Here is a 53,938-nt window from a genome sequence, read left to right as displayed (position 1 = left end):
GCGTGAAAGTAGAGCGCGTGACTACCCTGAATGTTCTGGGTAAAACCAAGCGCACTGCTCGCGGTCTGGGCAAGCGTAATGACTGGAAGAAGGCAGTTATCTCCCTTCAGCCAGGCCAAGATCTCGATTTCAGCAGCAGTGCTGAGTAAGGAAGGGGTGCATCATGGCAATCGTTAAATGCAAACCGACTTCCCCTGGCCGCCGTTTTGTGGTCAAGGTGGTCAACCAGGAGCTGCACAAAGGCGCTCCTCACGCACCGCTGCTCGAGAAAAAATCGAAGTCTGGTGGTCGTAACAACAATGGCCGCATCACTACTCGTCACGTAGGTGGTGGTCACAAGCAGCATTACCGTCTGGTCGACTTCCGTCGCAACGACAAGGATGGCATCGCTGCCACCGTCGAGCGTATCGAATACGATCCAAACCGTACTGCTCACATCGCACTGCTGCTGTACGCAGACGGCGAGCGCCGCTACATCATCGCCCCTAAAGGCGTGAGTGCTGGCGACCAGCTGATCGCAGGCGCTCTGGCTCCAATCAAGCCAGGCAACTCCCTGCAACTGCGCAACATCCCAGTGGGTAGCACCGTTCACGGCATCGAACTGAAGCCGGGCAAAGGTGCTCAAATCGCTCGTTCCGCTGGTGCTTCGGCTCAGCTGATCGCTCGCGAAGGTGTCTACGTGACCCTGCGTCTGCGCTCTGGTGAAATGCGTAAAGTACTGGCTGAGTGCCGTGCGACCCTGGGCGAAGTCTCGAACTCCGAGCACAGCCTGCGTTCGCTGGGTAAAGCTGGTGCCAAACGCTGGCGTGGCGTTCGCCCAACCGTTCGTGGTGTTGCCATGAACCCGGTTGACCACCCGCATGGTGGTGGTGAAGGTCGTACCTCCGGTGGTCGTCATCCGGTATCGCCATGGGGCTTCCCGACTAAGGGTGCTAAGACTCGTGGTAATAAGCGTACCGACAAAATGATCGTCCGTCGTCGCAAGTAAATAGAGGGATACGACAGTGCCACGTTCTCTGAAAAAAGGTCCTTTTATTGATCTTCACCTACTGAAGAAGATCGAAGTGGCGGCGGAAAAGAACGATCGCAAACCAGTTAAGACCTGGTCGCGTCGTTCGATGATCCTGCCACAAATGGTCGGTCTGACCATCGCAGTACACAACGGTCGTCAGCACGTCCCAGTTCTCGTGAACGAAGACATGGTCGGCCACAAACTGGGCGAGTTCGCCGGTACCCGCACCTATCGCGGGCACGTGGCTGACAAGAAAGCCAAGCGTTAAGGGGTAAGGAAATGGAAGTAGCCGCTAAGTTGTCGGGCGCTCGAATCTCCGCCCAGAAAGCCCGCTTGGTCGCCGACCAGATCCGCGGGAAGAAGGTGGGCGAAGCGCTCAACCTGCTGGCTTTTAGCAGTAAAAAAGCCGCGGAAATCATGAAGAAAGTGCTGGAGTCGGCCGTAGCCAACGCCGAGCACAACGAAGGCGCAGACGTTGATGACCTGAAGGTCTCCACCGTTTTCGTTAACGAAGGGCGTTCGCTGAAGCGCATCATGCCTCGTGCCAAAGGCCGGGCTGATCGCATCGTCAAGCGGTCTTGCCATATCACTGTCAAGGTTGCTGACAAGTAACGGAGTCGATCAGATGGGTCAGAAAGTACATCCCATTGGCATTCGCCTGGGAATCGTCAAGGAGCACACCTCCGTCTGGTACGCAGACGGTCGGACTTATGCGGACTACTTGTTCGCAGATCTGAAGGTGCGTGAGTATCTCCAAGACAAACTAAAAAGCGCGTCCGTAAGCCGTATCGATATCCATCGTCCGGCTCAAACTGCACGCATCACCATCCACACCGCTCGTCCTGGTATCGTTATCGGGAAGAAAGGTGAAGATGTTGAGAAACTGCGTCAGGACCTGACCAAGCAGATGGGTGTGCCTGTGCACATCAATATCGAAGAAATCCGCAAGCCGGAACTCGACGGTATGCTGGTTGCCCAGAGCGTAGCTCAGCAGCTGGAGCGTCGCGTAATGTTCCGTCGCGCTATGAAGCGCGCCGTACAGAACGCCATGCGCATTGGTGCCAAAGGCATCAAAATCCAAGTGAGCGGTCGTCTCGGCGGTGCTGAAATCGCACGTACTGAATGGTATCGCGAAGGTCGTGTGCCACTGCACACCCTGCGTGCCGATATCGACTATGCCACCTACGAAGCTCACACCACTTACGGTGTGATCGGTGTGAAGGTTTGGATCTTCAAAGGCGAAGTAATTGGTGGTCGCCAAGAAGAACTGAAACCACAAGCACCAGCGCCTCGTAAAAAAGCTGCTAAGTAAGGGGTACGCCAAATGTTGCAACCTAAGCGTACGAAGTTCCGCAAGCAGATGACTGGCCACAACCGTGGTCTGGCACTGCGCGGTAGCAAAGTCAGCTTCGGCGAGTTCGCCTTGAAAGCTGTTGCCCGCGGTCGTCTCACCGCCCGTCAGATCGAGTCGGCACGTCGTGCCCTGACCCGTCACGTAAAACGTGGCGGCAAGATCTGGATCCGTGTATTCCCGGACAAGCCGATCTCCAAGAAGCCTCTCGAAGTGCGGATGGGTAAAGGTAAAGGTTCCGTCGAGTACTGGGTTGCCCAGATTCAGCCAGGCAAAGTCCTGTATGAAATCGAGGGTGTTTCTGAAGAGCTGGCGCGTGAGGCATTCGCCTTGGCAGCTGCAAAGCTGCCTCTCGCCACCTCCTTTGTTAAGCGGACGGTGATGTGATGAAAGCGAATGAACTTCGTGAGAAATCAGCACAGCAACTGAACGAGCAACTGCTCGGCTTGCTGCGCGACCAGTTCAATCTGCGCATGCAGAAAGCAACTGGCCAGTTGGGGCAGTCTCACCTGCTCTCGCAAGTGAAGCGTGACATCGCTCGCGTGAAAACTGTGCTCAACCAGCAGGCAGGTAAGTAATCATGGCTGAAGCCGAAAAAACCGTCCGTACGCTGACTGGCCGTGTCGTCAGCGACAAGATGGACAAGACCATCACCGTATTGATCGAGCGTCGCGTAAAGCACCCGATCTACGGTAAATACGTTAAGCGTTCGACTAAGCTGCACGCGCACGACGAAACCAACCAATGCCACATCGGCGACAAAGTTTCGATTCGTGAAACTCGTCCGCTGGCCAAGACTAAGTCCTGGGCACTGGTTGAAGTTCTCGAACGCGCTGTGGAAGTCTAAGGGCTAGGGGTCGGAGAAATTATATGATTCAGACTCAATCCATGCTCGATGTGGCCGATAACAGCGGCGCTCGTCGCGTTATGTGCATCAAGGTGCTGGGTGGCTCGCATCGTCGTTACGCTGGTATCGGTGACATCATCAAAGTTACCGTCAAGGAAGCAATTCCTCGCGGTAAGGTGAAGAAAGGCCAAGTGATGACTGCTGTCGTAGTCCGCACTCGCCACGGTGTTCGTCGCGCTGACGGCTCCATTATCCGCTTTGATGGCAACGCTGCTGTTCTGCTGAACAACAAGCAAGAGCCGATCGGCACCCGTATCTTTGGGCCAGTGACCCGTGAGCTTCGTTCCGAGAAGTTCATGAAGATCGTCTCGCTCGCCCCAGAAGTGCTGTAAGGAGATCCGACATGCAAAAGATTCGTCGTGACGACGAGATCATCGTGATCGCCGGCAAAGACAAAGGTAAGCGCGGTAAGGTGCTGAAGGTTCTCGCTGACGACCGTCTGGTCGTTGGTGGGATCAACCTGGTGAAGCGTCATACCAAGCCTAACCCGATGTCGGGCGTACAGGGCGGTATCGTCGAGAAAGAAGCGCCTCTGCACGCTTCCAACGTCGCCATCTTCAACGGCGAAACCAACAAGGCTGACCGCGTTGGTTTCAAAGTAGAAGAAGGCAAAAAAATTCGTGTCTTCAAGTCGACCCAAAAAGCGGTTGATGCTTGAACACTGCTAGGTAGAAGACCATGGCACGACTGAAAGAGATTTACCGGAAGGAAATCGCTCCGAAGCTTAAAGAAGAACTTAAGCTGTCGAACGTGATGGAAGTTCCGCGCGTTACCAAAATCACCCTGAACATGGGTCTGGGCGAAGCGATCGGCGACAAGAAAGTCATCGAGCACGCTGTTGCCGACATGGAAAAAATCACCGGCCAGAAGGCTGTCGTCACTTACGCTCGTAAGTCGATTGCAGGCTTCAAGGTCCGTGAGGGCTGGCCGATTGGCGTCAAGGTTACCCTGCGTCGCGATCGTATGTACGAATTCCTGGACCGCCTGCTGGCGATCTCCCTGCCTCGGGTACGCGACTTCCGCGGCCTGAATGCCAAGTCCTTCGACGGTCGTGGCAACTACAGCATGGGCGTGAAAGAGCAGATCATTTTCCCGGAAATCGATTACGACAAGATCGATGCTCTGCGCGGTCTGGACATTACCCTGACCACCACTGCTCGTTCGGATGAAGAAGGCCGCGCTCTGCTGCGTGCTTTCAACTTCCCGTTCCGCAACTGATTGGAGTAGGAAAATGGCCAAGAAGAGCATGAAGAACCGTGAGCTGAAGCGTCAGCTGACGGTAGCAAAATACGCCAAGAAGCGTGCTGAGCTGAAAGCTATCATCGTGAATCTGAACGCAAGTGACGAAGAGCGTTGGAATGCTTCCGTAGCTCTGCAGAAGCAGCCACGTGACGCAAGCGCCTCGCGCATGCGTAACCGCTGCCGCATCACTGGTCGTCCACACGGCGTTTACCGCAAGTTCGGCCTGGGCCGTAACAAGCTGCGTGAAGCAGCAATGCGCGGTGACGTACCAGGTCTGGTTAAAGCCTCCTGGTAAGCCGTACTCCCAAAGTCCTGGCGCGAGGCTGAGCAATCAGCCGACCGCCGGTGACCTTGAGATCGAATCAAGCCCCTCACGGGGCTTGATTCATTTCTGGGGTATGTCTAGAATGACCGGCTCGCCTGAGCCTGGGTTTTCGAACCGCAGTCTGCTCGGCGACGTAGTAGCCGCAAGGCTAAAATTTTTTGTAACAGGAGCGTCTAGCCCATGAGTATGCAGGACCCGTTAGCGGACATGCTAACTCGAATCCGTAATGCCCAGATGGCTGAAAAGTCCGTCGTAAGCATGCCGTCTTCTTCGTTGAAGGTAGCTGTAGCCAAAGTTCTGAAGGACGAAGGTTATATCGCGGGTTATCAGGTAAGCAGCGAAGCAAAACCGTCGCTTTCCATCGAGCTGAAGTACTTCGAAGGCCGTCCAGTCATCGAAGAAGTCAAACGCGTAAGTCGTCCAGGTCTGCGTCAGTACAAGTCCGTCGATGAGCTGCCAAAAGTTCGTGGCGGTCTCGGCGTGTCCATCGTCTCCACCAACAAAGGTGTGATGACGGATCGTGCTGCGCGCGCTGCCGGTGTCGGCGGCGAAGTTCTTTGCACAGTGTTCTAAGGGGGGATAAGCATGTCTCGCGTCGCTAAGAACCCCGTAAAGCTGCCGGCTGGTGTCGAAGTCAAATTCGTCGGCCAACAGCTTTCGGTGAAGGGTGCCAAGGGCACTCTGGAACTGAATGTTCACTCGTCCGTTGAAGTCGTTGAAGAAGCTGGTGAGCTGCGTTTCGCTGCTCGCAACGGCGACCAACAGACTCGTGCAATGGCCGGTACCACTCGTGCTCTGGTAAACAACATGGTCCAAGGCGTAAGCCAAGGCTTCGAGCGCAAGCTCCAGCTGGTCGGTGTTGGTTACAAGGCACAAGCTAAAGGCACAGTGCTGAACCTGGCTCTCGGCTTCTCGCACCCAGTGGACTACGAACTGCCGGAAGGCATCACCGCTGAGACTCCTAGCCAGACCGATATCCTGATCAAGGGCATCGACAAGCAGCTGGTGGGTCAAGTGGCCGCTGAAATCCGCGATTTCCGTCCACCAGAGCCTTACAAAGGTAAGGGTGTGCGTTACGCGGACGAAGTCGTCCGTCGTAAAGAAGCCAAGAAGAAGTAGGGCATAGCAAATGACCGACAAAAAAGTTACTCGACTGCGTCGCGCTCGCAAAGCACGCCTGAAAATGCACGAACTCGAAGTCGTGCGTCTCTGCGTGTTCCGCTCTTCGCAGCACATCTATGCCCAGGTCATCTCGGCCGACGGCAGCAAAGTCCTGGCAAGCGCCTCGACTTTGGACAAAGAACTGCGTGATGGCGCCACTGGCAACATCGACGCGGCCACTAAGGTTGGCCAGCTGGTCGCTTCGCGTGCGAAAGCCGCAGGCGTCTCGCAGGTGGCTTTCGACCGCTCTGGCTTCAAGTACCACGGCCGCGTGAAAGCGCTGGCTGATGCTGCTCGTGAAGCTGGGCTGGAGTTCTAAGTTATGTCAAATAACGACCAAAAGCGCGACGAAGGCTACATTGAGAAGCTGGTTCAAGTTAACCGCGTAGCCAAAACCGTTAAAGGCGGCCGTATCTTCACCTTCACCGCGTTGACCGTGGTTGGTGATGGCAAGGGCCGTGTAGGCTTCGGCCGTGGCAAGTCGCGTGAAGTGCCTGCTGCGATCCAGAAGGCTATGGAAGCTGCTCGTCGCAACATGATTCAAGTGGACCTGAACGGCACCACTCTGCAGTACGCCCTGAAATCCGCCCACGGCGCTTCGAAGGTCTACATGCAGCCTGCTTCGGAAGGTACCGGTATCATCGCCGGCGGCGCCATGCGTGCCGTGCTGGAAGTTGCTGGTGTTCAGAACGTCCTGGCCAAGTGCTACGGTTCGACCAACCCAGTGAACGTGGTACACGCCACCTTCAAGGGTCTGAAAACCATGCAATCCCCGTCGTCCATTGCTGCCAAGCGCGGCAAGAGCGTTGAGGAGATCGTCTGATCATGGCTACCGTTAAAGTTACGCTGATCAAAAGCATGACCGGCCGCATCCCTAACCACAAACTGTGCGTTAAGGGTCTGGGTCTGCGTCGCATCGGTCACACTGTAGAAGTCCAGGATACTCCCGAGAACCGCGGGATGATCAACAAGGCTTACTACATGCTGCGCGTTGAGGGCTAATCGATGAAACTCAATGATCTGAGTCCAGCGCCGGGTTCCCGTCGCGAGAAGCATCGTCCGGGCCGTGGTATCGGTAGCGGTTTGGGTAAGACTGGTGGCCGTGGTCACAAAGGTCAGACCTCGCGCTCCGGTGGCACCATTGCTCCAGGCTTTGAAGGCGGTCAACAGCCGCTGCACCGTCGTCTGCCGAAATTCGGCTTCGTTTCCCTGAAAGCCATGGACCGCGCAGAAGTGCGTCTGTCCGAGCTGGCCAAAGTGGAAGGCGACGTGGTAACCGTTCAGTCCCTGAAGGATGCCAACGTGATTAACCAGAACGTTCAGCGTGTGAAAATCATGCTGTCGGGCGAAGTTACTCGCGCAGTCACCATCAAGGGCATCGCAGCCACCAAAGGTGCGCGTGCGGCTATCGAAGCAGCTGGCGGCAAGTTCGAGGAATAAATGGCTAAGCAAGGTGCTCTCTCAGCGCTAGGCAAAGGCGGGTTGTCCGAACTCTGGGCTCGTCTGCGTTTCCTGTTCCTGGCGATTATCGTCTACCGAATCGGCGCGCACATCCCAGTTCCAGGTATCAACCCGGACCGTCTGGCGGACCTGTTTCGACAGAATGAGGGGACCATTCTTAGCTTGTTCAACATGTTTTCCGGCGGCGCGCTGGAGCGTATGAGCATCTTTGCACTGGGGATCATGCCGTACATCTCGGCATCGATCATCATGCAACTGATGACCGTCGTCAGCCCGCAGCTGGAGCAGTTGAAGAAGGAAGGTGAAGCTGGCCGTCGCAAGATCAGCCAGTACACCCGCTACGGCACCGTCATCCTGGCTTTGGTTCAAGCAACTGGCATGGCCATTGGCTTGGCCAACCAGGGTGTTTCGTTCTCTGCAGGCATTAGCTTCTATTTCGTCGCAGTCGCCACCTTCGTGGCAGGTGCGATGTTCATGATGTGGCTGGGCGAGCAGATTACCGAGCGCGGTGTTGGCAACGGTATCTCGATGTTGATTTTTTCGGGTATCGTCGCCGGTCTTCCGAGAGCAGTCGGGCAGTCTTTCGAGTCTGCGCGTCAGGGTGATATCAACATTTTCGCCTTGGTAGCTGTCGGTGTGCTGGCAGTAGCGATTATCGGTTTCGTGGTGTTCATCGAGCGTGGTCAGCGTCGTATTGCTGTTCACTACGCCAAGCGTCAGCAGGGCCGCAAGGTCTTCGCCGCGCAGACGAGCCACTTGCCGCTGAAAGTGAACATGGCGGGTGTGATTCCTGCTATTTTCGCGAGCAGCATTTTGCTGTTCCCGGCTTCGCTGGGTGCCTGGTTCGGTCAGTCTGCTGGTATGGGCTGGCTGCAGGATCTCTCGCAGTCGATCGCTCCTGGTCAGCCGTTGAATATTCTGCTGTTTAGTGCAGGGATTATTTTCTTCTGCTTCTTCTATACGGCGTTGATGTTCAATCCGAAAGACGTAGCGGAAAACCTGAAGAAGTCCGGTGCCTTTATTCCGGGCATCCGTCCTGGCGAGCAGTCGGCGCGCTACATTGATGGCGTTCTGACCCGTTTGACCATGTTCGGTGCTCTCTACATGACGGCCGTCTGTCTGCTTCCCCAGTTCCTGGTGGTCGCGGCAAACGTACCGTTCTACCTTGGCGGGACCTCGTTGCTGATCGTGGTAGTGGTTGTGATGGACTTCATGTCCCAAGTACAATCGCACCTCGTTTCACACCAGTACGAATCCCTGATGAAGAAAGCCAACCTGAAGGGCTACGGCGGCAGCGGTTTGCTGCGCTGAAGACCCATAAGGTTCGAGGAGTTGGTGATGAAAGTTCGTGCATCGGTGAAAAAGCTGTGCCGCAACTGCAAAATTATTCGCCGCGAAGGTGTCGTTCGAGTAATTTGCAGCGCGGAACCACGTCACAAACAGCGCCAAGGCTGAGTGTGATCTGTGCTACAAGCCCAGCAGCTAGTGCGCTGCTGGGTTGATTATTTGTTATTACAGCGATATTATCTCGCGCCCTATTTCTTGGCTTCCGGGGCGTAGGTAGCTGTCAATTGGAGTCCCACTGAATGGCCCGTATTGCAGGCGTCAACATTCCAGATAACAAGCACACTGTTATCTCGCTGACCTACATCTATGGTGTTGGTCGCACAACTGCACAGAAGATCTGTGCAGACACTGGGGTCAACCCAGCCGCAAAGATCAAGGATCTGAGCGACGAGCAGATTGAACAGCTGCGTGGCGAAGTGGCGAAGTTCACCACTGAAGGTGATCTGCGCCGCGAAATCAACATGAAAATCAAGCGCTTGATGGATCTGGGCTGCTACCGTGGCCTGCGTCATCGTCGTGGTCTTCCAGTACGCGGTCAGCGTACCAAGACCAACGCGCGTACCCGTAAAGGTCCGCGTAAGCCGATCCGCAAGTAATCGCACCAGCGAATCGACAGGAATCTAGTCATGGCAAAACCTGCTGCTCGTCCTCGTAAAAAAGTAAAAAAGACAGTGGTTGATGGCATCGCCCACATCCACGCGTCTTTCAACAACACCATCGTGACCATTACCGATCGTCAAGGTAACGCCCTGTCCTGGGCTACCTCCGGCGGTTCGGGTTTCCGCGGTTCCCGCAAGTCCACCCCGTTCGCTGCTCAAGTAGCTGCTGAGCGTGCTGGTCAAGCTGCGCTGGAATATGGCCTGAAAAACCTCGACGTAAACGTCAAAGGTCCAGGTCCAGGTCGTGAATCCGCTGTCCGTGCTTTGAACGGCTGCGGCTACAAGATCGCCAGCATCACCGACGTGACGCCAATCCCGCATAACGGGTGCCGTCCGCCGAAGAAGCGCCGCGTGTAATTCAGGAGACGATAGATAATGGCTCGTTACATTGGTCCAAAATGCAAACTGGCTCGTCGTGAAGGCACTGACCTGTTCCTGAAAAGTGGCGTTCGCGCTCTGGAATCGAAGTGCAATATCGAAGCAGCCCCAGGTATCCACGGCCAGCGCCGCGGTCGCCAGTCCGACTACGGCACCCAACTGCGTGAAAAGCAGAAGGTCCGTCGTATTTACGGCGTTCTCGAGCGTCAGTTCAGCGGTTACTACAAAGAAGCAGCCGGCAAGAAAGGCGCTACTGGTGAGAACCTGCTGCAACTGCTCGAATGCCGTCTGGACAACGTCGTTTACCGTATGGGCTTCGGTGCTACCCGTGCCGAGTCCCGCCAGCTGGTTTCGCACAAAGCGATCAGCGTTAATGGCAAGACTGTAAACGTCCCGTCCTACCAGGTTCGTCAGGGTGACGTGGTCGCGGTTCGCGAGAAATCGAAGAACCAGCTGCGCATCGTTCAGGCCCTTGAGCTGTGCGCCCAGCGTGGCCGCGTTGAGTGGGTAGACGTTGACACTGAGAAGAAATCGGGCGTTTTCAAGAACGTTCCTGCTCGCAGTGATCTGTCCGCCGACATCAACGAAAGCCTGATTGTCGAGCTCTACTCCAAGTAAGGGCTAGAAAATAGGTGCATCCATGCAGATTTCGGTAAATGAGTTCCTGACGCCCCGCCACATTGATGTGCAGGTCGTCAGTCCAACCCGCGCTAAAATCACGCTCGAGCCTCTCGAGCGTGGTTTCGGCCATACCCTGGGCAACGCGCTGCGCCGCATCCTGTTGTCCTCAATGCCCGGCTGTGCAGTAGTCGAGGCCGAGATTGACGGTGTGCTCCACGAGTACAGCGCCATCGAAGGTGTACAGGAAGACGTAATCGAAATCCTGTTGAACCTGAAAGGTCTGGCTATCAAGCTGCACGGTCGTGACGAAGTTACGCTGACCTTGTCGAAGAAGGGTTCGGGGGTGGTTACCGCTGCCGATATTCAGCTGGATCATGATGTCGAGATCGTTAACCCCGATCACGTAATCGCCAACCTGGCGTCTAACGGCGCCTTGAACATGAAGCTCGTTGTAGCTCGTGGTCGTGGTTATGAACCGGCCGATTCGCGTCAGAGCGATGAAGACGAAAGCCGCAGCATTGGTCGCTTGCAGCTGGACTCCTCGTTCAGCCCGGTTCGCCGTATCGCATACGTGGTGGAAAACGCCCGTGTCGAACAGCGTACCAACCTGGACAAGCTGGTAATTGATCTGGAAACCAACGGTACCCTGGATCCTGAAGAGGCTATCCGTCGCGCCGCAACCATCCTGCAACAGCAGCTGGCTGCGTTCGTGGACCTCAAAGGTGACAGCGAACCTGTTGTAATCGAGCAAGAAGATGAGATCGACCCGATCCTGCTTCGCCCGGTTGACGATCTGGAACTGACTGTACGTTCGGCTAACTGCCTTAAGGCGGAAAACATTTACTACATCGGCGACCTGATTCAGCGTACCGAAGTAGAACTGTTGAAGACTCCGAACCTGGGCAAGAAATCCTTGACTGAAATCAAGGACGTTCTGGCCTCCCGCGGTCTGTCCCTCGGCATGCGCCTCGACAACTGGCCGCCTGCAAGTCTTAAGAAGGACGACAAGGCGACTGCCTGATCGTCGTAATCACCGAACGTAAGTTTGGTAAGGAATGAACCATGCGTCATCGTAAAAGTGGACGTCACCTGAGCCGTACCAGCTCTCACCGCAAGGCTATGTTCCAGAACATGGCGGTGTCGCTGTTCGAGCACGAGCTGATCAAGACTACCCTGCCGAAAGCCAAGGAACTGCGCCGCGTTGCCGAGCCGCTGATCACCCTGGCCAAGGTAGACAGCGTTGCTAACCGCCGTCTGGCTTTCGACCGTACTCGTTCGAAAGAAATGGTTGGCAAACTGTTCAACGACCTGGGCAAGCGCTACGCCACCCGTGAAGGCGGCTACCTGCGCATCCTGAAGTGCGGTTTCCGCGCTGGCGACAACGCTCCTATGGCGTACGTCGAGCTGGTCGATCGTCCTGTCGGCGGCGCTGTAGAAGCTGCTGAGTAAGACGAAAAAGCTGTTCAAGAAAACCGGGCCTAGTGCCCGGTTTTTTTGTGCCCGTCTATTACTCGTTCGCGAGACATTGCGAAAATCTATCGAGCACAAAAGATCTATAAATTAGATGTTGTAACCCCTCTAAATGATACTGACCACCGAAGCCGATTAGCCCGGTCATATCAGGTCTGACAGAGGAAGACACAGCATGAGCCAGAGCAAGATTCTCACCACCGCCAGCGGCGCCCCCGTAGCCGACAACCAGAATTCGCGTTCCGCCGGTCCCCGTGGGCCTTTGCTGCTGGACGACTTCCACCTGATCGAAAAGCTCGCGCACTTCAACCGCGAGAACATCCCTGAGCGCCGCGTGCACGCCAAGGGTTCGGGCGCCTACGGCACCTTCACCGTGACCCGCGACATCACTGACCTGACCTGCGCCAAGCTGTTCTCGGACGTGGGCAAGCAGACTCCGACCTTCCTGCGCTTTTCTACCGTGGGTGGCGAGCGTGGTTCGGCCGACACCGAGCGCGACCCACGCGGCTTCGCCCTCAAGTTCTACACCGAGGAAGGCAACTGGGACATCGTCGGCAACAACACGCCGGTGTTCTTCATCCGCGATCCGCTGAAGTTTCCCGACTTTATCCACACCCAGAAGCGCCTGCCGCAAAGCAACCTGAAAAGCGCCCAGGCCATGTGGGATTTCTGGTCGCACTCGCCGGAAGCGCTGCACCAGGTCACCATTCTCTTCTCCGACCGCGGCATCCCGGACGGCTACCGCTTCATGCACGGCTTCGGCAGCCACACCTACAGCCTGATCAACGCCAAAGGTGAGCGCCACTGGGTCAAGTGGCACTACAAGAGCGTACAGGGCATCAAGAACCTGGCCCCGGCCGACGCTGCGCGCATCGCCGGCACCGACCCGGACTACGCCCAGCGTGACCTGTTCGAAGCCATCGAGCGCGGTGAGTACCCGCAATGGCGCGTGTGCATCCAGGTCATGACCGAGGCCCAGGCCAACGCGCATCGGGAGAACCCCTTCGACGTGACCAAGACCTGGTCGCAGAAGGAGTTCCCGCTGATCGAGGTGGGCCTGCTGGAGCTCAACCGCAACCCGCAGAACTACTTCGCCGAAGTCGAGCAGGCGGCGTTCGGGCCGAGCAACATGGTGCCGGGCGTGGGGCTGTCGCCGGACCGTATGCTGCAAGGCCGCGTGTTCGCCTACGCCGACGCGCACCGCTACCGTGTAGGCACCAACCACCAGCAGTTGCCGGTGAACGCGCCACGCAGCCCGGTGAACTCCTACCAGCGTGACGGCTCCATGGCGTTTGGCAGCAACGGTGGCGCAGCGCCGAACTACGAGCCCAACAGCTACAGCGATGCGCCCAAACAGGCGCCGCAATACGCCGAACCGTCGCTGGCCTTGAGCGGTGCAGCAGACCGCTACGATCACCGCACTGACGGCGACTACTTCAGCCAGGCCGGCGCGCTGTTCCGTTTGATGAACGAAGCGCAGCAAGCCTTGCTGATCGACAACATCGCTAACGCAATGAGTGGCGTTTCCGGCGATGTGATCGAGCGTCAGTTGCCGTACTTCTACCAGGCTGACCAGGCCTACGGCGAGGGTGTTGCCCGCGCGTTGGAAGCAAAACGCGGCTAAGTCGAAATGCTAAGGAGAACCGCCCTCATTTGGGCGGTTTTTCGCTGCCAATCATCTGGTTTTCTCTGCTTTTTTGCGATTTTTCAGCTTTCTCTCCGTGACGTTCGCTCGGCCTTGGTTCAAACTATCCACTTTCAAGCAAGGAGATGTAGGGCGATGCAAGGGCACCCGGACGTAATCGATTATCTGAACACGCTGCTGACCGGCGAGCTGGCTGCGCGTGATCAGTATTTCATCCACTCGCGGATGTACGAGGACTGGGGTTTCAGCAAGCTTTACGAGCGCATCAACCACGAGATGGAAGAAGAGGCAGGTCATGCCGACGCCTTGATGCGCCGCATCCTGATGCTCGAGGGCACGCCACGCATGCGCCCCGACGACCTGGACATCGGCACCGACGTACCGAGCATGTTCGAAGCTGACCTGCGCCTGGAGTACAAGGTGCGCGCTGCGCTGTGCAAGGGCATCGCCCTGTGCGAGCAGCACAAGGACTACGTCACCCGCGACATCCTGCGGCTGCAGCTGTCCGACACCGAGGAAGATCACACCTACTGGCTGGAGAAGCAGTTGGGCCTGATCAAGTCCATCGGCCTGCAGAACTACCTGCAGTCGCAGTTCTAAGCGACGCGGCACGAAAAAAGCCCCGCCATCTCACGATGGCGGGGCTTTTTCATTCTGTGGGGGGCTTTGACGCGGCCTGCGGCCGCTGCTACGGGATTGTCTTTATGGGAGCTGGGCCGGCCATTCGGTTTCATCCGCGAAAAGGGCACCGCGTGGAATCAATACTACGCGGTGGTCCTTTCGCGATGTAGCAGCGGCCGCAGGCCGCGTCAGCAGGTTTACGCGCGGTCACGCTCAAGCAATGGCTTGAGGTAGTGCCCAGTGTAGGACTGCTTCATCTCCGCCACCTGCTCCGGGGTGCCACAGCCGATGATCATGCCGCCCTTGGAGCCGCCTTCCGGCCCCAGGTCGACGATCCAGTCGGCGGTCTTGATCACGTCCAGGTTGTGCTCGATCACCACCACGGTGTTGCCGTGGTCGCGCAGGCGGTGCAGCACGTCCAGCAGCTGCTGGATGTCGGCGAAGTGCAGGCCCGTGGTGGGTTCGTCGAGGATGTACAGGGTCTTGCCGGTGTCGCGCTTGGATAGCTCGCGGGACAGCTTGACCCGTTGCGCCTCGCCGCCCGACAAGGTCGTCGCCGACTGGCCCAGCTTGATGTAGGAAAGCCCCACGTCCATCAGCGTCTGCAGTTTGCGCGCCAGGGCCGGCACGGCATCGAAGAACTCGCGGGCTTCCTCGATGGTCATTTCCAGCACCTCGTGGATGCTCTTGCCCTTGTACTTGATCTCCAGGGTCTCGCGGTTGTAGCGCTTGCTCTTGCACACGTCGCACGGCACGTAGATGTCGGGCAGGAAGTGCATCTCCACCTTGATCAGGCCGTCGCCCTGGCACGCCTCGCAGCGGCCGCCCTTGACGTTGAACGAGAAGCGCCCCGGGCCGTAGCCGCGCGAGCGCGATTCCGGCACGCCGGCGAACAGCTCGCGGATCGGCGTGAACAGTCCGGTGTAGGTCGCCGGGTTGGAGCGTGGCGTGCGGCCGATGGGGCTCTGGTCGATGTCCACCACCTTGTCCAGGTGCTGCAGGCCGTCGCAGCTGTCATGGGCCGCGGCTTCCAGGGTGGTGGCGCCGTTCAGGGCGGTGGCGCTGAGCGGGAACAGGGTGTTGTTGATCAGCGTCGACTTGCCCGAGCCGGACACACCGGTGACGCAGGTCAGCAAGCCGATGGGGATTTCCAGGTCGACGTTGCGCAGGTTGTTGCCGCGGGCGCCCTTGAGGGTCAGTTGCAGCTTCTTGTTGCGCGGCGTGCGCTCGGCCGGCACCGCGATCTTCACGCGGCCCGACAGGTATTTGCCGGTCAGCGAGTCGGGGTGGTCCATGACCTCCTGGGCGGTGCCCTCGGCGACGATGTTACCGCCGTGCACGCCGGCGCCCGGGCCGATGTCCACCACGTAGTCGGCCAGGCGAATGGCGTCTTCGTCGTGCTCGACCACGATCACCGTGTTGCCGATGTCGCGCAGGTGCTTGAGGGTGCCCAGCAGGCGGTCGTTGTCGCGTTGGTGCAGGCCGATGGACGGCTCGTCGAGGATGTACATCACCCCCACCAGGCCGGCGCCGATCTGGCTGGCCAGGCGGATGCGCTGGGCCTCGCCGCCGGACAGGGTGTCGGCGCTGCGGTCCAGGGTCAGATAGTCCAGCCCCACGTTGACCAGGAACTGCAGGCGCTCGCGGATCTCCTTGAGGATCTTGTCGGCGATCTCGCCACGGCGACCGGTCAGGCTCAGGCCTTCGAAGTAGTCGGTGGCGTCGCCGATCGGCAGGCCGGTGACGGCCGGCAGGGTCTTCTCGCCCACCCACACGTGCCGCGCTTCACGGCGCAGGCGCGTGCCGCGGCAGTCCGGGCAGGGCTGGGTGCTGAGGAACTTGGCCAGCTCTTCGCGCACGGTGGCCGACTCGGTCTCGCGGTAGCGGCGTTCCAGGTTCGGCACGATGCCTTCGAACGGGTGCGAGCGCTTGACGATGTCGCCGCGGTCGTTGAGGTACTTGAAGTCGACGTTCTGGCTGCCGCTGCCGTGCAGCAGGATTTTCTGCTTGTCGGCGGGCAGGTCGTTGAACGGCTTCTCCAGGCTGAACTTGTAGTGCGAGGCCAGCGAGCCCAGCATCTGGAAGTAGTAGACGTTGCGCCGGTCCCAGCCGCGTATGGCGCCCTCGGCCAGAGTCAACTCGCCGTTCACCAGGCGCTTGGCGTCGAAGAACTGCTTCACGCCCAGGCCGTCGCAGGTCGGGCAGGCGCCGGCCGGGTTGTTGAAGGAGAACAGCTTGGGTTCAAGCTCGCTGATGGCGTGGCCGCAGATGGGGCAGGCGAAGCGCGCCGAGAAGATCATCTCCTCAAACGGCTCCTCGTCCATGGATGCCACCAGGGCGATGCCGTCGGCCAGCTTCAGCGCGGTCTCGAACGACTCGGCCAGGCGCTGTTGCAGGTCTTCGCGGACCTTGAAGCGGTCCACCACCACCTCGATGGTGTGCTTCTTCTGCTTGTCCAGCTTGGGCAGTTCATCCAGCTCGTGCAGGCGGCCGTTGATGCGCGCACGGACGAAGCCCTGGGCGCGCAGCTCCTCGAAGATAGCCAGGTGTTCGCCCTTGCGCTCGCGAATCACCGGCGCCAGCAGCATCAGCTTGCTGCCTTCGGGCTGGGCCAGTACCAGGTCGACCATCTGGCTGACGGTCTGGGCTTCCAGGGGGATGTCGTGGTCCGGGCAACGCGGCGTGCCTACGCGTGCATACAGCAGGCGCAGGTAGTCGTAGATCTCGGTGATGGTGCCGACCGTGGAGCGCGGGTTGTGGGAGGTCGACTTCTGCTCGATGGAGATGGCCGGCGACAGGCCTTCGATGGTGTCGACGTCGGGCTTTTCCATCATCGACAGGAACTGCCGCGCGTAGGCCGACAGCGACTCCACGTAGCGGCGCTGGCCCTCGGCGTACAGCGTGTCGAACGCCAGCGATGACTTGCCGGAGCCGGACAGCCCGGTGATGACGATCAGCTTGTCCCGTGGCAGGGTCAGGTCGATGTTCTTCAGGTTGTGGGTTCGAGCCCCACGAATCAGGATCTTGTCCAAGAGTGGCCTCGCACGGCGGGCGTAAACACAGGAGTATAAAGCCAAATACTGGATGGATGCACACTATCGGATGACATCCCTGATGCCATACATGACAACTGCGCGGCAAAGCGTCGCCATATACCCCCTCTATCGTTGGGACTGGTAGAATCGCCGCCGGTTCACACGAGGTTTTTCCATGCACGATCTCCACAGCGAACGCATGAGCGGCAGCGAGACCCGCGCGGCTGGCGGCCTGGCCCTGGTGTTCGCATTCCGCATGCTGGGCATGTTCATGGTGTTGCCAGTACTGGCCACCTACGGCATGGACCTGGCCGGCGCCACCCCGGCCCTGATCGGCTTCGCCATCGGCGCCTACGGCCTGACCCAGGCATTCCTGCAAATTCCATTCGGCATTATTTCCGACCGCATCGGCCGTCGCCCGGTGATCTACATCGGCCTGGTGATCTTTGCCCTGGGCAGCCTGCTGGCGGCCCATGCCGACTCCATCTGGGGCGTCATCGCCGGTCGGGTGCTGCAAGGCGCCGGGGCGATTTCCGCGGCGGTCATGGCCCTGCTGTCGGACCTGACCCGCGAGCAGCACCGCACCAAGGCCATGGCCACCATCGGCATGAGCATCGGCGTGTCGTTCGCCGTGGCCATGGTGGTGGGCCCGCTGGTGACGCGCGCGTTCGGCTTGTCCGGGCTGTTCATCGTCACCGCGGTGATGGCCCTGGTGGGTATCGCCCTGATCGCCTTCGTGGTGCCCAGTGCCTCCAGCCACTTCACCCACCGTGAGTCGGGCGTGGCCCGGCAGGCGCTGCTGCCGACCCTCAAGCACCCGGACCTGCTGCGCCTGGACGTGGGGATCTTCGTGCTGCACGCCATCCTGATGGCGAGCTTCGTGGCCTTGCCGCTGGCCCTGGTGGAGCGCGCCGGGCTGCCGAAAGAGCAGCACTGGTGGGTTTACCTGACCGCCTTGCTGGTATCTTTTTTCGGGATGATTCCGTTCATCATCTACGGCGAAAAAAAGCGCAAGATGAAGCGCGTGCTGATTGGTGCGGTCGCCACCCTGATGCTCACCGAGCTGTTTTTCTGGGCCTTCGGCAACACGCTGACGGAACTGGTGGTTGGCACCGTGGTGTTCTTCACCGCCTTCAACCTGCTGGAAGCTTCGCTGCCGTCGCTGATCAGCAAGGTGTCGCCGGCCGGCGGCAAGGGCACGGCCATGGGCGTGTACTCCACCAGCCAGTTCCTGGGCGCGGCCCTGGGTGGCATCCTCGGTGGCTGGTTGTTCCAGCACGGCGGCTTGAATGTGGTATTCATCGGCTGCGCCGGGCTGTTGGCGATTTGGTTGGCCATAGCTGTTACTATGCGTGAACCACCGTACGTGACGAGCCTGCGCTTGCCCCTGTCGCCAGAGGCGATACGCGAAGCGGGCCTCACCGAGCGCCTCAAGGCAGTACCGGGTGTAACAGATGCAGTGGTGGTGGCAGAAGAAGCCGCCATCTATATCAAACTGGATACAGAAATTTTGGATCGTGCTTCCCTGGAGCGCCTGGTCAACCCAGGCCCAGAGACGTGCCAAGCCTAGGAGAATGTTATGGCCCGTGGGGTTAACAAAGTCATTTTGGTCGGTACTTGCGGTCAGGATCCTGAAGTCCGCTACCTGCCCAACGGCAACGCTGTCACCAACCTGAGCCTGGCTACCAGCGAGCAGTGGACCGACAAGCAGAGCGGCCAGAAGGTCGAGCGCACCGAATGGCACCGCGTGTCGATGTTCGGCAAGGTTGCCGAGATCGCCGGCGAATACCTGCGCAAGGGTTCGCAGGTTTACATCGAAGGCAAGCTGCAGACCCGCGAGTGGGAAAAAGACGGCATCAAGCGCTACACCACTGAAATCATCGTCGACATGCAGGGCACCATGCAGCTGCTGGGCGGCCGTCCACAACAGGGCGACCAGGGCCAGGGCGGCAACAACTACCAGCAGTCGGCCCCGCGCCAGCAGGCTCCACGTCCTCAGCAGGCCGCGCCACAACAGTCGCGCCCAGCGCCGCAACAGGCTGCCCCGCAACCTGCTGCTGACTTCGACAGCTTCGACGACGATATTCCGTTCTGATTGCTGCCATCAAAAAAGCCCCCGCCTAGCGGGGGTTTTTTTTGACCCAAAAGCCCGTAGCAGCTGCCGCAGGCTGCGTCCCGCAACGCCGAGCTGAGCCTGCAAGCCGGCGGCGCCGATGACGCGGCCTGGCGGCGGATGGCCGCCCCGCCGCTGCTATAACGTCAATGCCCGTACAGGCCAACCACGTTACGCCCCGCCAACGCATGGCCCGCCAGGCGCGCCATCAGCTCTTCGCGGGTCAGCCCTTCAGGCAGCGCGCCAGGCTTGAGGTCGGTGGCAATCACCGTCAGCACGTAATGATGCGGCTGATCCCCCGGGGCTGGGCAGAAGCCTCGGAAATCGGCGGTCCCGGCAATGTTCTTGCCCACGGTGATGCCCGGCACGCTGACCAGCGCCTCGCCTTCCTTGATCCCGCCACGCTGGGCTGGAATGTTGTAGGTCACCCAGTGGCTGACGCCCAGGCCGTTGTGCCCGTCCACGTCAAGAATCAGCACCGCCATCGATTGAGTGCCAGCGGGCAGCTCGCTCCATGACACCTGCGGGTTGTGGCGCTTGCCCGAACCGCACTCGGCCGGGGTATCGGCGGCGCTGACATTGACCTTGCCGCCTTCGGCAAAGGCGTCGGTGCTGACCTTCATGGTGGTGGCGCTGGCCAGTTGGGTGCCGGCCAGCAGCAGGGCGGCGGTGCAGGTGGTAAGCAGGTGGCGCAGTTTCATCAGCAAATCCATTCATCCTTCGCAGCAGGCTTCAGACAGGCGAGCCGTTGCGTGCAACCATCATAAAGGCAGCTTCGGATCCCTTGATGAAACTAAGGCTAATGTCCAATACCCTGCAACGGTTGCCGATTGATCCCCGCAGCACAAATCCGCAAAATGCAATAACATAAGCCTCTTGACCGATCGCCGCGTGGCCCTGGCCCCCGGCAATCCCTGGCTCACAGACTTAACGGACCGGACCTGCTGACTCTATGCGAATGCGCCTTATGCTGTTGGGCGGCGGTAATGCCCTTGGGCAAGCGCTGATTCGTCTCGGGGCGGAGGAAGACATCGGCTTCCTTGCTCCGCGCCCACCTGAAAACGGTTGGGATGCGGCGAGCCTGACCCAGCTGCTCGATGACACCCGCCCCGATGCGCTGATCAACCTTGCCTACTATTTCGACTGGTTCCAGGCCGAGAGCGTCAGCGAAGCCCGGCTGGCCCAGCAGGAGCGCTCGGTAGAGCGCCTGGCGCAGTTGTGCCAGCACCACCAGATCATCCTCGTGCAGCCTTCCAGCTATCGGGTGTTCGACGGCTCGCGCGCCACGGCGTACAGCGAGAAGGACGAGCCCGTGCCCCTGGGGCTGCGCGGCCAGGCCCTGTGGCGCATCGAGCAGAGCGTGCGGGCTACCTGCCCGCAGCATGTGCTGCTGCGTTTCGGCTGGTTGCTGGATGACAGCGTGGACGGCGTGCTGGGGCGTTTCCTCACCCGTGCCGAACAGCCCCAGGAAATTCACCTGGCCGATGACCGCCGTGGCAACCCGACGCCGGTGGACGACGCCGCGCGGGTGATTATCTCGGTGCTCAAGCAACTCGATTGCGCGGCGCCACTGTGGGGCACGTATCACTACGCCGGCAACGAGGCCACCACGCCGCTGGCGCTGGGGCAGGCGATCATCAGCGAAGCGGCGAGCCTGCACCCGTTGGCCATCGAGGCGCCCACGGCCCAGGCGCACGCCGCCCGCCCTGACGCCGCCGATGAGCCGCAGCATGCGGTGCTGGCCTGCAAGAAAATCCTTCACACCTTCGGGATCAAGCCGCGCGCCTGGCGCTCGGGCCTCCCAAGCCTATTGGATAGATATTACCGACATGGTTGATGCACCTGTACTGATCACCGGGGGCGCTGGCTTCATCGGCTCGAACCTTGTGGACGCGCTGTTGGAGAAAGGCCATGCGGTGCGGATTCTCGACGACCTTTCCATGGGCAAGCGCAGCAACCTGCCACTGGACAACCCACGGGTAGAGCTCATCGAAGGCGACGTTGCCGATGCCGCCCTGGTGGCCCGTGCCGCCCATGGTTGCCAGGCGGTGGTGCACCTGGCCGCCGTGGCTTCGGTGCAGGCCTCGGTGGACGACCCGGTGCGTACGCACCAGGCCAACTTCATCGGCACCTTGAACGTCTGCGAGGCCATGCGCGTCGCGGGCATCAAGCGCGTGGTATTCGCCTCCAGCGCTGCCGTGTACGGCAACAACGGTGAAGGCGAGGCCATCGGCGAGGACACCCCCAAGGCGCCGTTGACCCCCTACGCCTCGGACAAGCTGGCCAGCGAGCACTACCTGGACTTCTACCGCCGCCAGCACGGCCTGGAACCGGTGATCTTCCGCTTCTTCAACGTCTTCGGGCCGCGCCAGGATCCGTCCTCGCCGTACTCCGGGGTCATCAGCATCTTCTGCGAGCGCGCCCAGCAAAACCTGCCCATCAACCTGTATGGCGATGGCGAGCAGACGCGCGACTTCATCTACGTGGGGGACCTGGTGGCGGTGCTGCTGCAGGCGCTGGAAGCGCCGAGCGTCGAGGAAGGGGCGATCAACGTGGGCCTGAACCAGGCCATGAGCCTCAACCAGTTGCTGGCTGAGTTGAAGACCGTGCTGGGCAGCCTGCCCGTGGTCAGCTACGGCGATGCACGCCCTGGCGATATCAAGCATTCCAGGGCGAACAACTCGCGCCTGCTGCAGCGCTTCACCCTGCCGGCAATCACCCCGATGGCCATCGGCCTGCGCAACCTGCTGGGCCTGTGACCCCGTAGCCGCCGCCGCAGGCTGCGCTGGCCCTGGTAGCCGCTGGAGATCTCCAGCGAGGCAACGGGCCAGCGCAGCCTGGCGGCAGCGGCTACGCGATCGTGGTGTAGCCGTTCACATCAGAACTTGTAACCCACGCCCACCATGTAGACCCACGGGTCCACGTCCACGTTGACCTTGGTGCGGCCCACGCCCAGCGCGGTCGGGCCGTCGACGCTGGCCTGGGTGTCGATGTCCACGTACCACACCGCGGCGTTGAGCATGATGTGGTCGGTCAGCATGTAGTCCGCGCCCACCTGGGCTGCCCAGCCCCACGAGTTCTTCAGGTTCAGGTTGCTGAAACCTTCGGCCTTGCGGTCGCTGGTCAGGTCTTCGCCGTAGAACCAGGTGTAGTTCAGGCCCACGCCCGCATAAGGCTGGAATTTGGAGCTGGGCTCCATGGGGTAGTACTGCAGCGACAGGGTGGGTGGCAGCTGCTTGATGTCAGCCAGCTTGCCGTCCAGGCCGGCCACGCCGGTGGCGGCGCTCACGCCCTTGACCCCGACCTTGTGCTGGAACGGCGTGGCCGCCAGCAGTTCCACGCCCACATGGTCGGTGAGCATGTAGGCGAAGGTCAGGCCCAGTTGGGTGTCGTTGCCCAGGGTCGCCTTGGTGCCGGAGACCTTGGCGCCGTCGAGCTTGAGGTTGCCGCTGTCCTCGTTGGGCGCGGTCTCGATCGCGCCCGCGCGGACGATGAAGTCCCCGGCCTGGTGAGCGTGGGCAAGCGGGGTGAACAGGGCGGCGCTGATCAGCGAGGCCCCTAGCAGTTTGGTGTTCATCGGGTCTCCATCGGACGAGGGGAAAAAGCCTTGGCCGATGGTAGGAAAGCTCTGGATCAAGGGTTTTGACCCAGCTCAATAAAACTGTAATTTTTACCTGGCGGGTTATTCCGGCAGCTCGTAGATGTAAATCTTGTCGGCTTCCATCTGGTAGCCGGCGTCGGCCAGCTCGCTGTCTGAGCGCTTCACGCGCATCGTGCCCTCTACCCAGAACGCCTGGTACAGGTCGTCGAGCTTGACCCCGACCTGGCTGGTCACGTGGACGATCTGGTTCGAAGGCGGCGGCGGCACGTGGATGCAGGCGCCGTAGTACGGCACCAGCAGGAAGTCGGTGGTGCGCCCGTCATCGCTGACCTCCAGCGGCACGATGAACCCCGGCATCTTCACGTTTTGGCCGTCCAGTGCCTTCACCACCGGGGCGTCGGGCTGTTGCTGCTTGACCGCTGGCGCCGACTCCATGTCCGAGCCCATCTTCGACAGGTCGTGCAGGGGCGTCATCTGTGGGGCGATTTTCGGCGCGTCGGGCGGAATCATCTCCGCCCAGGTCAGCTCGCGCGGCGCCGTGGCCGCCCACAGGCCGGGGGCGGCGATCATCAATACAAACAGCAAGGCAGCTTTCATCGGGCACGGCTCACAGGTGGATGGACAGGCCGTCGGCCAGTGACTGCCGGTAGGCACGCCAGGCCGGTACGGCGCCCATGACCAGGGCTGCGGCGAGGATAATGCCCAGCAGCGACCATTCATAGGCCGTGGGGGCCGACAACGGCAAGTACAGCCCATAATTGGCCTGCACGTAGCCCTGCGCCGCGGCGATGCCGGCATACAGCAGCGCCACCCCGGCGACGATGCCGCACAGCGCCAGGGAGAAAGCCTCCAGTATCAGCAGGCTGGCGATATGCCAGGGGCGCGCGCCCACCGAGCGCAGGATGGCCATCTCGCGCCGGCGCTCGTTGAGGCTGGTGAGGATGGCCGTGAGCATGCCGATCAGCCCGGTCAGCACCACGAACAGCGAGACCACGAACAAGGCTTTCTCGGCGGTGCCCATCAACCCCCACAGCTCTTGCAGGGCCACGCCGGGCAGGATTGCCAGCAGCGGTTCGCCAACAAAATCGTTGATCTCGCGTTGCAGGGCGAAGGTCGAGATCTTGTTGTTCAGGCCCAGCATCACGGCGGTGATGGCGGTGGGCGTGAGGTCCATGTTGCGCGCCTGGTCGGCGCTGATGCGCCCGGCGCCACGGGCCGGCACGCCGTTGTGCCAGTCGATGTGGATGGCCTCCATGCCACCGAGGCTGATGTGTAGCGTGCGGTCCACCGGCGTGCCCGTGCGCTTGAGGATGCCGACCACGGTGAACGGCTTGTCGTCGTGCTTGACCAGGCTGATGGCGGCGGTGCCGTGGGCCAGCACCAGGCTGTCACCGAGCTTGTAGTGCAGCGCATCGGCTACCTCTGCGCCGAGCACCACCTCGAACGGGTCGCTAGCGAAGAAGCGCCCGGCGGCCATTTCCAGCGGCTGGTGATGGCCGTACTGGTAATGCTCGAAGTACGACTGGTCGGTGCCCAGCACTCGGTAGCCACGGTGCGAGTCGCCCAGGGACATGGGGATGGCCCATTTCACCCGCGGGTCGTGGGCGTAGTGCTGGAAGCTGTCCCAGCGAATGTTGTTGGTGGCGTTGCCGATGCGGAACACCGAATACAGCAGCAGGTTCACCGAGCCCGAGCGGGCGCCGACGATCAGGTCGGTGCCGCTGATGGTGCTGGCAAAGCTGGTGCGGGCTTCGGTGCGCACGCGTTCCACGGCCAGCAGCAGGCACACCGACAGGGCAATGGCGAACGCGGTGAGGAAGGCGGTGAAGCGCCGGTTGGCCAGGCTGGCCACGGCTAGACGGAACAGGTACATCAGACTTCCCCAGGGGCGGCGGGGCGCACGGCCCGGTTGAGTTCGGCCAGCGACAGGCTGCGGTCGAACAGCGGTGCCAGGCTCTGGTCGTGGCTGACGAACAGCAGGCTGGAGCCGGCCTCGCGGCATTCGGCGAACAGCAGGCGAATGAAGGCTTCACGGGCGTCGTAGTCCAGCGCCGAGGTGGGCTCGTCGGCGATCACCAGTTCCGGCTGGCCGATCAGCGCGCGGGCCGCAGCCACGCGTTGCTGCTGGCCGATGGACAAGGTGTCGGCGCGGCGCTGCAGCAGCGCCGGGTCGGTGAGGCCCAGGTGCGCCAGCAGGGTGGCCGCCGCCTGGTCGATACTGCCGTGGCGCTGTCTGGCCCGCTCGGCGCGCTGGCGCGAGAAGTGGCAGGGCAGCTCGACGTTTTCGCGCACCGACAGGAACGGCAGCAGGTTGAACTGCTGGAAGATGTAGCCGGTATGGTCGACGCGGAAGCGGTCACGGCGGCCCTGGCTCATGTCAGCCAGTTCATGGCCCAGCACCTGCACGCTGCCACTCACGGGCTTCTGCACGCCGCCGAGCAGGCCCAGCAGGGTGGTCTTGCCGCTGCCGCTGGGGCCTTTGAGGAACAGCGTCTCGCCGGCTTCCAGGCGAAACGCGGGTATGTCCAGCAGCGCCGGCTGGCGCGGCCAGGCAAAGTGCAGGTCGCGCAGTTCGATAAGGGCTGTGCTGGCCATCAGAAACCCAGGGTGCTGTTGTCCGGGGTGGCTTCCAGGCCTTTCTGGCCAGCTGGGCCGATCATCTGCACCACCACCTTGTGGGTGGCGGGGAAGGTCTTGAACACCTGCGACAGGTCCAGGCCCTTGAGCTTGTCCGGGGCGGTGCAGGTGAATTCGTAGCTGGCGTGGATCTCGCTATGGTGATGCTCGGCACCGGCGGCGTGCTCGTCGTGATCGTGGTCGTCATCGTCGCCATCCTCGGCGGGCATCACGTCGCCGAACAGCGGGCTTTGCAGGTGCTGGCTGGCCACGCTGCAACCGGCGGCGGCCGGCAGGTTGAACAGCGCCAGGGGCTGTTCCAGCAGGGCGCGGGCCTTGGCCACGGCGGCCTTGTCGGTGTCAGTAGTGGCCAGGTGTTCGAAGCCGACGATGTTCATGGCCGGGCTTTGCAGTTCCAGCGCCAGGGTCTGGTCGTCCAGCGCCGCGTTGACGCGGGCCGTGCCGTGTTCATGCGTGCCCAGGCTGCCGTGTTTTACCGGGGTGTCGTCGGCGTGGGCAATGGCCAGTGGAAGCAGCGCGAAGGGCAGGGCGAGCAGAAGTCGGCGCATGAAAATGTCCTGAGGAAAGATGAATAATTGTAACGTTATAACAACTTTAAAGTGCCAGCACCATAAAGGCCCAGATGAAATTTTTCACCGCGCGTAGCCGCTGCCGCCAGGCTGCGCTGGCCCTCAGCCACACTCCATATCTCTGATATTCACACCGGCCAGCGCAGCCTTCGGCAGCGGCTACGGTGTTCAGGGTTTGCGCAGGTATGGGAACATGGCCCTTCGCAGACGAGGACTCAACATGCTACGAATTCGTGGAAGCATCGGCGCCTGGCCGGTGGACCTGACCATCGAGATGGACGCCGCCGACTGGCAGCACCTGGGGGCGCAGTTGAACGTGCAGGCCCAGGCTCCGGCAGCCCCGGCGGCCAAGCCGGCGGGGCAGGACGACGCCCTGTGGCAGGCCACGCTGCAACTGGTGCAACAGGCAGGGCAGGTCAGCGGCCCCGAACTGCTGGGGCAGCTGGAAGGCCTGGCGGGCAGCGTGGCAGCGGGCAAGCGCCTGTTGGTGCGCCTGCGCCATTGCCGGGAAGTGCGGGTGGAAAGCGGCGCCGACGCGCCGCTGTATTGCTGGGTCGAATGACTCAGTAGAGGGCGGCGAACAGCTTGCGGCGGTAGGTGGTGACCAGCGGGTGATCATTGCCCAGCAGCTCGAACACCTGCAGCAGGGTCTTGTGCGCCACGCCTTCGTTGAAGCTGCGGTTGCGCACGAACAGTTTCAGCAGGGCGTCCAGCGCTGCTTCGTACTGCTGGCGCGACAGCTGCTGGATCGCCAGCTGGAATACTGCCTCGTCGTCGCCCGGGTTCTGTGCGACGCGGGTCTTGAGGTCGGCGACGTCGGGCAGGTCGGCGGCCTGGCGCAGGAAGGTCAGCTGCGCCTTGGCGCCGGCCAGGGCGGCCTTGTGCTCGTCGCCCTTGACCGCGTCCAGCACGGCCTGGGCCTCACCCAGCTCATTGCGTTCGGCCAGGCAGCGGGCGTACAGGATCAGTGCCAGGGCGTTGCTGTTATCTTCGCCCAGCAGCACCCGCAGGATCTCCTCGGCCTTGGCGAACTGGCCTTCGTTGAACAGCGCCTGGGCCGCTTCCAGCGGGTCGGCGGCGGCAGCTTCGGGCATGTGCACATGCGGCTCCAGCATGGCGCGGATCTCGGCTTCCGGGCGCGCTTCGGCGAAACCATCCACCGGCTTGCCTTCCTTGAACAGCACCACGGTAGGCAGGCTGCGAATGCCGAAGTGGGCGACGATGTCCTGCTCCACGTCGCAATTGACCTTGGCCAGCAACAGCTCGCCCTGGTAGCTCTCGGCGATCTTTTCCAGCAGCGGCATCAGCACCTTGCAGGGGGCGCACCACTCGGCCCAGAAGTCCACCAGCACGGGCTGTTCGAACGACTTGTCGATCACGTCCTGTTGGAAGGTGGCAGTGGTGACATCGAAAATATACGGCGTGGACTGGCTCATCGTGCATCTCGAAAAAAGCGGTAATACCCGCACTATAAAGGCTGGCGCTGCTGGCCGGAAGCGCCTCAGCCGCGCTGCGCGTGATAGAGGCTGACGTGGCGAAACTCGTGGGGCTCGGCCAGGTCCGGCAAGGTGCAGGCGTGCAACTGGTCCAGCGGCTGGTAGACCGGGTGGCTGAAGTCGCGCACCCGCGAGTCGGCCACCAGCGCCTGGCGCCCGCGGCTGAGGAAATGGTCGAGCAGGGGCAGGTTGGCGCGGTCGTAGAGTACGTCGGCCACCAGGATCAGGTCGAAGCGGTCGGCCTCGGCGAAGAAGTCCGCCGAGTAGCCCAGCGCCACGCCGTTGAGCGCGGCGTTGGCGCGGCAGGCGTCCAGGGCCAGCGGGTCGAGGTCGCAGGCCACCACCTCGGCGGCACCGGCCTTGGCTGCGGCAATGGCCACCACGCCGGAACCGGCGCCGAAATCCAGCACGCGCTTGCCGGCTACCCAGTGCGGCTGCTCGGCCAGGAAGCGCGCCATGGCCAGGCCGCTGGCCCAGCAGAAGCTCCAATAGGGCGGCTCGTGGAGGATGCGCCGGGTTTCCTCGGGGCTGAAGGCGCGGTCCATGTTGTCGCCGTCGATCAGCCACAGGCGGATATCGGTGTCGGGCAGCGCGGTGCTGACCAGTTGCGCATCGCCCAGCAGCTCGCTCAAGGCCTGTTGCAGGTGGATCATGGCGCTTGCAGCAGCTGCAGGTTGCCCAGGGCCTGGGTGGCAGGCTGCGCCACCGGTACCGCCGGGAGGTGCAGGATCAGCACCCCCGACTGGCTGGCACGGCCGCGCAGCTCCACCCGCAGGTTGGTGGGGAAGGCCTCGGGGTTGAAGCGCAGCTGGAAGCCCAGGGGCTTGCCCGTGCCGTTCCATTTGCCGCTGGCCAGCAGTTGCTGCGGGCGGCCGCGTTCATCCACCGCCAGCAGGGCCAGCTCCACCTCGGCGCCGGCCGGGGCGCCGAGCACGGTGCCGGTCAGCTCACGCTGGTAGGCGGGCAGCGGCCCCAGTGGCTGCTGGGCGCCGATGGCGGCTTTCGGGGCGGGCGCGACGGGCGCCACCGGCTTGGGCTTGTCGCTGCCGCAGGCCGCGAGCAACGCGACCAGGCTCAGCAAAATCAGGGGGCGTAGAGGCATCGGCAGATCCATCGCAATAAATAACCTCTGTATACCGTAAAGCCTTTGGCTTGTCTTGCCAGTGGGATGCGCTACCATGGCCCTCCCATTTTTTGTTGCCTGCCACCATGCACTGTCCCTTCTGCGGTGCCAACGACACCAAGGTCATCGACTCGCGACTGGTCGCCGAGGGCGAGCAAGTGCGCCGCCGTCGCGAATGCCTGGCCTGCGGTGAGCGTTTCACCACCTTCGAAACCGCCGAACTGGTTTTGCCGCGCCTGATCAAGCAGGACGGTAGCCGCCAGCCCTTCGACGAAGAAAAACTGCGCGCCGGCATGCAGCGGGCGCTGGAAAAACGCCCGGTCAGCGTCGAGCGCCTGGAAGCGGCCCTGGCCCACATCAAGCACAAGCTGCGCGCCACTGGCGAGCGCGAGGTCAAGTCGCTGGTCGTCGGCGAGCTGGTGATGGCCGAGCTGCAGAAGCTCGATGAGGTTGCCTACATTCGCTTCGCCTCGGTGTACCGGCGCTTCCAGGACCTGGACGAGTTCCGCGAGGAAATCGACCGCCTGGCCCGCGAACCCGCCAAGGAGTGACCATGCCCAGCGAGCAAGCCGTCCTCGACGCCCATTACATGGCCCGCGCCATCGAACTGGCGCGCCGCGGCCTGTACACCACGCACCCCAACCCGCGGGTGGGCTGCGTGATCGTGCGTGATGGCCAGGTAGTGGGCGAGGGCTGGCACGTGCGCGCCGGCGAGCCCCACGCCGAGGTGCATGCCCTGCGCCAGGCTGGCGAGCTGGCGCGTGGCGCCACCGCCTACGTCACCCTTGAACCGTGCAGCCACCATGGCCGCACCCCGCCGTGCGCCGAGGCCCTGGTGAATGCCGGGCTGGCGCGGGTGGTGGCGGCCATGCAGGACCCCAACCCTGAAGTCGCAGGCCGTGGCCTGAAGCGCCTGGCGGATGTCGGCATCGAGGTGCTCAGCGGTGTGCTGGAGGCTGAATCCCGGGCCCTGAACCCTGGCTTCCTCAAGCGCATGGAGCAAGGCGTGCCCTTCGTGCGGGTCAAGCTGGCCATGAGCCTGGACGGGCGCACCGCCATGGCCAGCGGCGAGAGCCAATGGATTACCGGCCCGGCGGCCCGCTCGGCGGTGCAGCGCCTGCGTGCGCGTTCGAGCATCGTACTGACCGGCGCCGACAGCGTGCTGGCCGATGGCGCGCGCATGACCGTGCGCGCCGAGCAATTGGGCCTGGACGCCGAGACCACGGCGCTGGCGCTCAGCCGCCCGCCGTTGCGCGTGCTGATCGACGGCCGCCTGCGGGTGCCGCTGGATGCACCGTTCTTCCAGGCCGGCCCGGCGCTGGTGGTCAGCTGTGCCGAAGGCGCGAACGCCAGCGTGTACCAGCAGCACGGCCATGAACTGTTGCTGGTGGGCGCCGTCGACGGCCACGTCGACCTGGCGCAGTTGCTGACGCTGCTGGCCGCCCGTGGCGCCAGCGAAATTCTCGTGGAAGCCGGCCCCACCCTGGCTGGCGCCTTCGCCCGCCAGGGGTTGGTGGACGAGTTCCAGTTGTTCGTCGCTGGCCAGTTCCTCGGCTCCAGCGCGCGGCCGTTGCTGGACTGGCCGTTGGCGCGCATGAGCGAGGCGCCCCGGCTGAAAATCATTGAAATGCGCGCAGTGGGGGATGACTGGCGAGTCATCGCAATACCTGCCCCGGCGGCAAGCGTATAATTTGCGCCTCGCGCCCAGCGCAGGCCCGGTTCCGTAGGAGGATCCATGTTCACCGGCATTATCGAATCCATCGGCAGCATCCGTTCGTTGACCCCCAAGGGCGGTGACGTGCGCGTTTACGTAGAAACCGGCAAGCTGGACCTTGCCGACGTCAAGCTGGGCGACAGCATCGCGGTCAACGGCGTGTGCCTGACCGCCGTGGAACTGCCGGGCGACGGCTTCTGGGCCGACGTCAGCCGCGAGACCCTGGACTGCACCGCCTTCCACGAACTCAAGGCTGGCAGCCGGGTGAACCTGGAAAAGGCCCTGACCCCAAGCTCGCGCCTGGGCGGCCACCTGGTCAGCGGCCACGTCGACGGTGTCGGCGAAATCGTTTCCCGCGAGGAAAACGCCCGTGCCATCCAGTTCCGCGTGCGCGCACCGAAGGAGCTGGCCAAGTACATCGCCCACAAGGGCTCGATCACCGTCGACGGCACCAGCCTGACCGTGAACGCCGTGGACGGCGCCGAGTTCGAGCTGACCATCGTCCCGCACACCCTGGCCGAAACCATCATGGCCGACTACCGTGCCGGCCGTAAGGTCAACCTGGAAGTGGACCTGCTGGCCCGTTACCTGGAGCGCCTGCTGCTGGGTGACAAGGCCGCCGAGCCGTCTGCCGGTGGCATCACCGAGAGCTTCCTGGCCGCCAACGGCTACCTCAAGTCCTGATATAGGGGGTGCCGCGTGGCGCTCAACACAATCGAAGAACTGGTGGAGGACATCCGCCAGGGCAAGATGGTCATCCTGATGGATGACGAAGACCGCGAGAACGAAGGCGACCTGATCATGGCCGCCGAATGCTGCCAGGCCGAACACATCAACTTCATGGCCAAGCACGCCCGCGGCCTGATCTGCATGCCCATGACCCGCGAGCGCTGCGAGCTGCTGAAGCTGCCGCTGATGGCGCCACGCAACGGCTCGGGCTTCGGCACCAAGTTCACCGTGTCCATCGAGGCCGCCGAAGGCGTGACCACCGGCATCTCTGCCGCCGACCGCGCGCGCACCGTGCAGGCTGCCGCTGCCAAGGACGCCAAGGCCGAGGACATCGTCAGCCCTGGCCACATCTTCCCGCTGATGGCCCAGGCCGGTGGCACCCTGGCCCGTGCCGGGCACACCGAAGCTGCCTGCGATCTGGCGCGCATGGCGGGGTTTGAGCCCAGCGGCGTGATCTGCGAAGTGATGAACGACGACGGCACCATGTCCCGCCGTGCGGAATTGGAAACCTTCGCTGCCGAACACAACATCAAGATCGGCACCATCGCCGACCTGATCCACTACCGCATGATCCACGAACGTACCGTTCAGCGGATTGCCGAGCAGCCGCTGGACAGCGAACTGGGCCAGTTCAACCTGGTGACCTACCGCGACGCGGTGGAAGGCGACGTGCACATGGCGCTGACCCTGGGCACCATCTGCGCCGAGGAACCGACCCTGGTACGGGTGCACAACATGGACCCGCTGCGCGACCTGCTGATGGTCAAGCAGCCCGGCCGCTGGAGCCTGCGGGCCGCCATGAGCGCGGTTTCCGAGGCGGGCAGCGGCGTGGTGCTGTTGCTTGGCAACCCGGTGGACGGCGACGTGCTGCTGGCACATATCCGCGAGACGGCGGAGAGCGCGCCGGTGAAAAAACCGACCACCTACAGCATCGTCGGTGCCGGTTCGCAGATCCTTCGCGACCTGGGCGTGCGCAAAATGCGCCTGATGAGTTCGCCAATGAAGTTCAATGCGATATCCGGATTCGACCTGGAAGTAGTAGAATACGTGCCCTCCGAATAAACACGGTTCCAGGGTCGCCAGATTGCCAGGCCAGCGCTATGGTTTTCAGTGACCCCGCACGTTCTTGTTCGTGGCCCATTACCCCCATGGGGCGCCGCTGGCGCCCCTGCTCTTTAAGACGAGACACACCCGAATGACCCTGAAGACCATCGAAGGTACCTTCATCGCCCCCAAAGGTCGCTATGCCCTGGTGGTTGGCCGATTCAACAGCTTCGTCGTCGAAAGCCTGGTCAGCGGCGCCGTCGACGCCCTGGTTCGCCACGGTATCAGCGAAAGCGACATCACCATCATCCGCGCCCCTGGCGCCTTCGAAATCCCGCTGGTAGCGCAGAAAGTCGCCCAGCAGGGCGAGTACGACGCGATCATCGCGCTGGGCGCGGTCATTCGTGGCGGCACTCCGCACTTCGAATACGTCGCCGGTGAATGCACCAAGGGCCTGTCCCAGGTTTCCATGGAATTCGGTGTGCCGGTCGCCTTTGGCGTGCTGACCGTCGACTCCATCGAACAGGCCATCGAGCGTTCCGGCACCAAGGCTGGCAACAAGGGCGCCGAAGCTGCCCTGTCCGCCCTGGAAATGGTCAGCCTGCTGTCGCAGTTGGAGGCCAAGTGATTTCCGACGAAAGCGATCGTTTCAACCCGCGCGATCCAAAACCTGCGGATGCTGGCAAACCTTCCAAGAGCATGAAGCGTCGCGAAGCCCGCAAGCTGGCCACCCAAGCCCTGTACCAATGGCACATGGCTAGCCACTCGCTGAACGAGATCGAAGCGCAGTTCCGGGTCGACAACGACTTCACTGATGTCGACGGTGCCTACTTCCGCGAGATCCTCCACGGCGTGCCGGCCAGCAAGACCGAGATCGATGCCGTGCTCAAGCCGTGCATGGACCTGGCCCTGGAAGAGCTGGACCCTGTGGAACTGGCCGTGCTGCGCCTGTCCACCTGGGAACTGCTCAAGCGCGTCGACGTGCCGTACCGCGTGGTGATCAACGAAGGTATCGAGCTGGCCAAGGTGTTCGGTTCCACCGACGGCCACAAGTTCGTCAACGGCGTGCTCGACAAGGTCGCGCCGAACGTGCGTGCCGCCGAAGTGAAGGCATTCAAGCGCTGATCCACGCGCTTGCATACCATGGGCGAGTTTGAGCTGATACGACACTACTTCGCCGCCGCGCCCTGTGCGCAGGCCGGCGACGGGGTGGCGCTCGGCATCGGTGATGACTGCGCCCTGCTGGCCCTGCCAGCCGGCCAGCAGTTGGCCGTGTCGACCGATACCCTGGTGGCCGGGGTGCATTTCCCTGACGCCGCCGACCCCTTCCTGCTCGGCCAGCGCGCGCTGGCGGTGGCGGCCAGTGACCTGGCGGCCATGGGCGCCGACCCCATTGGCTTTACCCTTGCCCTGACCTTGCCGTCGGTGGCCGAAGGCTGGCTGCAGGCGTTTGCCGAGGGCCTGAACCGCATGGCCACGCAATGCCGCCTGAGCCTGATCGGCGGCGACACCACCCGCGGGCCGCTGAGCCTGACCATGACCGTGTTCGGCGGCGTGCCGGCCGGCCAGGCGCTGCTGCGCTCGGGCGCACGTGCTGGCGACCTGCTGTGCGTGGGCGGCGTGCTGGGGGATGCCGCTGGCGCCTTGCCGCTGGTGCTGGGGCAGGCGCAGGCCGACGCGGCCATTGCCGAGCCACTGCTGGCGCATTACTGGTCGCCACCACCGCAGTTCGGCCTGGGCCAGGCGTTGCGCGGCAAGGCTACGGCCGCCATGGATATTTCCGACGGCCTCCTGGCCGATTGCGGGCATATCGCGTCGTCGTCCGGCGTGGCCCTGGCGCTTGAACTGGACGCCTTGCCGCTGTCGAATGCACTGGTCGGCCTGCTGGGCCGGGACGCGGCGCACACCGCTGCCCTTACCGGTGGCGACGACTACGTGCTGGTGTTCAGCCTGCCTGCGGCGCACCTGCCCGGCCTTCGTGCCGAAGGCTGGCCGATCCACGTGCTGGGCCAGGTCCGCGAAGGCCAGGGCGTCAGCCTGCACGATGGCAAGGGCTGCGACATCACCCCGGCTGTTCGGGGTTATCAACATTTTCGGGAGACACCGTGACAGACCACCCCAACCAGGTACCGGCAGAGAACGTGCCGCCGTCCGTCTGGCGCAACCCCTGGCACTTCCTGGCATTCGGCTTCGGCTCCGGCACCCTGCCCAAGGCGCCGGGCACCTGGGGCTCGCTGGTCGCCATCCCATTCATCCCGTTGTGGCAGATGCTGCCCGACTGGGGCTACTGGCTGATGCTGGGCGTGACCATGCTGTTCGGCTTCTGGCTGTGCGGCAAGGTCGCCAACGACCTGGGCGTGCACGACCACGAAGGCATCGTCTGGGACGAAATGGTCGGCATGTGGATAACCCTGTGGCTGGTGCCCGATGGCTGGGAATGGATACTGGTCGGGTTCCTGATGTTCCGTTTCTTCGACATACTCAAGCCATGGCCGATCCGCTGGATCGACCGGCATGTGCATGGCGGCGTCGGCATCATGCTCGATGACGTGCTGGCCGGCGTGTTCGCCTGGCTGGCGATGCAGGTGGTGGTGTGGGGGTGGCACTTCGTTTAAGGCTGGGTAGGGCACGACGACAGGAGGCGGCTCATGATCGCAAGGATGCTGATGGTGTTCGGCCTGCTGGCCCTATGCACGGCGGCAGTCGCCGAGCCGCTGCCGGCGCACATCCAGGTGGCCAGCGAGGAGTGGAGCGACTACACCAACGCCGACGGCAGCGGCCTGGCCTGGGACATCCTGCGCAAGGTGTTCGAGCCGGCGGGCGTCAAGCTGGAAACCCGCAGCACGCCCTACATGCGCTCGGTCGGCCTGGTGCAACGCGGTGAAGCCGATGCCTGGGTCGGCTCCTATCACGACGAAATCGCCAACACCCTTTACCCCCGCTGGCATTACGACACCGATCACATCTATGCCCTGGGCCTGGCCGACAAGCCGGCGCCTACCCTGAACACGATCGGCCACTTCCGCCTGGCCTGGGTGCGTGGCTACGGCTTCGAGCGCTACCTGCCCGGCATCCACCAGTTCAATGAAGTGCAGCGCCGTACCGGCATCCTGCCGATGCTGCTCCACGATCGTGCCGACTATTACATCGACGCCCAGACCGAAATCCTCGGCGTGCTCAAGCAGGCCGACCAGCCGGGGCGCTTCAAGCTCACCCACATCGCCGAACTGCCGCTGTTCCTCGGCTTTGCCGACACCCCCAACGGGCGGGCGCTGCTGGCGCTGTTCGACCGGCGCATGGACCAACTGGTGCCCAGCGGCGAACTGCGCCCGCTGTTCGACCGTTGGCAGCAGCCTTATCCCTTTACGCCATAAGCGATCAAACTTCCTGATCTTTATGCTGCGAAATTCAGCCTAAGCGTCGTCAGTAAGCTGCTGTTACAATGCAGACCTTGGTCAATATTCATGTCAGATATTTGATAGGAGCACCCGGTGCCCGTCGTTTTCGTCGCCGCTTCCAAGCTGCCAACGCCTTTTGCGCAATTCACCATGCACGGTTTCCTCGATGAGGCCACCGGCCGCGAGCACGTCGTGCTGAGCCTGGGCGATGTCGCCGATGGCGAACCCGTGCTGGGCCGCCTGCACTCCGAGTGCCTGACCGGCGATGCCCTGTTCAGCCAGCGTTGCGACTGCGGTTCGCAGCTCGAAGCCGCCTTGCAGGCCATCGCCCGTGAAGGCCGTGGCGTGCTGCTGTACCTGCGTCAGGAAGGCCGCGGCATTGGCCTGCTGAACAAGATCCGTGCCTATGAGCTGCAGGATGGTGGCGCCGACACCGTCGAAGCCAACGAGCGCCTGGGCTTTGCCGCCGACCAGCGCGACTACGCCATGTGCCAGCCAATGCTGGAGCACCTGGGCGTGAAATCGCTGCGCCTGATGACCAACAACCCGCGCAAGGTCAAGGCGCTGACCAACATGAACATCGTGGTCGCCGAGCGCGTGCCGCTGCACACCGGCCACAACCCGCACAACAAGCACTACCTGGCCACCAAGGCCGGCAAGCTGGGGCACATGATGGGCAATGAACACCAAAGCGAGGCCGATCGGGCGTGACCCGTTCGCAGGTGCGCCGCCGTTTGGCGGTAGCCTGGTGGCAGCAGCTGGCGCTGACCCTGCTGCCCTTGTTCGTCATGAGCTGGGCCTTTGGCCAGAGTGACGACCTCATGCCTGTGTTGGCGATGCCCATGTTCATCGCCGGCATCGCTTCGATGTTCCTCAGCCTGCCACGCTTCGGCGCCTACAAGCGCAGGCTGATCGCTACCCAGCAAGCCCTCGACACCGCCCAGGAACCCGCGGCCTGGATCGCCCTGGCCGCCACCCGGCGCATGGCGTTCCTGTTCGCCGGCCTACCCGCCTGGATCGCCGCCCTGGCGGTGCTGTTCGGGCTGGAAGCGCTGCCACTGTGCCTGCTGGCGCTGTCCAGCGTGCTGCTGCTCTCCCTCTACCGCATTCCGCGCCAGCTGGGCTGATGCGCCAACTGCTCGCCTGCCTGCTGCTGGTGCTATGTGCCCAGGCCGGCGCGGCGCAGCGGGTGGTCAGCCTGGCGCCATCCTTGACTGAAATTGCCGTGGAAGTCGGTGGCCAAGGCCGTCTGGTCGGCGTACTGGACGCCGGGCCGCGGCCCCCCGGGCTTGAACACCTGCAGTCAGTGGGGCATTACGGGCAGTTGGACATGGAGCAGCTGCTGGCGCTCAAGCCCGACTTGATCCTGCTGTGGCCAGGCAGCGTCGGCCCCGCCCAGCGCGAGCAGCTGCGGCGCCTGGGCATTCAGCTGATGACCGCCGAACCCCATTCCCTGGAGGACCTGGCCACCGAGCTTGCACAGATTGCCGTGCCCCTGGGCCAGGCCGAACGCGGCCGCCAGTTGGCCGATGCCTTCCGCCTGCGCGTGGCGGCGTTGCGCGAACGCTACCGGCGCAGCGTGCCGTTGCGGGTGTTCTATCAGGTGTGGGATGCGCCGCTGTACACCGTGGGCGGCGGGCAGATCATCAGTGATGGCTTGAGTGTCTGTGGTGGGCGCAATGTGTTCGACGACCTGGCGTTGCCGGCACCCCAGGTAAGCCTGGAGGCGGTGCTACAGCGGGACCCGCAGGTAATCGTGGTGCCCAATCAAGCCCAGGCCGATGCCTGGCGCAAGTGGCCGGTCAAGGGCAGGGTGGTGGTGGGGGATCCGGGAGTGGAGCGCCCCAGTGGGCAGATGGTGGAGGCGCTGGCACGCCTCTGCGAACGCATGGATCAATGACCGTGCCACGCCCATCGCGACCAAGGTCGGCTCCTACACGGTAGGAGCCGACCTTGGTCGCGATGGAGGCAATGCGGTCAGAGGCCGATCTGGGCCAGGCGCTTGACGATCGCCGCTTCGATGCCGGCCTCGTCCAGCCCGCATTCTGCCAGCATCTGCGCCGGCTTGGCGTGCTCCACGTACATATCCGGCAAGCCCAGGTGCAGCATCGGCTTGAGCAGGTTTTCGGCGGCCAGGAATTCACCCACCGCAGCGCCCGCGCCGCCCATGATGCTGTTTTCCTCGAGGGTGACCAGCAGCTCGTGGCGCGCGGCGATGTCGCGCACCAGCGCTTCATCCAGCGGCTTCACGAAGCGCATGTCGACCACGGTGGCGTCCAGCTTCTCGGCCACCTTCAGGGCCTCGGCCAGTTGCACGCCGAACACCAGCAAGGCGGTCTTGCTGCCTTCGCGGCGAACCACGCCCTTGCCGATTTCCAGCGGTTCAAGGCCCGCCTCGATGGTCGCGTTCGGGCCGGTGCCACGTGGGTAGCGCACGGCCGCCGGGCCTTGGTACAGGTGGCCGGTGGTGAGCATCTTGCGCAGTTCGTTCTCGTCGCTCGGGGTCATGATCACCATCCCCGGGATGCAGCGCAGGTACGACAGGTCGAAGCTGCCGGCGTGGGTCGGGCCGTCTTCGCCCACCAGGCCGGCACGGTCGATGGCGAACAGCACGTCGAGGTTCTGCACCGCCACGTCATGGATCAGCTGGTCGTAGGCACGCTGCAGGAAGGTGGAGTAGATCGCCACCACCGGCTTGGCGCCTTCGCAGGCCATGCCCGCGGCCAGGGTCACCGCGTGTTGCTCGGCGATGGCCACGTCGAAATAGCGCTCGGGGTAACGCTCGCTGAAATCGACCAGGTCCGAGCCTTCCTTCATCGCCGGGGTGATGCCCACCAGGCGTTGGTCGGCCGCCGCCATGTCGCACAGCCACTGGCCGAACACCGCGGAGTACTTCGGCCCCGTGGGTTTCTTCGGCGCGACAGGCGCGTTCAGCGGTTCCAGCTTGGTGATGGCGTGGTAGCCGATCGGGTCGACCTCGGCCGGCGCGAAGCCCTTGCCCTTCTTGGTGACCACGTGCAGGAACTGCGGGCCCTTGAGGTCACGCATGTTGCGCAGCGTGGCGACCAGGGTGGGCAGGTCGTGGCCGTCGATGGGGCCGATGTAGTTCCAGCCCAGCTCCTCGAACAGGGTACCGGGGACCAGCATGCCCTTGGCGTACTCTTCGGTACGACGGGCGATCTCCCAGGCGCCGGGCAGGCGCGACAGCACTTTCTTGCTGCCTTCGCGCATGCTCGCGTAGGTACGGCTGGAGAGAATCTTGGCCAGGTAGTTGGACAGGCCACCGACGTTGCGCGAGATCGACATGTCGTTGTCGTTGAGGATCACCAGCATGTCGGCGTTCACCTCGGGCGCATGGTTCAGCGCCTCGAAGGCCATGCCGGCGGTCAGCGCGCCATCGCCGATCACGGCAATGGCCTTGCGCCCGCTGTTCTGCAGGCGCGCGGCGATGGCCATGCCCAGGGCGGCGCTGATCGAGGTGCTGGAGTGGCCGACGCCAAAGGTGTCGTACTCGCTCTCGCTGCGCCGCGGGAAGGCGGCCAGGCCGTCTTTCTGGCGCAGGCTGGCCATGCGCTCGCGGCGCCCGGTCAGAATCTTGTGCGGGTAGGCCTGGTGGCCCACGTCCCACACCAGGCGGTCGTCCGGCGTGTCGAAGACGTAATGCAACGCAATCGTCAGTTCGATGACGCCCAGGCCGGCACCGAAGTGCCCGCCGGTCTGGCCAACGGTATAGAGCAACTCCTGGCGCAGTTCATCGGCCAGGGTTTCCAGCTCGGCTTCACCCAGTCGGCGCAGACCTGCCGGCGTGTCGGCACGGTCCAGCAGGGGCGTCAGCGGGCGTTCGCGGGGAATCTCTTGAAACGTCGTGGGCATCAGGCGAATCGTTATAAATATGAAGTGGCGGCAGTTTAACCTATGCAGCGCCGACTGCCCACGCGATGACGCGTCGGGGAGTCAGCGCCGCTGTTCAACTGCGACGTTCGACAATGTAGCGGGCCAGTTCGCGCAGCGGCTCGGCCGCCTCGTCGAATGGCTGCAAAGCCTCCAGGGCCTGGTCGCGCAACTGCAGCGCATAAGCCTTGGCCATGCCCAGGCCCAGCAGGGCCGGGTAGGTCGGTTTGTCGCGGGCGATGTCGGCGCCCTGGCGCTTGCCCAGGGTGGCGGTGTCGCTTTCCACGTCGAGGATATCGTCCTGGACCTGGAACGCCAGGCCGATCGCCTGTGCATAAGTCTTCAGCGCCTGGCGCTGCGCCGGGTTGGCGCGGCCACTGGCCAGGGCGCCCAGCTGCACGCTGGCTTCGATCAACGCGCCGGTCTTGTGCCGGTGCATCAGTTCCAGCGCGCCCTGGTCGAGTTTCTTGCCTACCGAGCCGAGATCGATGGCCTGGCCACCGACCATGCCGCCAGGGCCTGCGGCCTGCGCCAGGGCCATGGCCATTTGCAGGCGCACGGCTTCACCCTGGGGGCTCAGGCGCTCGTCCAGCAGGGCTTCGAAGGCCAGGCTCTGCAAGCCGTCGCCGGCGAGGATCGCGCAGGCTTCGTCGAAGGCCTTGTGGGTGGTGGGCTGGCCGCGGCGCAGGTCGTCGTCGTCCATGGCCGGCAGGTCGTCGTGCACCAGCGAGTAGGCGTGAATCAGCTCCACCGCGCAGGCCGCACCGTTGGCCTGTTCGGCCGGCGCGCCCAGCGCTTCGCAGGCGGCGTACACCAGCAGCGGGCGCACGCGCTTGCCACCGTTCATCACGCTGTAGCGCATGGCTTGGTAGAGGCGCGCCATCTCGGGCACGGGGGCATCGAACAGGCTGTTCAGGGCGCTATCGACGCGCGCCTGGCAGCTGGCCTGGTAAGTGCTGATCATTCGGGTTGTTCCGCATCAAAGGGCTCTTGCGTCAGCTCTCCGTCGCGCTCCAGCAGGATCTGCACCTTCTGCTCGGCCTGGGCCAGGGCGGCCTGGCAGTCGCGGGTCAGGCCGATGCCTTGCTCGAAGGCGGCCAGGGAATCTTCCAGCGACAATTCGCCGGTTTCCAGGCGTTCGACCAGCGTTTGCAGATCGGCCAGCGATTGCTCGAAATCCACGGAAGCTTTCTTACGGGCCATGGCGGCTCTCTCGACAGGAGTTGAAACCGCGCGACACTAGCAGAGCCGGGCGGCATGGGCAAATCAGCGGGTGCAAAACACTGTTGCGTTTCCCTTTACCCGGCTGTCGCAACGGGCTTGTGAACAGGCGGCTCTCGTTTTACTGTATATAAAACCAGTGCAGAGAAAAAGCCCCATGCAGCTGATCGAGAAACTCAGCATCCTCGCCGACGCCGCCAAGTATGACGCGTCCTGCGCCAGCAGTGCTGCGCCCAAGCGCAGCTCCGAAGGCAAGGCCGGGCTGGGCGCCACCGACGGCATGGGCATCTGCCACAGCTACACGCCCGATGGCCGCTGCGTGTCGCTGCTGAAAATCCTGCTGACCAACTTCTGCCTGTTCGACTGCCAATACTGCGTCAACCGCCGCTCCAGCGACGTGCCCCGCGCACGCTTCACGCCGGAGGAGGTGGTGACCCTGACCCTGGACTTCTACAAACGCAATTGCATCAGCGGGCTGTTCCTGAGCTCGGGCATCATCCGTTCGGCGGACTACACCATGGAACAGCTGATCCGCGTGGCCAAGCTGCTGCGCGAGGAGCACCAGTTCCGTGGCTACATTCACCTCAAGACTATTCCCGAGGCCGACCCGCTGCTGATCGAGGAGGCCGGGCGCTACGCCGACCGCCTCAGCGTCAATATCGAACTGCCTACCGACGCCAGCCTGCAGACCCTGGCGCCGGAGAAACAGGTGGTCTCCATTCGCCAGGCCATGAATACCATCCACGTGGGCCGCGAAGCCGTGGCCAACGAGCCCAAGGCGCCCAGCTTCGCGCCGGCAGGGCAGAGCACGCAGATGATCGTCGGCGCCGACGACACCGACGACAGCACCATCCTGCACAGTGCCGAAAGCCTGTACGGCAACTTCAAGCTCAAGCGCGTCTACTACTCCGCGTTCAGCCCCATCCCCAACAGCCCCAAGAGCGTGCCGCTGGCGGCGCCGCCACTGATGCGCGAGCACCGCCTGTACCAGGCCGACTTCCTCCTGCGCGGCTACGGCTTCAAGGCTGGGGAACTGTTCCAGGGGCCGGGCCACCTGGCGCTGGACATCGACCCCAAGCTGGCCTGGGCCCTGGAGCACCGCGACGTGTTCCCGCTGGACCTCAACCGCGCAGAGCCTGCGCTGATCGCGCGCATCCCCGGCATCGGCATTCGCACCACCCAGCGGCTGGTGGAGCTTCGCCGGCAACGGCGCATTCGCTATGAAGACCTGACGCGCCTGCGCTGCGTGCTGGCCAAGGCCAAGCCGTTCCTGATCACCAGTGACTACCACCCGCACCAGGCGGAAAGCAGCAGCCTGGCCCTGCGCGAACAACTGCGCGACCGGCCAGCGCCGCAGCAGATGGGGTTGTGGGGATGATCACCCTCGACTGCGACGACCTGTTCGCCACCTGGCGCCAGCAGGCGCGCTGGCTGCTGAGCCATCAGGTAGACCCCAGCGAGGTCAGCTGGGAGGTCGCGGACCTGTTTGCCTCTGATCGGGAGCTGCCGGCATCGCCCGGCCCATTCCAGGCGCGGGTGCCGCTGGCCCTGGCCGAACAGTTGGAAACCGCCGCGCGCTACCGTGGCGAGCAGCGCTGGAGCCTGTTGTACGAGGTGTTGTGGCGGGTCAGCCATGGCGACCGCACGGCCATGCTGCCGGGGGACAGGCTGGGCAGTGAGTTGCACCGGCGCATCAAGCAGGTCTCGCGCGAAGCGCATCACCTGCATGCCTTCGTGCGCTTCGTGGCGCTGCCCGCTGCAACCGAGAATGCCGGCCAACCCGAATACGTGGCGTGGCACGAGCCGGCCCATGACATCCTGGAAAGCGCCAGTGCGCACTTCATCGGCCGCATGGGGCGCCACCGCTGGTTGATCGCCACGCCGCGCGACGGCGTGTACTACGATGGAGATGCTTTGCATTACCAGCGCCAGTGCCCGCCAGCCTGGCAACAGCTGGCGCAGCAGGTGGAAGACCCCCACGGTGAGTTGTGGCTGACCTATTACAGCCACATCTTCAACCCGGCGCGGCTCAACACCCGCGCCATGCAGGGGCACCTGCCCAGCCGGTTCTGGAAGCACTTGCCGGAAGGGATATTGATACCAGGGCTGATCAGCGAGGCGCGTACCGGCAAGCAGCGGGACGGGCAGGCCAGTGCCATCGGCAGCCGCCAGGGCAAGCGGATACTGCCAGGCCGGTGAGCACTGGTCGACATTTCCACGCTGTGGCCGATTGTTAAACCAGGGGCGAGCCGCTACTCTTCGCGCGCCCTGAAAACGGGCCATAAAAAGTGTCGCCGGACCTGACACCCACCACCACGCATTGCAGGAAGCACACATGCGATTTCTTATCGGGCTGAGCGCCGTGTTCTGGGCGTCCGCCACCCTGGCTGACACCTCGGCCACGCTTGATGGCCCCACGGGAGGCTGGCGTTACTTCGGCCTGCTCGACCGCACCGAGAACCCGCGCGTGGCGTATCCCACGCCGCCCATCGACCGTGGCATCCAGCGCAACCGCAGCATGATCGAGGGCCAGATCAAGGCCACCTCGGCGCAGCGCCAGCCTCACACGCTGGCGGTGAATGGCAACGCCCTGAGCCTGTACACCGACGACGATGGTCGCTTCGCCCGGCCCTACGCCTTTGGCGCCGGTTCCAACAGTGTCGAGGTGCGCAGCAGCGAAGGCAAGTCGCTCAAGCGCGTGCAATTCTACGAAGCCAACGACCAGCGCACGCCAGCGCGCATTCGTATCTTCCTGGCCTGGGACGACCCCAAGGCCGAGCTCGACCTGCACATCATCACCCCCGACGGCCAGCATGCCTTCTACGCCAACCCGGTGCTCAGCAACGGTGGTGGCCTGGACACCGACAGCGTCGACGGCCCGGGGCCGGAGATGTTCACCATGACCGCGCCGATGCACGGCACCTATCTGGTCTACGTCAACTACTGGGGCAACTACAGTAATGGTGGCTATAACTTTGAGGAGCACGCCAACCAGAACGAGGTCATCACCTCGGAGATCAACCTGGTGCTCAACGAAAACACCGTCAACGAAAAGCGCGAGAGCTTCATCGTGCCCTTGCGTGCCATCGGCGACCTGCTGCTGGTCAAGACCTTCACTTATTGAACCCTGCACCGCATGGATGAATCGGGCTTTGCGAACATGAGCGAAACGACAGCTGTACCAGCCGCCACCCCGGCACCCTCCACCGGCAAGCGCCGCAACCTGTTGCTTGCCGTCGGCCTGTGCCTGGTGGCCGCCGTCGCGGGCGGCCTGGGCTGGTACCTGCACAAGCCCAAGCTGCCGGCCATGGCGCTGGCCATGGACCAGTTCGGCCTCAGCCGCCCGGACGCGCTGCTGGAAACCCGCTCGCTCAGCCAGTTGCCCCGCGACCTGCTCAGCGTGCCGTTCCTGCGCGAAACACTGACCGAGGACTTCGTCTTCTATTACGAGACCCATGGCGACCGCCTGGGCTTGATCGGCAGCCTGCGGCGCATCATCTACGAGCATGACCTCAAGCTGCAGGACAACCTTATCGAGGCCCTGTTCGACCAGCCGGCCGACGTCGCCTTGTGGCGCGGCGCCGATGGCCGGCTCAAGGACTTCCTGTTGGTGATGGACCGTGGTGGCCTGGCCAAGGTGCTCGAACCGCTGGCCCACGTGGCCCTGGATGACCAGCAGTTGAGCAAGGCCGGCGAGCTCAAGGTGGGCGGCGAAACAGTGCCGCTCTATCGCCTGGCCTACAACGCCAGCAAGTCGCTGTTGTTCGCCTCCCGTGGCGACAAGCTGGTGGTGCTGTCCAATCCGGACAAGCTCTATGACCATGACGCCAATGGCGACGTCGCCCCGGGGGCGGTGTCCAGCCAGGCCCTGGCGGCGTTGCTCAGCGGCAACCAGCTGTTCCCCGAGGCGTTTGGCCTGCAACCCATGGAGGCCGGGCTCAAGCAGCGCATCGCGATCAACTCCAGCGTGCTTGCCATGGGCTACCAGCGCTTTATCCCCACGTTTGCCGGCATTCGCCTGGAGATGGACGACAAGGGCTGGCACAGCTACCTGGCTTTGGACGAGACCGACAACGCCCCGGACCTCGACTTCAACCCCATCTGGCAAGCCATGCCCGTGGGCGCCAGTGCTTGCGTGGCGTTGCCCCTGGCCGCCGAAGCCCAGCAGCCGTTGCTGGTGAAACTGGGGGCTGACGAGCAGACCGCCAAGGCACTGACCGGGCACATGACCGGCGCGGCCGGCCTGTGCTGGTACCCCGACTCGCACCTGTACACGCCGTTGCTGGTCGCCGGCCTCGACACGGCGGACGGCAGCAAGCTCGACGCCAACCTGGGCACCCTGTTCGGCGGCATGGTGGGCGCCTGGGAAAGCAAGGTGCCCGGTGGCCAGTTCCCGGTCAGCGAGCAGACGCCGCCGCAGGGGCATCAGTGGCAGCGCCAGGTCAGCTCCAACTTCGGCCAGTACCGCAACCGTGATGCCGAAAAGCCTGACAGCATCACCGGCAAGGGCTTCTTCAAGGTCAGCCTGGCACGGCATGGTTCGACGCTGCTGTTCTCCCTCGACGACCAGCTGGTGGAGAAGGCCATGGGTGCCCTGGACAAGCACGTCGCGCCGCTGGCCGACATCGCCCCCAAGGATGCGCTGATGTCCGTCTACCTGGGCCCCGATTCCCTGGCGCAGCTGATGCAGCAGGAGACCTTCGACAGCCTGCCCCAGGACATGGAGCCGGTGTTCCGCAACGCCGCCCAGACCCATCTGGTGCCCAAGCTGCAGAAGCTCGCTGGCTACGGCAAATATGCCCTGACCCTGCCCAAGGGCAGCGAGCCCGACGGCCATTGGCAATGGCTGCCCCTGCAATGGCGCGCCCTGTGAAAACCATCGGCCTGGCCCTGCTGGCGCTGTTGTTCAGCACCCGGTTGCTGGCCGCGCCCACGCCTGGGCTGGATGCCCAGCAGAGCCAGGTGTTTCGCGCCTGGTTCGTGCGCATTGCCCAGGAACAACTGGTCCAGGGCCCCAGCCCGCGTTGGTACCAGCAGGACTGTGCCGGCCTGGTGCGCTTCGCCGCCAACGAGGCGCTGAAGGTCCATGACGACAAGTGGCTGCGCGCCAACGGCCTGTCCAACCGCTACCTGCCGCCCGAGCTGGCGCTCACCGACGCCCAGCGCGCTTTGGCGCAGCAGTGGCAGCAGGGCGGCGGCAAGGTCGGGCCCTACGTCAACGCCATCAAGCTGATCCAGTTCAACAGCCACCTGGTAGGGCGCGACCTGAATCAGGCGCGTCCCGGCGACCTGATGTTCTTCGACCAGGGTGACGACCAGCACCTGATGATCTGGATGGGCCGCAACATCGCCTATCACACCGGCACCACCACCCCCACCGACAACGGCATGCGCTCGGCAAGCGTGCAGCAACTCATGACATGGAAGGACACCCGATGGATACCCGACGCAGCCAACCCGAATTTCATCGGTGTGTATCGGCTCAATTTCCTCCGATGAGGGCTGCCCTGGTGGTGCGCCTGTGCCTCTGGCTGTTGTGCCTGCTGGCGCCCGTTGGCCTGGTGCAGGCCGACGACTCGGTGCCGGCCAGCGACTACGCGCCGCTGGCCGGTGAAAGCTTCTTCCTGCTGGCCGACAGCAGCTTCGCCACCGACGAGCAGGCCATGGTCCGCCTCGAAGCCCCCGGCCGCGACTACCGCCGGTTTCGCATGGAGCCCTACGGCGGCGCCGACATCCGTGTGTACCGTATCGACCAGCCGCTGGAGTTTCTCAAGCGCCAGAAGAATCTGCACCGGGTTGCCAGCGAGGGCCAATTCAAAGGGGAGGGCCTGTCCAACACCCTGGCCTACCTGTGGGACAACTGGTACCGCAAGTCGCGGCGGGTGATGCAGCGTGCCTTCACCTACGAGTCGCGCAAGGAAGTCACCGACCAGGTGCCGGAACTGAAGATGGGCAACGCGATCGCTGCGCCCACCCAATACGATGCCCAACCGCAGTACGCGCCAATTCCCGGCCTGCCGCTGGTCACCCAGTTCCGCTATCCGCTGTGGCAGGCCAAGCCGATCCAGCCGCCCAAGGGTGTCGACCTGGCTGGCTCGTCCAGCGAGTTCATCAGCGTCGCCCCGGGCAACGTCTATATTCCGCTGGGCAAGCTGAAGCCGGGGCTGTACCTGGTGGAGGCGCTGATCGGTAAATACCGCGCCACCACCGTGGTGTTCGTCTCCAACACCGTGGCGGTCAGCAAGATTGCCGGTGATGAGCTGCTGGTGTGGGCCGCGCGCAAGCACGAAGGCAGCTCGGTGCCCAAGGTCAAGGTGCTCTGGACTGACGGCCTGGGCGTGATGAGCAGTGGCGAGACCGATGCCGATGGCCTGCTGCGGCTCAAGCACGCCAGCCCCGAGCGTTCCTACGTGATCGGCGAGGATGCCGAGGGCGGGGTGTTCGTCTCCGAGAACTTCTATTACGACAGCGAGATCTACGACACCAAGCTGTATGCCTTCACCGACCGGCCGCTGTACCGGCCGGGTGATTGGGTGTCGATGAAAATCGTTGGCCGCGAATTCAAGAACGCTCGCGATTCGGTGTCGCCGGCCGCGGGGGCGGTGCATGTCAGCGTGATCGACGCCGCCGGCACCACCCTGCAAGGCATGGACTTGAACCTGGATGGCAAGGCCGGCACTCAGGGCCGTTTCCAACTGCCGGACAATGCCGTCGCCGGCGGCTACGAGCTGCGGTTCACCTACCGCGACCAGACTTACAGCAGCGCCTTCCGGGTCGCCGAGTACATCAAGCCGCACTTCGAGATTTCCCTCGACCTGGCCAAGCAGGACTTCCGCACCAACGAACCCGTGAAAGGCAAGCTGCTGTTGATGTACCCCGACGGCAAGCCGGTGGCCAACGCACGCCTGACCCTCAGCCTACGGGCCCAGCAGTTGTCCATGGTGGAAAACGAACTGCAGTACCTGGGCCAGTTCCCGGTGGAGCTGACCAGCACCGAACTGACCACCGACGCCAAGGGCTACGCCAGCATTGAGTTACCTGCGGCCGAGAAGCCCAGCCGCTACATGCTCACCGTGTTCGCCAGCGACGGTGCCGCCTACCGGGTCAGGACCACCAAGGAAATCCTCATCGAGCGTGGCGCGGCCCAGTACCGGCTTGCCGCGCCCGAGCGGTTCAGCGCGGTGGGCGACAAGGTTGCCTTCAGCTACCAGAGCGAACAGCCTACGCCCATCAAACCTTCGGCCTACACCTGGGTGCGCCTGGAAGACCAGACTACCGGCGGCGGCAAGCTGGCGGTGGGTGACAATGGCTTCAGCCTGGCCTTCGATCGCCCGGGTACCTACAACCTCAGCCTGGTCGACGAGCACCAGCGCATCCTCGGCGCCACTGGCCATTCGGTGACCGGCGACGGCGTCAAGGCCGTGCCGGGCACTGTGGAGATCGTTCTCGACAAGGCCGAGTACAAGGCAGGCGACGAAGCGCTGGCGCTGGTCACCTTCCCCGAGCCGGTCAGCGATGCCCTGCTGTCGCTGGAGCGCGACAAGGTCGAGGCCACGGCGTTGCTTACCAAGGGCGGCGACTGGCTGAAGGTCGACACCATCAGCCCCACCCAGTACCGCGTGCACATCCCGGTGAAGGACACCTTCGCCCCCAACCTGACGTTCTCGGTGCTCTACACCAAGGGCGGCGAATACAGCTTCCAGAACGCCGGCATCAAGGTGGTGGCGCCGCAGATCGACATCGCCATTGCCACCGACAAGGAACAGTACCAGCCGGGCGACACCGTGACGGTCGACCTGGGCACCCAGTACGTTGGCAAGCCGATTCCCGCGCACCTGACGGTCAGCGTCGTGGATGAAATGGTCTATGCGCTGCAACCGGAGATCGCCCCCGGCATCGACCAGTTCTTCTACCACCCGCGGCGCAACAATGTACGCACCAGTGCCAGCCTGTCCTTTATAAGCTACGACGTCGCCTTGCCCGGTAGCCCGGCAGCGCCCGGCAAGGCCAACCGCAGCGAGCGTGGCGTGAAGGTGCTGGAACGGCCGCGTCGCGAAGACGTCGACACTGCTGCCTGGCAGCCGGAACTGGTCACCGACGCCAACGGCCACGCGCGCTTCACCTTCCGCATGCCTGACTCGCTGACCCGCTGGCGCATCACCGCGCGGGCGATTGCCGACGATGGCCAGGTGGGGCAACGGCAGCAGTTCGTGCGCTCGGAAAAACCGCTGTACCTGAAATGGAGCGGGCCAACCCGTTTCCGCGCCGGCGACCATCCCGACCTGGGCCTGTTTGCCTTCAGCGCGGCCGAGCAGCCGGTGAAGGCTGACTTGCTGGTGCACGCCTTCGGCCAGGAGCAGCGCCTGCCGCTCACGCTCAACAAAGGCATCAACTACATCCCGCTACCCGCCTTGGGCAACACCGGCCAAGCCGGCAGCGCCGATTTGAGCGCTGAACTGCAGCAGGAGGGCAAGACCCAGGATGCCCTGGCAGTGCGCATCGATACCGTCGCCGACGGTTGGCAGACCGTGCACACCCAGGCACTGGACGTCAGCGCCGGGGATATCCCGCTGACCCTGCCACTGGATGCCAGCAACCTGCGCCTGCGCCTGGATGACAGCCCGCAGGCGCTGTTCCGCGCCAGCCTCGACGACCTGCTCGAATACCCGTGGGGCGGGGTGGAGCAAACGGCCAGCCAGCTGTTGCCATTGAGCATCGCCTATCCATCGTTGACTGCTGACACCAGCGTGCGTGACCGCTTGCGCCTGATCCTGCAGAACAGCCGCCTGCGCCTGATCCAGATGGCCGGCCCGGAAGCGGCGTTCACCTGGTGGGGCGAGGACCTGGCACCGGACGCCTTCCTCACGGCCTACGCCTACTATGCCGACTGGCACGCCAGCAAGGCGTTGGGCCTGAGCCTGCCGCCAGACCACTGGCAGCGGGTGATGGACGTGTATGGCAAGCAGGCCTCGACCACGCCGCTGCTGCAACGGGCGCTGATCCTGTCGTTCGCCCGGGAAATGCAGTTGCCGGTCAACACCTTGATCAGCGGCCTGATGGACGAGCTGGCCAAGGCCGGCCCGGGGGCCAATGCCAGCCTGCTCGATGACGGTGAGGACAGCGTCGTCATGGGCGCGCCCGACTCGGCCCTGGGCCTGGCCAGCGCGCGCGTGCTGACCGCCGCTCTGGCGCAGCAGAACAAGGTCAGCCAACCTGAAGCCTTCACTCGCCAACTGGAGGATGCCCGCCAGCGCGTGGCCACCAGCGGCCAGCCGTTCGCCGCGGCACTCGACCTGTCGCTGAAACCGATCAATGCCGACCAGGCGCGTGACTTGCTGCAGCGCCTGCTGCCGCAGCAGTCCACCCTGGAGCGCGCGCTGGCGCTGACCTGGCTGCAGAATGCCCTGGCCCAGGCGCCCAAGGGCAGCTCGCTGGCGCCCGGTGCGGACTGGCACGCAGGGCAGGGCACCACCGGCAGCGCATTCTGGCAGTGGCAGGGCAAGGCGGTGCCGACCGCGCTCAGCTTGAGCGGCACCAGTGAGCGGCCCGTGCGTGCGCTGTTGACCTACAACAGCAAGCAGGCCACGCCTGACGACCTGCCCGTGGTGGTCAAGCGTCGTCTGCTGCGGCTGGTGCCGGGTGACGAAGCGTTCACCTTCAAGCTGGAAACCGTTGGCGACAAACCGTTGGCCAGCGACAGCCTGTACCTGGACGAGATCACCATCAGCACCAAGGGCCAGCCGCTGCGCTACGGCATGCTCGAAGTGCCGCTGCCGCCGGGTGCCGACGTCGAGCGCACCACCTGGGGTATCAAGCTGACGGGGCAGGGCGCTGCCGATGCCGCGCCACTGGAAAAAGCACGCTTCGAGCCGGGGCAACTGGCCTACGGTATTGCCGTGGATAGCCTCAACGGTGAGCTGCGTTTCCGCCACCTGGTGCGCTTCTCGCAGAAGGGTCAGTTCAATCTGCCGCCGGTGCGCTACACCCAGCTGTACGCACCCCAGCACAAGGCTGAAGAGAAGAAAGCGGCGCTTGGGCAGGTCACGGTCAAGTGATGCGCTTCTATATAGGGATGCTGCTGTGCCTGTGCTCGCTGATGTCGCAGGCAGGAGAGGCACCGTTGCGCCTGGCCTGGTTGAATGGGCAGGGCTATGAACTGGTGCAGTTCAACCGTACCCAGCTCGTCAGCCGCGAGCCGTTGGCCGGCGACCTGCAGACCCCGCTGGGCAGCCTGTGGAAACTGTTTGTCTACGCCTGGCTGGTGGACACCGACCGGCACGAGGCGGCCTACGACTGCCAAGGCCAGGATCGCGACGAGGTCTATTGCTGCACGCCAGGCGGGAGCATCGCGCGGGACCAGGCGTTGGTGCACTCCTGTGGCCTGTACTTTGCCCCCGCGCGCTTGCACATAGACCCGTCCCAATGGCGCAGCTACTGGCAGGCGCGCAACGCACCCGCCTGGCTGGCCGACATTGCCCAGTTGCAACCGCAGACCCGGGTGCCGGTCGCCCAGTTGCTCGACAGCCTGCGCACGTTGCCGGCCCAGCAGCAGGCCAGGCAGTTGTTGCTGGATGTGGTGCTCGATGCTGGCGATGGCCAGGCAGTGGGCAGCCTCGGTGGGCGCTTGCGGGTCAAGACCTGGAGCTGGCTGGCCGATGGCGACGCCAAGGCGCGGCAGGGTGGCTTTGCCGGGTGGTTGCAGGATGGCACGCCTGTGTGGGGCGGGGGGCCGGGCACCAGCCAGATGGTCCTTCGCCATTACGCCGATGTGCTCGGTGGCTTCCTGCCCGCGCCTTGGCCCCTGGATGCTGGGCGTTGCGTGGAGGTTGAGCTGTTTGCCCGTTACCCTCTCAAAAGCGTGCTTGCCGCTAGCGGCAGTCCAGCCCCTGACGGAGTGCTGCAGGGGCATTACCGTGCCGTCTTCAGCAACGGCAATGACCTGGACATCGACAGCAGCGGCGACCTCTACCTGCAACATGGCAATGGCGAACCACGGCTGGTCGCCCGGCTGGATCGCGAAGAGTACGTAGCCCGGGTGCTACAGCGCGAAGCGAAGAGCCAGCCAGCGGAAGCCGCAAAAGCGTTGGCGGTGGCGATTCGTACCTACCTCTTGCAGAACGCCGGGCGCACTGGCGACTGCCTGAGCATCGAGGACAGCAGCAGTCGCCAGCGGGTAGCGCCGCGCGCGGCCAGTGAAGATGCTCGTCGTATGGTCGCCTGGACCAGCGACCTGGTGCTGGCCGGCAGCCCGGTCACCTATCACTCCGACACGCCGGGGCCGGACAAGCTGTCCTGGGCCCAGGCGGTGAAGCAGGCTGATAGCGGCCTGCGCTACGACACTATCCTGCAACGTGCTTACCCCCGTGCGAGCCTCAGTCGTTGGGACAATCCCGTGGCATCCTGCGAAACGCTGCCCGCAGCCAAAACCTGGCTGATGAACCAGCGCCGTCAGTGGCGGCCTACGCTGGATAGCGAAGTGGGCTACAACGAAATCAGCACTTTCGCCGTATGCCACCTGGGGTACGGACGCCCGTACGTGGACCGTGAGCGCCAGCGCATCTATGTGCGCGGCGTGCTCACCCTGCAGGATCGGCTCGACCTGACTCATGAATACCTGCACCTGGCGTTCGAAGCCCACCCCAACGGCCAGGACGAACACTACATTGAAGGGCTTGCCCGCCACTTGCTCCTGGACTAGGCCATGACACCGCGTATCTCAACTATCGCCCTGTTCCTTGGCGCCGTGCTGGCGCTACCGGCGGCCCGTGCCGACAACCCCGTCAGCTTGAGCACGCCGGTAGGCGGCTGGCGCAGTGGCAGTCCCGAAGGCGAGCACTTCCGCCAGACCGTCAACTACCCGGCCTCGTCGGTCAACACGCCGTCGGACCAGGCGGACACCGCGCGCATCATGGGCGACATCAAGGGCATGCCGAAAAGCGCCGACCAACCAGGCAAGGTCATCGTCAATGGCGTGGCCATGCCGTTGAAGCTGGATGGCAACGGGCACTTCGACCGACCGTTCTCGTTCCCCAGTGGCACCAACAGCATCGAAGTACGCAGCCCCGACGGCCAGCAGAAACGTCGCGTGCAGTTCCTCAACACGGGCAGCGCCAGCCCGGCGAAGCTGCGCATCCTGTTGTCATGGGACAGCGATAACACCGACCTCGACCTGCACGTCATCACGCCGGACGGCGCACACATCTGGTACGGCGACCGCACCGCCCCCAACGGCGGCTCGCTGGACGTGGACGTCACCACCGGCTACGGCCCGGAGATCTTCGCCATGCCGGCGCCTGAGCGAGGCCAGTACCTTATATATGTAAACTACTTCGGCGGCGGCTACCGCGCCGACGATGACGAGGAAGGCGGACAGGAGAACGCGGTCAAGCCGCTGACCACCGCTCAGATCACCGTCATCACCGAGGAGGGCACCCCAAGCGAGAAGATGGAAACCTTCATCGTCCCCATGCGCGCCCCTGGCGAACTCACCCTGGTCCACAAGCTCAACTACCCCTAACCGCCACCCAACCGCGTGCCATGCACCAAAGCGCCCCCGGGAGATGCCACTGACATAACTGGCCCGAAACAAACGGGTAGTACCGGCCGTTAGGCCGGGTCGCGCCGCGCGGGCGGCGCTCGATGTCGTGAGGCTTGAACCTCCCGCGACATGCGCCTGGTGGCCGTAACGCGGTGGCCCGTAAGGAACCTTTTGACTCTAAAGACAATTCCCCGAAATTAACCCTTGACCCGCCCCCAAATCTCTCTATAATTCGCCCCACTTCCGGCGCAACCGAAACGGAAAACTCCTTGAAATTCAACGAGTTAACCGAAGTAAGCGATTCTGGAAGGTTTCGATCTTAACGTCGAAAGCGGTGAAAAAGGCAGTTGACAGCAACGCAAGTTGCTGTAGAATTCGCCTCCCGCTAACGAGAGATCGAAGCGAGCCAAGTGGTTGAAGTTGTTAGAGATTCTCTGAAAAAACTTCAAAATAAACGCTTGACAGGCTCTGAGGAAGGCGTAGAATGCGCGCCTCGGTTGAGACGAAAGAATCAACCAACCGCTCTTTAACAATTGAATCAAGCAATTCGTGTGGGTGCTTGTGACTCAGACTGATAGTCAAAAAGATTATCAGCATCATAAGTTACTCCGCGAGAAATCATGGTTTAA

General features: G+C 63.3%; 65 protein-coding genes (1 of these 65 running past the window's edge). 52 read left to right on the top strand and 13 right to left on the bottom strand.

The window, feature by feature from the left end; all coding sequences use genetic code 11:
- The 27 genes from rplW to bfr all read left to right on the top strand — a co-directional run.
- Nucleotides 1–149, top strand: the 3' portion of a protein-coding gene (gene rplW / locus RAM80_RS14170; RefSeq protein ID WP_008374165.1) for a 50S ribosomal protein L23. It extends 151 nt beyond the left edge of the window; 149 of the gene's 300 nt are visible here — the last part of the coding sequence; its start codon lies beyond the left edge, outside the window; its stop codon occupies nt 147–149.
- A 14-nt stretch (nt 150–163) separates the two neighbouring features.
- On the top strand, nt 164–988 hold the full coding sequence (gene rplB / locus RAM80_RS14165) for a 50S ribosomal protein L2 (RefSeq protein WP_416427122.1): 825 nt from the start codon (nt 164–166) through the stop codon (nt 986–988).
- A 16-nt stretch (nt 989–1,004) separates the two neighbouring features.
- Nucleotides 1,005–1,280, top strand: a complete 276-nt coding sequence (gene rpsS / locus RAM80_RS14160) for a 30S ribosomal protein S19 (RefSeq protein ID WP_002555486.1) — start codon at nt 1,005–1,007, stop codon at nt 1,278–1,280.
- 11 nt (nt 1,281–1,291) lie between these two features.
- Nucleotides 1,292–1,624 (top strand): 50S ribosomal protein L22, encoded by a 333-nt coding sequence (gene rplV / locus RAM80_RS14155; RefSeq protein WP_003103908.1) that lies wholly within the window; start codon nt 1,292–1,294, stop codon nt 1,622–1,624.
- A 13-nt stretch (nt 1,625–1,637) separates the two neighbouring features.
- Complete coding sequence (gene rpsC, locus RAM80_RS14150; protein WP_027982006.1) at nt 1,638–2,324, top strand: 30S ribosomal protein S3; 687 nt, start codon at nt 1,638–1,640, stop codon at nt 2,322–2,324.
- A gap of 12 nt (nt 2,325–2,336) precedes the next feature.
- Nucleotides 2,337–2,750, top strand: coding sequence for a 50S ribosomal protein L16 (gene rplP / locus RAM80_RS14145; protein ID WP_003255479.1), 414 nt, complete (start codon nt 2,337–2,339; stop codon nt 2,748–2,750).
- Complete coding sequence (gene rpmC, locus RAM80_RS14140; protein WP_002555481.1) at nt 2,750–2,941, top strand: 50S ribosomal protein L29; 192 nt, start codon at nt 2,750–2,752, stop codon at nt 2,939–2,941. Before rplP ends, rpmC begins: the two co-directional genes overlap by 1 nt.
- A gap of 2 nt (nt 2,942–2,943) precedes the next feature.
- Nucleotides 2,944–3,210, top strand: coding sequence for a 30S ribosomal protein S17 (rpsQ, locus tag RAM80_RS14135; protein WP_008374160.1), 267 nt, complete (start codon nt 2,944–2,946; stop codon nt 3,208–3,210).
- A gap of 23 nt (nt 3,211–3,233) precedes the next feature.
- Complete coding sequence (gene rplN / locus RAM80_RS14130) at nt 3,234–3,602, top strand: 50S ribosomal protein L14 (RefSeq protein WP_003243907.1); 369 nt, start codon at nt 3,234–3,236, stop codon at nt 3,600–3,602.
- Nucleotides 3,603–3,613: 11 nt separating this feature from the next.
- Nucleotides 3,614–3,928: a 50S ribosomal protein L24 gene (gene rplX, locus RAM80_RS14125; protein WP_008374158.1), complete on the top strand. Its 315-nt coding sequence runs from the start codon at nt 3,614–3,616 to the stop codon at nt 3,926–3,928.
- A gap of 20 nt (nt 3,929–3,948) precedes the next feature.
- Complete coding sequence (rplE, locus tag RAM80_RS14120) at nt 3,949–4,488, top strand: 50S ribosomal protein L5 (protein WP_416427121.1); 540 nt, start codon at nt 3,949–3,951, stop codon at nt 4,486–4,488.
- Between the two features lie 13 nt (nt 4,489–4,501).
- Nucleotides 4,502–4,807: a 30S ribosomal protein S14 gene (gene rpsN / locus RAM80_RS14115; RefSeq protein WP_416427120.1), complete on the top strand. Its 306-nt coding sequence runs from the start codon at nt 4,502–4,504 to the stop codon at nt 4,805–4,807.
- Between the two features lie 210 nt (nt 4,808–5,017).
- Entirely contained in the window at nt 5,018–5,410 is a 393-nt protein-coding gene (rpsH, locus tag RAM80_RS14110; RefSeq protein WP_416427119.1) for a 30S ribosomal protein S8, read from the top strand.
- 12 nt (nt 5,411–5,422) lie between these two features.
- Nucleotides 5,423–5,956 (top strand): 50S ribosomal protein L6, encoded by a 534-nt coding sequence (gene rplF / locus RAM80_RS14105; protein WP_043861928.1) that lies wholly within the window; start codon nt 5,423–5,425, stop codon nt 5,954–5,956.
- Between the two features lie 10 nt (nt 5,957–5,966).
- Entirely contained in the window at nt 5,967–6,317 is a 351-nt protein-coding gene (gene rplR, locus RAM80_RS14100; protein ID WP_008374147.1) for a 50S ribosomal protein L18, read from the top strand.
- A gap of 3 nt (nt 6,318–6,320) precedes the next feature.
- Complete coding sequence (gene rpsE, locus RAM80_RS14095) at nt 6,321–6,821, top strand: 30S ribosomal protein S5 (protein ID WP_416427118.1); 501 nt, start codon at nt 6,321–6,323, stop codon at nt 6,819–6,821.
- A gap of 2 nt (nt 6,822–6,823) precedes the next feature.
- Entirely contained in the window at nt 6,824–7,000 is a 177-nt protein-coding gene (gene rpmD, locus RAM80_RS14090; RefSeq protein WP_003176408.1) for a 50S ribosomal protein L30, read from the top strand.
- A 3-nt stretch (nt 7,001–7,003) separates the two neighbouring features.
- A complete protein-coding gene (gene rplO / locus RAM80_RS14085) occupies nt 7,004–7,438 on the top strand; it encodes a 50S ribosomal protein L15 (protein WP_010220318.1) in 435 nt (144 codons plus the stop codon).
- On the top strand, nt 7,439–8,770 hold the full coding sequence (gene secY, locus RAM80_RS14080) for a preprotein translocase subunit SecY (protein ID WP_416427117.1): 1,332 nt from the start codon (nt 7,439–7,441) through the stop codon (nt 8,768–8,770). It abuts the gene before it with no gap.
- A gap of 27 nt (nt 8,771–8,797) precedes the next feature.
- The gene (rpmJ, locus tag RAM80_RS14075; RefSeq protein WP_002555468.1) at nt 8,798–8,914 is read left to right on the top strand and encodes a 50S ribosomal protein L36; all 117 of its coding nucleotides are present in this window, start codon (nt 8,798–8,800) and stop codon (nt 8,912–8,914) included.
- A 131-nt stretch (nt 8,915–9,045) separates the two neighbouring features.
- Nucleotides 9,046–9,402, top strand: coding sequence for a 30S ribosomal protein S13 (gene rpsM, locus RAM80_RS14070; RefSeq protein WP_008374135.1), 357 nt, complete (start codon nt 9,046–9,048; stop codon nt 9,400–9,402).
- Between the two features lie 30 nt (nt 9,403–9,432).
- Nucleotides 9,433–9,822, top strand: coding sequence for a 30S ribosomal protein S11 (gene rpsK, locus RAM80_RS14065; protein WP_002555466.1), 390 nt, complete (start codon nt 9,433–9,435; stop codon nt 9,820–9,822).
- 18 nt (nt 9,823–9,840) lie between these two features.
- Nucleotides 9,841–10,461, top strand: a complete 621-nt coding sequence (gene rpsD, locus RAM80_RS14060) for a 30S ribosomal protein S4 (protein ID WP_008374133.1) — start codon at nt 9,841–9,843, stop codon at nt 10,459–10,461.
- Between the two features lie 22 nt (nt 10,462–10,483).
- On the top strand, nt 10,484–11,485 hold the full coding sequence (locus RAM80_RS14055) for a DNA-directed RNA polymerase subunit alpha (protein WP_007924176.1): 1,002 nt from the start codon (nt 10,484–10,486) through the stop codon (nt 11,483–11,485).
- A gap of 41 nt (nt 11,486–11,526) precedes the next feature.
- Entirely contained in the window at nt 11,527–11,913 is a 387-nt protein-coding gene (gene rplQ, locus RAM80_RS14050) for a 50S ribosomal protein L17 (protein ID WP_158154260.1), read from the top strand.
- A 196-nt stretch (nt 11,914–12,109) separates the two neighbouring features.
- A complete protein-coding gene (locus tag RAM80_RS14045) occupies nt 12,110–13,558 on the top strand; it encodes a catalase (protein ID WP_416427116.1) in 1,449 nt (482 codons plus the stop codon).
- A gap of 156 nt (nt 13,559–13,714) precedes the next feature.
- On the top strand, nt 13,715–14,179 hold the full coding sequence (bfr, locus tag RAM80_RS14040; protein ID WP_416427115.1) for a bacterioferritin: 465 nt from the start codon (nt 13,715–13,717) through the stop codon (nt 14,177–14,179).
- A 218-nt stretch (nt 14,180–14,397) separates the two neighbouring features.
- Here the strand turns inward: bfr and uvrA are convergent, their stop codons facing one another.
- Nucleotides 14,398–17,232: an excinuclease ABC subunit UvrA gene (gene uvrA, locus RAM80_RS14035; RefSeq protein WP_416427114.1), complete on the bottom strand. Its 2,835-nt coding sequence runs from the start codon at nt 17,230–17,232 to the stop codon at nt 14,398–14,400.
- A gap of 178 nt (nt 17,233–17,410) precedes the next feature.
- Here uvrA and RAM80_RS14030 point away from each other — a divergent pair, with 178 nt between their 5' ends.
- Both RAM80_RS14030 and RAM80_RS14025 read left to right on the top strand, forming a co-directional pair.
- The gene (locus tag RAM80_RS14030) at nt 17,411–18,805 is read left to right on the top strand and encodes an MFS transporter (RefSeq protein WP_416427113.1); all 1,395 of its coding nucleotides are present in this window, start codon (nt 17,411–17,413) and stop codon (nt 18,803–18,805) included.
- Between the two features lie 9 nt (nt 18,806–18,814).
- Nucleotides 18,815–19,330, top strand: a complete 516-nt coding sequence (locus tag RAM80_RS14025) for a single-stranded DNA-binding protein (RefSeq protein ID WP_416427112.1) — start codon at nt 18,815–18,817, stop codon at nt 19,328–19,330.
- A gap of 164 nt (nt 19,331–19,494) precedes the next feature.
- On the opposite strand, the gene RAM80_RS14020 is transcribed toward RAM80_RS14025, so the two are convergent.
- Entirely contained in the window at nt 19,495–20,049 is a 555-nt protein-coding gene (locus RAM80_RS14020) for a YbhB/YbcL family Raf kinase inhibitor-like protein (protein ID WP_416427111.1), read from the bottom strand.
- Between the two features lie 251 nt (nt 20,050–20,300).
- On the opposite strand from RAM80_RS14020, the gene RAM80_RS14015 reads away from it, so the two are divergent.
- Together RAM80_RS14015 and RAM80_RS14010 are read left to right on the top strand one after the other, a co-directional pair.
- The gene (locus RAM80_RS14015; protein WP_416427110.1) at nt 20,301–21,185 is read left to right on the top strand and encodes a sugar nucleotide-binding protein; all 885 of its coding nucleotides are present in this window, start codon (nt 20,301–20,303) and stop codon (nt 21,183–21,185) included.
- A complete protein-coding gene (locus tag RAM80_RS14010) occupies nt 21,178–22,107 on the top strand; it encodes an NAD-dependent epimerase/dehydratase family protein (protein WP_416427109.1) in 930 nt (309 codons plus the stop codon). Before RAM80_RS14015 ends, RAM80_RS14010 begins: the two co-directional genes overlap by 8 nt.
- A gap of 119 nt (nt 22,108–22,226) precedes the next feature.
- On the opposite strand, the gene RAM80_RS14005 is transcribed toward RAM80_RS14010, so the two are convergent.
- The 5 genes from RAM80_RS14005 to RAM80_RS13985 form a co-directional block, all read right to left on the bottom strand.
- Nucleotides 22,227–22,925, bottom strand: coding sequence for an OmpW/AlkL family protein (locus RAM80_RS14005; RefSeq protein ID WP_416427108.1), 699 nt, complete (start codon nt 22,923–22,925; stop codon nt 22,227–22,229).
- 105 nt (nt 22,926–23,030) lie between these two features.
- Entirely contained in the window at nt 23,031–23,546 is a 516-nt protein-coding gene (locus RAM80_RS14000; protein WP_416427107.1) for a DUF3299 domain-containing protein, read from the bottom strand.
- A gap of 10 nt (nt 23,547–23,556) precedes the next feature.
- Nucleotides 23,557–24,822: an ABC transporter permease gene (locus tag RAM80_RS13995; RefSeq protein ID WP_416427106.1), complete on the bottom strand. Its 1,266-nt coding sequence runs from the start codon at nt 24,820–24,822 to the stop codon at nt 23,557–23,559.
- On the bottom strand, nt 24,822–25,544 hold the full coding sequence (locus RAM80_RS13990) for an ABC transporter ATP-binding protein (RefSeq protein ID WP_416427105.1): 723 nt from the start codon (nt 25,542–25,544) through the stop codon (nt 24,822–24,824). The genes RAM80_RS13995 and RAM80_RS13990 overlap by 1 nt, the downstream gene beginning before the upstream one ends.
- Nucleotides 25,544–26,134, bottom strand: a complete 591-nt coding sequence (locus tag RAM80_RS13985; RefSeq protein WP_416427104.1) for a DUF2796 domain-containing protein — start codon at nt 26,132–26,134, stop codon at nt 25,544–25,546. Before RAM80_RS13985 ends, RAM80_RS13990 begins: the two co-directional genes overlap by 1 nt.
- 241 nt (nt 26,135–26,375) lie before the next feature.
- On the opposite strand from RAM80_RS13985, the gene RAM80_RS13980 reads away from it, so the two are divergent.
- Entirely contained in the window at nt 26,376–26,717 is a 342-nt protein-coding gene (locus RAM80_RS13980; protein ID WP_416427103.1) for a hypothetical protein, read from the top strand.
- 1 nt (nt 26,718) lies between these two features.
- Here the strand turns inward: RAM80_RS13980 and trxA are convergent, their stop codons facing one another.
- The 3 genes from trxA to RAM80_RS13965 form a co-directional block, all read right to left on the bottom strand.
- Nucleotides 26,719–27,591, bottom strand: coding sequence for a thioredoxin (gene trxA, locus RAM80_RS13975; RefSeq protein ID WP_416427102.1), 873 nt, complete (start codon nt 27,589–27,591; stop codon nt 26,719–26,721).
- 65 nt (nt 27,592–27,656) lie between these two features.
- A complete protein-coding gene (locus RAM80_RS13970; protein ID WP_416427101.1) occupies nt 27,657–28,304 on the bottom strand; it encodes a class I SAM-dependent methyltransferase in 648 nt (215 codons plus the stop codon).
- Nucleotides 28,301–28,753: a YbaY family lipoprotein gene (locus tag RAM80_RS13965; protein WP_416427100.1), complete on the bottom strand. Its 453-nt coding sequence runs from the start codon at nt 28,751–28,753 to the stop codon at nt 28,301–28,303. Before RAM80_RS13965 ends, RAM80_RS13970 begins: the two co-directional genes overlap by 4 nt.
- 107 nt (nt 28,754–28,860) lie before the next feature.
- On the opposite strand from RAM80_RS13965, the gene nrdR reads away from it, so the two are divergent.
- The 12 genes from nrdR (at nt 28,861) to RAM80_RS13905 (ending at nt 37,559) form a co-directional block, all read left to right on the top strand.
- Nucleotides 28,861–29,325, top strand: a complete 465-nt coding sequence (nrdR, locus tag RAM80_RS13960) for a transcriptional regulator NrdR (RefSeq protein ID WP_166363187.1) — start codon at nt 28,861–28,863, stop codon at nt 29,323–29,325.
- 2 nt (nt 29,326–29,327) lie between these two features.
- Nucleotides 29,328–30,464 carry a bifunctional diaminohydroxyphosphoribosylaminopyrimidine deaminase/5-amino-6-(5-phosphoribosylamino)uracil reductase RibD gene (gene ribD / locus RAM80_RS13955; protein ID WP_416427099.1) on the top strand — a complete coding sequence of 379 codons (1,137 nt, stop codon included), beginning with the start codon at nt 29,328–29,330 and terminating at the stop codon, nt 30,462–30,464.
- Between the two features lie 45 nt (nt 30,465–30,509).
- Nucleotides 30,510–31,172, top strand: a complete 663-nt coding sequence (locus RAM80_RS13950) for a riboflavin synthase (RefSeq protein WP_027982036.1) — start codon at nt 30,510–30,512, stop codon at nt 31,170–31,172.
- A gap of 15 nt (nt 31,173–31,187) precedes the next feature.
- Entirely contained in the window at nt 31,188–32,279 is a 1,092-nt protein-coding gene (gene ribBA / locus RAM80_RS13945; protein WP_027982037.1) for a bifunctional 3,4-dihydroxy-2-butanone-4-phosphate synthase/GTP cyclohydrolase II, read from the top strand.
- 133 nt (nt 32,280–32,412) lie between these two features.
- Nucleotides 32,413–32,889 (top strand): 6,7-dimethyl-8-ribityllumazine synthase, encoded by a 477-nt coding sequence (gene ribE / locus RAM80_RS13940; RefSeq protein WP_008374078.1) that lies wholly within the window; start codon nt 32,413–32,415, stop codon nt 32,887–32,889.
- Nucleotides 32,886–33,386 (top strand): transcription antitermination factor NusB, encoded by a 501-nt coding sequence (gene nusB, locus RAM80_RS13935; protein WP_027982038.1) that lies wholly within the window; start codon nt 32,886–32,888, stop codon nt 33,384–33,386. Before ribE ends, nusB begins: the two co-directional genes overlap by 4 nt.
- An 18-nt stretch (nt 33,387–33,404) precedes the next feature.
- Nucleotides 33,405–34,370 (top strand): thiamine-phosphate kinase, encoded by a 966-nt coding sequence (thiL, locus tag RAM80_RS13930; protein ID WP_416427098.1) that lies wholly within the window; start codon nt 33,405–33,407, stop codon nt 34,368–34,370.
- On the top strand, nt 34,367–34,876 hold the full coding sequence (locus RAM80_RS13925) for a phosphatidylglycerophosphatase A (RefSeq protein WP_416427097.1): 510 nt from the start codon (nt 34,367–34,369) through the stop codon (nt 34,874–34,876). The genes thiL and RAM80_RS13925 overlap by 4 nt, the downstream gene beginning before the upstream one ends.
- A 33-nt stretch (nt 34,877–34,909) precedes the next feature.
- Complete coding sequence (locus tag RAM80_RS13920; RefSeq protein ID WP_416427096.1) at nt 34,910–35,635, top strand: substrate-binding periplasmic protein; 726 nt, start codon at nt 34,910–34,912, stop codon at nt 35,633–35,635.
- A 117-nt stretch (nt 35,636–35,752) separates the two neighbouring features.
- Nucleotides 35,753–36,370 carry a GTP cyclohydrolase II gene (gene ribA / locus RAM80_RS13915; protein WP_416427095.1) on the top strand — a complete coding sequence of 206 codons (618 nt, stop codon included), beginning with the start codon at nt 35,753–35,755 and terminating at the stop codon, nt 36,368–36,370.
- A complete protein-coding gene (locus RAM80_RS13910; RefSeq protein ID WP_416427094.1) occupies nt 36,367–36,786 on the top strand; it encodes an MFS transporter in 420 nt (139 codons plus the stop codon). Before ribA ends, RAM80_RS13910 begins: the two co-directional genes overlap by 4 nt.
- Nucleotides 36,786–37,559 (top strand): cobalamin-binding protein, encoded by a 774-nt coding sequence (locus RAM80_RS13905; RefSeq protein WP_416427093.1) that lies wholly within the window; start codon nt 36,786–36,788, stop codon nt 37,557–37,559. The genes RAM80_RS13910 and RAM80_RS13905 overlap by 1 nt, the downstream gene beginning before the upstream one ends.
- Before the next feature lie 77 nt (nt 37,560–37,636).
- Here the strand turns inward: RAM80_RS13905 and dxs are convergent, their stop codons facing one another.
- From dxs to RAM80_RS13890, 3 genes are all read right to left on the bottom strand, one after another.
- Nucleotides 37,637–39,532 (bottom strand): 1-deoxy-D-xylulose-5-phosphate synthase, encoded by a 1,896-nt coding sequence (gene dxs / locus RAM80_RS13900; RefSeq protein WP_416427092.1) that lies wholly within the window; start codon nt 39,530–39,532, stop codon nt 37,637–37,639.
- A gap of 94 nt (nt 39,533–39,626) precedes the next feature.
- A complete protein-coding gene (locus RAM80_RS13895; RefSeq protein WP_416427091.1) occupies nt 39,627–40,514 on the bottom strand; it encodes a polyprenyl synthetase family protein in 888 nt (295 codons plus the stop codon).
- Nucleotides 40,511–40,753: an exodeoxyribonuclease VII small subunit gene (locus RAM80_RS13890; RefSeq protein WP_027982047.1), complete on the bottom strand. Its 243-nt coding sequence runs from the start codon at nt 40,751–40,753 to the stop codon at nt 40,511–40,513. Before RAM80_RS13890 ends, RAM80_RS13895 begins: the two co-directional genes overlap by 4 nt.
- Before the next feature lie 175 nt (nt 40,754–40,928).
- On the opposite strand from RAM80_RS13890, the gene RAM80_RS13885 reads away from it, so the two are divergent.
- The 8 genes from RAM80_RS13885 (at nt 40,929) to RAM80_RS13850 (ending at nt 53,288) form a co-directional block, all read left to right on the top strand.
- Nucleotides 40,929–42,149 carry a putative DNA modification/repair radical SAM protein gene (locus RAM80_RS13885; protein ID WP_416427090.1) on the top strand — a complete coding sequence of 407 codons (1,221 nt, stop codon included), beginning with the start codon at nt 40,929–40,931 and terminating at the stop codon, nt 42,147–42,149.
- A complete protein-coding gene (locus RAM80_RS13880) occupies nt 42,146–42,970 on the top strand; it encodes a TIGR03915 family putative DNA repair protein (RefSeq protein ID WP_416427089.1) in 825 nt (274 codons plus the stop codon). Before RAM80_RS13885 ends, RAM80_RS13880 begins: the two co-directional genes overlap by 4 nt.
- Nucleotides 42,971–43,106: 136 nt before the next feature.
- Nucleotides 43,107–43,895 (top strand): YfaP family protein, encoded by a 789-nt coding sequence (locus RAM80_RS13875; RefSeq protein ID WP_416427088.1) that lies wholly within the window; start codon nt 43,107–43,109, stop codon nt 43,893–43,895.
- Between the two features lie 36 nt (nt 43,896–43,931).
- Complete coding sequence (locus RAM80_RS13870) at nt 43,932–45,644, top strand: DUF2138 domain-containing protein (protein WP_416427087.1); 1,713 nt, start codon at nt 43,932–43,934, stop codon at nt 45,642–45,644.
- On the top strand, nt 45,629–46,270 hold the full coding sequence (locus RAM80_RS13865; RefSeq protein WP_416427479.1) for a DUF1175 domain-containing protein: 642 nt from the start codon (nt 45,629–45,631) through the stop codon (nt 46,268–46,270). Before RAM80_RS13870 ends, RAM80_RS13865 begins: the two co-directional genes overlap by 16 nt.
- The gene (locus tag RAM80_RS13860) at nt 46,267–50,826 is read left to right on the top strand and encodes an alpha-2-macroglobulin family protein (protein ID WP_416427086.1); all 4,560 of its coding nucleotides are present in this window, start codon (nt 46,267–46,269) and stop codon (nt 50,824–50,826) included. The genes RAM80_RS13865 and RAM80_RS13860 overlap by 4 nt, the downstream gene beginning before the upstream one ends.
- Nucleotides 50,826–52,469, top strand: a complete 1,644-nt coding sequence (locus RAM80_RS13855) for a DUF2300 domain-containing protein (RefSeq protein ID WP_416427085.1) — start codon at nt 50,826–50,828, stop codon at nt 52,467–52,469. Before RAM80_RS13860 ends, RAM80_RS13855 begins: the two co-directional genes overlap by 1 nt.
- Nucleotides 52,470–52,472: 3 nt before the next feature.
- Nucleotides 52,473–53,288, top strand: coding sequence for a YfaP family protein (locus RAM80_RS13850; protein WP_416427084.1), 816 nt, complete (start codon nt 52,473–52,475; stop codon nt 53,286–53,288).
- Nucleotides 53,289–53,938 lie beyond the last annotated feature (650 nt).

The organism is Pseudomonas sp. App30 (assembly GCF_047947025.1).
Classification (GTDB): Bacteria; Pseudomonadota; Gammaproteobacteria; order Pseudomonadales; family Pseudomonadaceae; genus Aquipseudomonas.
Note: the sequence above shows the minus strand (reverse complement) of the source record. Positions and strands in the feature narration are given on the sequence as shown.

Excerpts from the sequence above, each read along its gene's own strand:
- RAM80_RS13880 (WP_416427089.1), top strand. The coding sequence starts at position 42,146 with ATGATCACCCTCGACTGCGACGACCTGTTCGCCACCTGGCGCCAGCAG.
- rpsD (WP_008374133.1), top strand. The coding sequence starts at position 9,841 with ATGGCTCGTTACATTGGTCCAAAATGCAAACTGGCTCGTCGTGAAGGC.
- rplB (WP_416427122.1), top strand. The coding sequence starts at position 164 with ATGGCAATCGTTAAATGCAAACCGACTTCCCCTGGCCGCCGTTTTGTG.
- RAM80_RS13875 (WP_416427088.1), top strand. The coding sequence starts at position 43,107 with ATGCGATTTCTTATCGGGCTGAGCGCCGTGTTCTGGGCGTCCGCCACC.
- rpsH (WP_416427119.1), top strand. The coding sequence starts at position 5,018 with ATGAGTATGCAGGACCCGTTAGCGGACATGCTAACTCGAATCCGTAAT.
- rplE (WP_416427121.1), top strand. The coding sequence starts at position 3,949 with ATGGCACGACTGAAAGAGATTTACCGGAAGGAAATCGCTCCGAAGCTT.
- RAM80_RS13990 (WP_416427105.1), bottom strand. The coding sequence starts at position 25,544 with ATGGCCAGCACAGCCCTTATCGAACTGCGCGACCTGCACTTTGCCTGG.
- rpsQ (WP_008374160.1), top strand. The coding sequence starts at position 2,944 with ATGGCTGAAGCCGAAAAAACCGTCCGTACGCTGACTGGCCGTGTCGTC.
- RAM80_RS13995 (WP_416427106.1), bottom strand. The coding sequence starts at position 24,822 with ATGTACCTGTTCCGTCTAGCCGTGGCCAGCCTGGCCAACCGGCGCTTC.
- RAM80_RS13855 (WP_416427085.1), top strand. The coding sequence starts at position 50,826 with ATGCGCTTCTATATAGGGATGCTGCTGTGCCTGTGCTCGCTGATGTCG.
- secY (WP_416427117.1), top strand. The coding sequence starts at position 7,439 with ATGGCTAAGCAAGGTGCTCTCTCAGCGCTAGGCAAAGGCGGGTTGTCC.
- RAM80_RS14045 (WP_416427116.1), top strand. The coding sequence starts at position 12,110 with ATGAGCCAGAGCAAGATTCTCACCACCGCCAGCGGCGCCCCCGTAGCC.
- RAM80_RS13905 (WP_416427093.1), top strand. The coding sequence starts at position 36,786 with ATGCGCCAACTGCTCGCCTGCCTGCTGCTGGTGCTATGTGCCCAGGCC.
- rplQ (WP_158154260.1), top strand. The coding sequence starts at position 11,527 with ATGCGTCATCGTAAAAGTGGACGTCACCTGAGCCGTACCAGCTCTCAC.
- RAM80_RS13885 (WP_416427090.1), top strand. The coding sequence starts at position 40,929 with ATGCAGCTGATCGAGAAACTCAGCATCCTCGCCGACGCCGCCAAGTAT.
- trxA (WP_416427102.1), bottom strand. The coding sequence starts at position 27,591 with ATGAGCCAGTCCACGCCGTATATTTTCGATGTCACCACTGCCACCTTC.
- rpmJ (WP_002555468.1), top strand. The coding sequence starts at position 8,798 with ATGAAAGTTCGTGCATCGGTGAAAAAGCTGTGCCGCAACTGCAAAATT.
- rpsK (WP_002555466.1), top strand. The coding sequence starts at position 9,433 with ATGGCAAAACCTGCTGCTCGTCCTCGTAAAAAAGTAAAAAAGACAGTG.
- RAM80_RS13865 (WP_416427479.1), top strand. The coding sequence starts at position 45,629 with ATGGCGCGCCCTGTGAAAACCATCGGCCTGGCCCTGCTGGCGCTGTTG.
- rplF (WP_043861928.1), top strand. The coding sequence starts at position 5,423 with ATGTCTCGCGTCGCTAAGAACCCCGTAAAGCTGCCGGCTGGTGTCGAA.
- rpsM (WP_008374135.1), top strand. The coding sequence starts at position 9,046 with ATGGCCCGTATTGCAGGCGTCAACATTCCAGATAACAAGCACACTGTT.
- rplO (WP_010220318.1), top strand. The coding sequence starts at position 7,004 with ATGAAACTCAATGATCTGAGTCCAGCGCCGGGTTCCCGTCGCGAGAAG.
- RAM80_RS13860 (WP_416427086.1), top strand. The coding sequence starts at position 46,267 with ATGAGGGCTGCCCTGGTGGTGCGCCTGTGCCTCTGGCTGTTGTGCCTG.
- ribE (WP_008374078.1), top strand. The coding sequence starts at position 32,413 with ATGACCCTGAAGACCATCGAAGGTACCTTCATCGCCCCCAAAGGTCGC.
- rpmC (WP_002555481.1), top strand. The coding sequence starts at position 2,750 with ATGAAAGCGAATGAACTTCGTGAGAAATCAGCACAGCAACTGAACGAG.
- RAM80_RS13950 (WP_027982036.1), top strand. The coding sequence starts at position 30,510 with ATGTTCACCGGCATTATCGAATCCATCGGCAGCATCCGTTCGTTGACC.
- rplN (WP_003243907.1), top strand. The coding sequence starts at position 3,234 with ATGATTCAGACTCAATCCATGCTCGATGTGGCCGATAACAGCGGCGCT.
- RAM80_RS14025 (WP_416427112.1), top strand. The coding sequence starts at position 18,815 with ATGGCCCGTGGGGTTAACAAAGTCATTTTGGTCGGTACTTGCGGTCAG.
- rplV (WP_003103908.1), top strand. The coding sequence starts at position 1,292 with ATGGAAGTAGCCGCTAAGTTGTCGGGCGCTCGAATCTCCGCCCAGAAA.
- RAM80_RS13895 (WP_416427091.1), bottom strand. The coding sequence starts at position 40,514 with ATGATCAGCACTTACCAGGCCAGCTGCCAGGCGCGCGTCGATAGCGCC.
- RAM80_RS13980 (WP_416427103.1), top strand. The coding sequence starts at position 26,376 with ATGCTACGAATTCGTGGAAGCATCGGCGCCTGGCCGGTGGACCTGACC.
- RAM80_RS13985 (WP_416427104.1), bottom strand. The coding sequence starts at position 26,134 with ATGCGCCGACTTCTGCTCGCCCTGCCCTTCGCGCTGCTTCCACTGGCC.
- RAM80_RS13970 (WP_416427101.1), bottom strand. The coding sequence starts at position 28,304 with ATGATCCACCTGCAACAGGCCTTGAGCGAGCTGCTGGGCGATGCGCAA.
- RAM80_RS13850 (WP_416427084.1), top strand. The coding sequence starts at position 52,473 with ATGACACCGCGTATCTCAACTATCGCCCTGTTCCTTGGCGCCGTGCTG.
- dxs (WP_416427092.1), bottom strand. The coding sequence starts at position 39,532 with ATGCCCACGACGTTTCAAGAGATTCCCCGCGAACGCCCGCTGACGCCC.
- rpmD (WP_003176408.1), top strand. The coding sequence starts at position 6,824 with ATGGCTACCGTTAAAGTTACGCTGATCAAAAGCATGACCGGCCGCATC.
- nrdR (WP_166363187.1), top strand. The coding sequence starts at position 28,861 with ATGCACTGTCCCTTCTGCGGTGCCAACGACACCAAGGTCATCGACTCG.
- RAM80_RS13920 (WP_416427096.1), top strand. The coding sequence starts at position 34,910 with ATGATCGCAAGGATGCTGATGGTGTTCGGCCTGCTGGCCCTATGCACG.
- bfr (WP_416427115.1), top strand. The coding sequence starts at position 13,715 with ATGCAAGGGCACCCGGACGTAATCGATTATCTGAACACGCTGCTGACC.
- rpsE (WP_416427118.1), top strand. The coding sequence starts at position 6,321 with ATGTCAAATAACGACCAAAAGCGCGACGAAGGCTACATTGAGAAGCTG.
- RAM80_RS14030 (WP_416427113.1), top strand. The coding sequence starts at position 17,411 with ATGCACGATCTCCACAGCGAACGCATGAGCGGCAGCGAGACCCGCGCG.
- RAM80_RS14015 (WP_416427110.1), top strand. The coding sequence starts at position 20,301 with ATGCGAATGCGCCTTATGCTGTTGGGCGGCGGTAATGCCCTTGGGCAA.
- RAM80_RS14055 (WP_007924176.1), top strand. The coding sequence starts at position 10,484 with ATGCAGATTTCGGTAAATGAGTTCCTGACGCCCCGCCACATTGATGTG.
- thiL (WP_416427098.1), top strand. The coding sequence starts at position 33,405 with ATGGGCGAGTTTGAGCTGATACGACACTACTTCGCCGCCGCGCCCTGT.
- RAM80_RS14020 (WP_416427111.1), bottom strand. The coding sequence starts at position 20,049 with ATGAAACTGCGCCACCTGCTTACCACCTGCACCGCCGCCCTGCTGCTG.
- RAM80_RS13890 (WP_027982047.1), bottom strand. The coding sequence starts at position 40,753 with ATGGCCCGTAAGAAAGCTTCCGTGGATTTCGAGCAATCGCTGGCCGAT.
- RAM80_RS14010 (WP_416427109.1), top strand. The coding sequence starts at position 21,178 with ATGGTTGATGCACCTGTACTGATCACCGGGGGCGCTGGCTTCATCGGC.
- rpsC (WP_027982006.1), top strand. The coding sequence starts at position 1,638 with ATGGGTCAGAAAGTACATCCCATTGGCATTCGCCTGGGAATCGTCAAG.
- rplP (WP_003255479.1), top strand. The coding sequence starts at position 2,337 with ATGTTGCAACCTAAGCGTACGAAGTTCCGCAAGCAGATGACTGGCCAC.
- RAM80_RS14005 (WP_416427108.1), bottom strand. The coding sequence starts at position 22,925 with ATGAACACCAAACTGCTAGGGGCCTCGCTGATCAGCGCCGCCCTGTTC.
- RAM80_RS13965 (WP_416427100.1), bottom strand. The coding sequence starts at position 28,753 with ATGCCTCTACGCCCCCTGATTTTGCTGAGCCTGGTCGCGTTGCTCGCG.
- RAM80_RS13870 (WP_416427087.1), top strand. The coding sequence starts at position 43,932 with ATGAGCGAAACGACAGCTGTACCAGCCGCCACCCCGGCACCCTCCACC.
- RAM80_RS14000 (WP_416427107.1), bottom strand. The coding sequence starts at position 23,546 with ATGAAAGCTGCCTTGCTGTTTGTATTGATGATCGCCGCCCCCGGCCTG.
- rplX (WP_008374158.1), top strand. The coding sequence starts at position 3,614 with ATGCAAAAGATTCGTCGTGACGACGAGATCATCGTGATCGCCGGCAAA.
- ribD (WP_416427099.1), top strand. The coding sequence starts at position 29,328 with ATGCCCAGCGAGCAAGCCGTCCTCGACGCCCATTACATGGCCCGCGCC.
- rpsN (WP_416427120.1), top strand. The coding sequence starts at position 4,502 with ATGGCCAAGAAGAGCATGAAGAACCGTGAGCTGAAGCGTCAGCTGACG.
- rplR (WP_008374147.1), top strand. The coding sequence starts at position 5,967 with ATGACCGACAAAAAAGTTACTCGACTGCGTCGCGCTCGCAAAGCACGC.